The organism is Bradyrhizobium arachidis (genome assembly GCF_015291705.1).
Classification (GTDB): Bacteria; Pseudomonadota; Alphaproteobacteria; order Rhizobiales; family Xanthobacteraceae; genus Bradyrhizobium; species Bradyrhizobium arachidis.
Genome location: NZ_CP030050.1, coordinates 8,218,508 through 8,273,611, shown reverse-complemented (window position 1 = coordinate 8,273,611; position 55,104 = coordinate 8,218,508). Strand labels below are relative to the sequence as shown.

General features: G+C 60.4%; 59 protein-coding genes and 2 pseudogenes (2 of these 61 only partly in view). 30 read left to right on the top strand and 31 right to left on the bottom strand.

Annotated elements, in window-relative coordinates; genetic code table 11:
* The 5 genes from WN72_RS39015 to WN72_RS38995 all read left to right on the top strand — a co-directional run.
* On the top strand, positions 1-463 hold the end of the coding sequence (locus tag WN72_RS39015) for an ABC transporter substrate-binding protein (protein WP_092218409.1). The gene continues 695 nt to the left of window position 1, outside the view; only the last 463 of its 1,158 coding nucleotides appear in the window; the start codon falls outside the window, past its left edge; the stop codon is at positions 461-463.
* Between the two features lie 25 nt (positions 464-488).
* Positions 489-2,312 carry an ABC transporter permease gene (locus WN72_RS39010; protein WP_092218408.1) on the top strand — a complete coding sequence of 608 codons (1,824 nt, stop codon included), beginning with the start codon at positions 489-491 and terminating at the stop codon, positions 2,310-2,312.
* Positions 2,312-3,145, top strand: coding sequence for an ABC transporter ATP-binding protein (locus WN72_RS39005; RefSeq protein ID WP_167381057.1), 834 nt, complete (start codon positions 2,312-2,314; stop codon positions 3,143-3,145). Before WN72_RS39010 ends, WN72_RS39005 begins: the two co-directional genes overlap by 1 nt.
* On the top strand, positions 3,142-3,882 hold the full coding sequence (locus WN72_RS39000) for an ABC transporter ATP-binding protein (protein WP_092218406.1): 741 nt from the start codon (positions 3,142-3,144) through the stop codon (positions 3,880-3,882). Before WN72_RS39005 ends, WN72_RS39000 begins: the two co-directional genes overlap by 4 nt.
* 215 nt (positions 3,883-4,097) lie before the next feature.
* Positions 4,098-5,168 carry a HoxN/HupN/NixA family nickel/cobalt transporter gene (locus WN72_RS38995; RefSeq protein WP_167381056.1) on the top strand — a complete coding sequence of 357 codons (1,071 nt, stop codon included), beginning with the start codon at positions 4,098-4,100 and terminating at the stop codon, positions 5,166-5,168.
* Positions 5,169-5,178: 10 nt separating this feature from the next.
* Here WN72_RS38995 and WN72_RS38990 read toward each other — a convergent pair whose 3' ends face one another.
* From WN72_RS38990 to WN72_RS38975, 4 genes are all read right to left on the bottom strand, one after another.
* Entirely contained in the window at positions 5,179-6,693 is a 1,515-nt protein-coding gene (locus WN72_RS38990; RefSeq protein WP_092218404.1) for a helicase HerA domain-containing protein, read from the bottom strand.
* A 104-nt stretch (positions 6,694-6,797) separates the two neighbouring features.
* Entirely contained in the window at positions 6,798-7,616 is an 819-nt protein-coding gene (locus WN72_RS38985) for a YkgJ family cysteine cluster protein (RefSeq protein ID WP_092218403.1), read from the bottom strand.
* Between the two features lie 497 nt (positions 7,617-8,113).
* The gene (locus tag WN72_RS38980; RefSeq protein ID WP_092218402.1) at positions 8,114-9,178 is read right to left on the bottom strand and encodes a ketopantoate reductase family protein; all 1,065 of its coding nucleotides are present in this window, start codon (positions 9,176-9,178) and stop codon (positions 8,114-8,116) included.
* A gap of 526 nt (positions 9,179-9,704) precedes the next feature.
* Positions 9,705-9,944, bottom strand: a complete 240-nt coding sequence (locus tag WN72_RS38975; RefSeq protein ID WP_027564118.1) for a hypothetical protein — start codon at positions 9,942-9,944, stop codon at positions 9,705-9,707.
* 1 nt (position 9,945) lies between these two features.
* Between WN72_RS38975 and WN72_RS38970 the strand changes: the two genes are divergently transcribed.
* Positions 9,946-11,028, top strand: a complete 1,083-nt coding sequence (locus WN72_RS38970) for an alpha/beta hydrolase family protein (protein ID WP_092218401.1) — start codon at positions 9,946-9,948, stop codon at positions 11,026-11,028.
* A 195-nt stretch (positions 11,029-11,223) separates the two neighbouring features.
* On the opposite strand, the gene WN72_RS38965 is transcribed toward WN72_RS38970, so the two are convergent.
* A complete protein-coding gene (locus WN72_RS38965; RefSeq protein ID WP_027564120.1) occupies positions 11,224-11,703 on the bottom strand; it encodes a MarR family winged helix-turn-helix transcriptional regulator in 480 nt (159 codons plus the stop codon).
* Between the two features lie 534 nt (positions 11,704-12,237).
* Between WN72_RS38965 and WN72_RS38960 the strand changes: the two genes are divergently transcribed.
* The gene (locus tag WN72_RS38960; RefSeq protein WP_027564121.1) at positions 12,238-13,812 is read left to right on the top strand and encodes a porin; all 1,575 of its coding nucleotides are present in this window, start codon (positions 12,238-12,240) and stop codon (positions 13,810-13,812) included.
* An 857-nt stretch (positions 13,813-14,669) separates the two neighbouring features.
* Here WN72_RS38960 and WN72_RS38955 read toward each other — a convergent pair.
* The 5 genes from WN72_RS38955 to WN72_RS38935 all read right to left on the bottom strand — a co-directional run bounded on the left by WN72_RS38955 (position 14,670) and on the right by WN72_RS38935 (position 19,218).
* On the bottom strand, positions 14,670-15,683 hold the full coding sequence (locus WN72_RS38955) for a helix-turn-helix transcriptional regulator (protein ID WP_194482955.1): 1,014 nt from the start codon (positions 15,681-15,683) through the stop codon (positions 14,670-14,672).
* 252 nt (positions 15,684-15,935) lie between these two features.
* Positions 15,936-16,100, bottom strand: a complete 165-nt coding sequence (locus WN72_RS38950; RefSeq protein ID WP_167381141.1) for a hypothetical protein — start codon at positions 16,098-16,100, stop codon at positions 15,936-15,938.
* Between the two features lie 551 nt (positions 16,101-16,651).
* On the bottom strand, positions 16,652-16,870 hold the full coding sequence (locus WN72_RS38945; protein WP_092219811.1) for a hypothetical protein: 219 nt from the start codon (positions 16,868-16,870) through the stop codon (positions 16,652-16,654).
* 253 nt (positions 16,871-17,123) lie between these two features.
* Positions 17,124-17,339: a hypothetical protein gene (locus WN72_RS38940; protein WP_092219813.1), complete on the bottom strand. Its 216-nt coding sequence runs from the start codon at positions 17,337-17,339 to the stop codon at positions 17,124-17,126.
* Between the two features lie 1,006 nt (positions 17,340-18,345).
* The gene (locus tag WN72_RS38935) at positions 18,346-19,218 is read right to left on the bottom strand and encodes a recombinase family protein (RefSeq protein ID WP_092219815.1); all 873 of its coding nucleotides are present in this window, start codon (positions 19,216-19,218) and stop codon (positions 18,346-18,348) included.
* A gap of 485 nt (positions 19,219-19,703) precedes the next feature.
* Here WN72_RS38935 and WN72_RS38930 point away from each other — a divergent pair, with 485 nt between their 5' ends.
* Positions 19,704-21,278 carry a porin gene (locus tag WN72_RS38930; RefSeq protein ID WP_194482954.1) on the top strand — a complete coding sequence of 525 codons (1,575 nt, stop codon included), beginning with the start codon at positions 19,704-19,706 and terminating at the stop codon, positions 21,276-21,278.
* Between the two features lie 151 nt (positions 21,279-21,429).
* Here the strand turns inward: WN72_RS38930 and WN72_RS38925 are convergent, their stop codons facing one another.
* Positions 21,430-21,909, bottom strand: a complete 480-nt coding sequence (locus WN72_RS38925; protein WP_092219819.1) for a MarR family winged helix-turn-helix transcriptional regulator — start codon at positions 21,907-21,909, stop codon at positions 21,430-21,432.
* Positions 21,910-22,528: 619 nt separating this feature from the next.
* On the opposite strand from WN72_RS38925, the gene WN72_RS38920 reads away from it, so the two are divergent.
* On the top strand, positions 22,529-22,879 hold the full coding sequence (locus WN72_RS38920; RefSeq protein WP_167381142.1) for a hypothetical protein: 351 nt from the start codon (positions 22,529-22,531) through the stop codon (positions 22,877-22,879).
* A 270-nt stretch (positions 22,880-23,149) separates the two neighbouring features.
* Here WN72_RS38920 and WN72_RS38915 read toward each other — a convergent pair whose 3' ends face one another.
* A complete protein-coding gene (locus WN72_RS38915; RefSeq protein WP_092219821.1) occupies positions 23,150-23,425 on the bottom strand; it encodes a helix-turn-helix transcriptional regulator in 276 nt (91 codons plus the stop codon).
* A 30-nt stretch (positions 23,426-23,455) separates the two neighbouring features.
* Positions 23,456-23,944, bottom strand: a complete 489-nt coding sequence (locus WN72_RS38910) for a hypothetical protein (RefSeq protein ID WP_092219828.1) — start codon at positions 23,942-23,944, stop codon at positions 23,456-23,458.
* 77 nt (positions 23,945-24,021) lie between these two features.
* On the opposite strand from WN72_RS38910, the gene WN72_RS38905 reads away from it, so the two are divergent.
* From WN72_RS38905 to WN72_RS38880, 6 genes are all read left to right on the top strand, one after another.
* On the top strand, positions 24,022-24,234 hold the full coding sequence (locus WN72_RS38905) for a helix-turn-helix domain-containing protein (protein WP_018644870.1): 213 nt from the start codon (positions 24,022-24,024) through the stop codon (positions 24,232-24,234).
* Between the two features lie 47 nt (positions 24,235-24,281).
* Positions 24,282-25,199, top strand: a complete 918-nt coding sequence (locus tag WN72_RS38900; protein ID WP_244553974.1) for a DUF7146 domain-containing protein — start codon at positions 24,282-24,284, stop codon at positions 25,197-25,199.
* Positions 25,181-27,106 carry a hypothetical protein gene (locus tag WN72_RS38895; RefSeq protein WP_244553975.1) on the top strand — a complete coding sequence of 642 codons (1,926 nt, stop codon included), beginning with the start codon at positions 25,181-25,183 and terminating at the stop codon, positions 27,104-27,106. Before WN72_RS38900 ends, WN72_RS38895 begins: the two co-directional genes overlap by 19 nt.
* Positions 27,103-27,594, top strand: coding sequence for a hypothetical protein (locus WN72_RS38890; RefSeq protein ID WP_244553976.1), 492 nt, complete (start codon positions 27,103-27,105; stop codon positions 27,592-27,594). The genes WN72_RS38895 and WN72_RS38890 overlap by 4 nt, the downstream gene beginning before the upstream one ends.
* Before the next feature lie 22 nt (positions 27,595-27,616).
* Positions 27,617-28,123, top strand: a complete 507-nt coding sequence (locus tag WN72_RS38885) for a hypothetical protein (protein ID WP_092219833.1) — start codon at positions 27,617-27,619, stop codon at positions 28,121-28,123.
* A 174-nt stretch (positions 28,124-28,297) separates the two neighbouring features.
* On the top strand, positions 28,298-28,618 hold the full coding sequence (locus WN72_RS38880) for a hypothetical protein (RefSeq protein ID WP_092219835.1): 321 nt from the start codon (positions 28,298-28,300) through the stop codon (positions 28,616-28,618).
* Here WN72_RS38880 and WN72_RS38875 read toward each other — a convergent pair.
* Entirely contained in the window at positions 28,596-29,297 is a 702-nt protein-coding gene (locus WN72_RS38875; RefSeq protein ID WP_092219837.1) for a recombinase family protein, read from the bottom strand. The two genes, WN72_RS38880 and WN72_RS38875, sit on opposite strands and share 23 nt — an antisense overlap.
* A 998-nt stretch (positions 29,298-30,295) precedes the next feature.
* Between WN72_RS38875 and WN72_RS47935 the strand changes: the two genes are divergently transcribed.
* Both WN72_RS47935 and WN72_RS38865 read left to right on the top strand, forming a co-directional pair.
* Entirely contained in the window at positions 30,296-30,520 is a 225-nt protein-coding gene (locus tag WN72_RS47935) for a lipocalin-like domain-containing protein (RefSeq protein WP_092219839.1), read from the top strand.
* 140 nt (positions 30,521-30,660) lie between these two features.
* Positions 30,661-31,629: an ABC transporter substrate-binding protein gene (locus WN72_RS38865; protein WP_092219840.1), complete on the top strand. Its 969-nt coding sequence runs from the start codon at positions 30,661-30,663 to the stop codon at positions 31,627-31,629.
* 518 nt (positions 31,630-32,147) lie between these two features.
* On the opposite strand, the gene WN72_RS38860 is transcribed toward WN72_RS38865, so the two are convergent.
* The 4 genes from WN72_RS38860 to WN72_RS46535 all read right to left on the bottom strand — a co-directional run bounded on the left by WN72_RS38860 (position 32,148) and on the right by WN72_RS46535 (position 35,169).
* The gene (locus tag WN72_RS38860; protein ID WP_092219842.1) at positions 32,148-32,612 is read right to left on the bottom strand and encodes a MaoC/PaaZ C-terminal domain-containing protein; all 465 of its coding nucleotides are present in this window, start codon (positions 32,610-32,612) and stop codon (positions 32,148-32,150) included.
* Positions 32,609-32,881 carry a hypothetical protein gene (locus tag WN72_RS38855; RefSeq protein ID WP_092219844.1) on the bottom strand — a complete coding sequence of 91 codons (273 nt, stop codon included), beginning with the start codon at positions 32,879-32,881 and terminating at the stop codon, positions 32,609-32,611. Before WN72_RS38855 ends, WN72_RS38860 begins: the two co-directional genes overlap by 4 nt.
* A gap of 1,489 nt (positions 32,882-34,370) precedes the next feature.
* Positions 34,371-34,790 carry a hypothetical protein gene (locus WN72_RS46540; RefSeq protein WP_208617522.1) on the bottom strand — a complete coding sequence of 140 codons (420 nt, stop codon included), beginning with the start codon at positions 34,788-34,790 and terminating at the stop codon, positions 34,371-34,373.
* Entirely contained in the window at positions 34,780-35,169 is a 390-nt protein-coding gene (locus WN72_RS46535) for a hypothetical protein (protein ID WP_208617523.1), read from the bottom strand. Before WN72_RS46535 ends, WN72_RS46540 begins: the two co-directional genes overlap by 11 nt.
* A 647-nt stretch (positions 35,170-35,816) precedes the next feature.
* On the opposite strand from WN72_RS46535, the gene WN72_RS38845 reads away from it, so the two are divergent.
* Positions 35,817-36,035: a hypothetical protein gene (locus tag WN72_RS38845; protein ID WP_092219850.1), complete on the top strand. Its 219-nt coding sequence runs from the start codon at positions 35,817-35,819 to the stop codon at positions 36,033-36,035.
* Positions 36,036-36,326: 291 nt separating this feature from the next.
* Positions 36,327-36,524 carry a hypothetical protein gene (locus WN72_RS38840; RefSeq protein WP_143130820.1) on the top strand — a complete coding sequence of 66 codons (198 nt, stop codon included), beginning with the start codon at positions 36,327-36,329 and terminating at the stop codon, positions 36,522-36,524.
* 292 nt (positions 36,525-36,816) lie between these two features.
* Here the strand turns inward: WN72_RS38840 and WN72_RS38835 are convergent, their stop codons facing one another.
* Positions 36,817-39,204 (bottom strand): AI-2E family transporter, encoded by a 2,388-nt coding sequence (locus WN72_RS38835; protein WP_092219895.1) that lies wholly within the window; start codon positions 39,202-39,204, stop codon positions 36,817-36,819.
* 1,086 nt (positions 39,205-40,290) lie between these two features.
* Here WN72_RS38835 and WN72_RS38830 point away from each other — a divergent pair.
* Positions 40,291-40,428 carry a hypothetical protein gene (locus WN72_RS38830; RefSeq protein ID WP_167381143.1) on the top strand — a complete coding sequence of 46 codons (138 nt, stop codon included), beginning with the start codon at positions 40,291-40,293 and terminating at the stop codon, positions 40,426-40,428.
* 200 nt (positions 40,429-40,628) lie between these two features.
* Here the strand turns inward: WN72_RS38830 and WN72_RS38825 are convergent, their stop codons facing one another.
* Entirely contained in the window at positions 40,629-40,823 is a 195-nt protein-coding gene (locus WN72_RS38825; RefSeq protein WP_143130821.1) for a hypothetical protein, read from the bottom strand.
* A gap of 660 nt (positions 40,824-41,483) precedes the next feature.
* Positions 41,484-42,125, bottom strand: coding sequence for an ATP-dependent DNA ligase (locus WN72_RS38820; protein ID WP_347337496.1), 642 nt, complete (start codon positions 42,123-42,125; stop codon positions 41,484-41,486).
* 88 nt (positions 42,126-42,213) lie between these two features.
* Here WN72_RS38820 and WN72_RS38815 point away from each other — a divergent pair, with 88 nt between their 5' ends.
* The 3 genes from WN72_RS38815 to WN72_RS38805 all read left to right on the top strand — a co-directional run bounded on the left by WN72_RS38815 (position 42,214) and on the right by WN72_RS38805 (position 43,181).
* Positions 42,214-42,429 (top strand): hypothetical protein, encoded by a 216-nt coding sequence (locus tag WN72_RS38815; RefSeq protein ID WP_092219856.1) that lies wholly within the window; start codon positions 42,214-42,216, stop codon positions 42,427-42,429.
* A 77-nt stretch (positions 42,430-42,506) separates the two neighbouring features.
* Entirely contained in the window at positions 42,507-42,839 is a 333-nt protein-coding gene (locus tag WN72_RS38810; RefSeq protein WP_194482953.1) for a hypothetical protein, read from the top strand.
* Positions 42,840-42,926: 87 nt separating this feature from the next.
* Positions 42,927-43,181, top strand: coding sequence for a hypothetical protein (locus WN72_RS38805; RefSeq protein ID WP_143130822.1), 255 nt, complete (start codon positions 42,927-42,929; stop codon positions 43,179-43,181).
* 72 nt (positions 43,182-43,253) lie between these two features.
* Here WN72_RS38805 and WN72_RS38800 read toward each other — a convergent pair whose 3' ends face one another.
* Positions 43,254-43,430: a hypothetical protein gene (locus tag WN72_RS38800; RefSeq protein WP_167381144.1), complete on the bottom strand. Its 177-nt coding sequence runs from the start codon at positions 43,428-43,430 to the stop codon at positions 43,254-43,256.
* 367 nt (positions 43,431-43,797) lie between these two features.
* On the opposite strand from WN72_RS38800, the gene WN72_RS38795 reads away from it, so the two are divergent.
* Positions 43,798-44,574 (top strand): outer membrane protein, encoded by a 777-nt coding sequence (locus tag WN72_RS38795; RefSeq protein WP_092219860.1) that lies wholly within the window; start codon positions 43,798-43,800, stop codon positions 44,572-44,574.
* Between the two features lie 79 nt (positions 44,575-44,653).
* On the opposite strand, the gene WN72_RS38790 is transcribed toward WN72_RS38795, so the two are convergent.
* Complete coding sequence (locus WN72_RS38790) at positions 44,654-44,869, bottom strand: hypothetical protein (RefSeq protein ID WP_092219862.1); 216 nt, start codon at positions 44,867-44,869, stop codon at positions 44,654-44,656.
* 307 nt (positions 44,870-45,176) lie between these two features.
* Between WN72_RS38790 and WN72_RS38785 the strand changes: the two genes are divergently transcribed.
* A complete protein-coding gene (locus WN72_RS38785; RefSeq protein ID WP_194482952.1) occupies positions 45,177-45,359 on the top strand; it encodes a hypothetical protein in 183 nt (60 codons plus the stop codon).
* A gap of 66 nt (positions 45,360-45,425) precedes the next feature.
* On the opposite strand, the gene WN72_RS38780 is transcribed toward WN72_RS38785, so the two are convergent.
* Positions 45,426-45,824 carry a hypothetical protein gene (locus tag WN72_RS38780; protein WP_092219866.1) on the bottom strand — a complete coding sequence of 133 codons (399 nt, stop codon included), beginning with the start codon at positions 45,822-45,824 and terminating at the stop codon, positions 45,426-45,428.
* Between the two features lie 645 nt (positions 45,825-46,469).
* Positions 46,470-46,697, bottom strand: a complete 228-nt coding sequence (locus WN72_RS38775; RefSeq protein ID WP_092219870.1) for a DUF6894 family protein — start codon at positions 46,695-46,697, stop codon at positions 46,470-46,472.
* A gap of 905 nt (positions 46,698-47,602) precedes the next feature.
* On the opposite strand from WN72_RS38775, the pseudogene WN72_RS47275 reads away from it, so the two are divergent.
* The 5 genes and pseudogenes from WN72_RS47275 to WN72_RS38755 form a co-directional block, all read left to right on the top strand.
* A pseudogene (locus WN72_RS47275) lies at positions 47,603-47,723 on the top strand (non-homologous end joining protein Ku); the annotation flags it as partial.
* A gap of 423 nt (positions 47,724-48,146) precedes the next feature.
* Positions 48,147-48,602, top strand: coding sequence for an Hsp20 family protein (locus WN72_RS38770; RefSeq protein ID WP_092219874.1), 456 nt, complete (start codon positions 48,147-48,149; stop codon positions 48,600-48,602).
* Positions 48,603-48,686: 84 nt separating this feature from the next.
* Positions 48,687-49,007 carry a hypothetical protein gene (locus tag WN72_RS38765; RefSeq protein ID WP_092219897.1) on the top strand — a complete coding sequence of 107 codons (321 nt, stop codon included), beginning with the start codon at positions 48,687-48,689 and terminating at the stop codon, positions 49,005-49,007.
* Between the two features lie 20 nt (positions 49,008-49,027).
* On the top strand, positions 49,028-49,630 hold the full coding sequence (locus WN72_RS38760; RefSeq protein WP_167381140.1) for a hypothetical protein: 603 nt from the start codon (positions 49,028-49,030) through the stop codon (positions 49,628-49,630).
* Positions 49,631-49,711: 81 nt separating this feature from the next.
* On the top strand, positions 49,712-49,900 hold the full coding sequence (locus WN72_RS38755; protein ID WP_092219875.1) for a hypothetical protein: 189 nt from the start codon (positions 49,712-49,714) through the stop codon (positions 49,898-49,900).
* Between the two features lie 61 nt (positions 49,901-49,961).
* On the opposite strand, the gene WN72_RS47270 is transcribed toward WN72_RS38755, so the two are convergent.
* From WN72_RS47270 to WN72_RS38730, 6 genes and pseudogenes are all read right to left on the bottom strand, one after another.
* On the bottom strand, positions 49,962-50,126 hold the full coding sequence (locus tag WN72_RS47270) for a DUF2934 domain-containing protein (protein ID WP_143130823.1): 165 nt from the start codon (positions 50,124-50,126) through the stop codon (positions 49,962-49,964).
* A gap of 1,553 nt (positions 50,127-51,679) precedes the next feature.
* A complete protein-coding gene (locus WN72_RS38745) occupies positions 51,680-52,537 on the bottom strand; it encodes a bestrophin-like domain (RefSeq protein ID WP_092219878.1) in 858 nt (285 codons plus the stop codon).
* A 669-nt stretch (positions 52,538-53,206) separates the two neighbouring features.
* On the bottom strand, positions 53,207-53,365 hold the full coding sequence (locus WN72_RS38740) for a hypothetical protein (protein WP_167381145.1): 159 nt from the start codon (positions 53,363-53,365) through the stop codon (positions 53,207-53,209).
* 226 nt (positions 53,366-53,591) lie between these two features.
* Positions 53,592-53,782: pseudogene (locus tag WN72_RS47260) on the bottom strand (SOS response-associated peptidase); the annotation flags it as partial.
* 30 nt (positions 53,783-53,812) lie between these two features.
* Complete coding sequence (locus tag WN72_RS38735; RefSeq protein WP_244553978.1) at positions 53,813-54,454, bottom strand: nuclear transport factor 2 family protein; 642 nt, start codon at positions 54,452-54,454, stop codon at positions 53,813-53,815.
* A 112-nt stretch (positions 54,455-54,566) separates the two neighbouring features.
* Positions 54,567-55,104: the 3' end of a tyrosine-type recombinase/integrase gene (locus WN72_RS38730; RefSeq protein WP_244553979.1), read on the bottom strand. Its footprint extends 917 nt past the window's final position; 538 of the gene's 1,455 nt are visible here — the last part of the coding sequence; its start codon lies beyond the right edge, outside the window; it ends in the stop codon at positions 54,567-54,569.

The window sequence follows — 55,104 nt, the reverse complement described above, 5'->3', positions numbered from 1 at the left end:
CTCCTATTACTCCGACGGCGCGTTGATCGCGCGCCAGGCGCGCCAGGTCGGATTGAAGCAGGTGATCTGCGCCGCAAGCTCGGTCTACTCGCCGAAATTTTTGGAGCTCGGCGGCGAGGCGGTCGAGGACGTCCATGTCGGCACGCGTTACTTCCCAGAAGACCCGCGGCCCGAGGTGCAGAAGTTCATTGCCGGCTTCAAGAAGAAATACAACGGGCTGGAGCCCGACGCCTTCAACGCCTACTCCTATGATGCGATGAACATGGCGGCCGCGGTGGTGAGGATCGGTGGCGCCGACCGCAAGGCGATCCGTGACGCCTTCACCAAGGTCAAGGACGTTCCCAGCGTCATCTTCGGCACCGCGACGTTCGACGTCGCGACCCGCCGCGTCAAGGGCGCCATGAATGCCGAGCTGGTCGTGCGCAAGGGTCAGTTCGCGCTCTGGGACGGCAAGCCGACCTGATCTCCCTCCTCAGTAGGAACCCAGCGTGTCTTCCTGGCTCGACTACACGATCAACGGGCTGATCGTCGGCAATGTCTACGCCCTCGTTGCGGTCGGGCTCGCGCTGATCTTCGGCGTCAGCCGGCTGATCAACTTCGCGCAAGGCTCGATCTATCTGGTCGGGGCCTATATCGGCTGGGTCGCGGTGGTGCAGTTGCATACGCCGCTGCCGCTCACCATCATCGTGGTCGCGGCGGCAGCTGCGATCGTCGGCTTGGTCATCGAACGTTTCGGCCTGCGGCCGCTCCAGAACTCGGTGCGCATCGCGCCGCTGCTGGCGACCATCGGCATCAGCTTCGTGCTCGATCAGCTGGTGATGCTGACCTTCTCGCCCAACCCGCGCGCGCTGCCGAGCCAGTTGCCTGATGTCCGCTTCCAGGTCGGCGGCGGCACCATCGGGCCGCTCGACCTGCTGATCGCCGGCGTCGGCATCACCAGCGCGCTCTTGCTGTTCGTGTTCCTGCGCTACTCTAAGCTCGGCTGGGCGGTGCGCGCGGCCTCGCAGGACCGCGACGCCGCGATGCAGATGGGCGTCGACGTCAACCGCGTCAATCAGGCGGTGTTCGGCATTGCCGCAGCGCTCGGCGGCGTCTCCGGCATGCTGGTCGGCATGTACTACAACCAGATCGACACCGCGATGAGCCTGCAGGCGACGCTCAAGGGCGTCGTCGCCGAAGTGGTCGGCGGCGCCGGCAACGTACCCGGTGCTGTCATCGGCAGCCTGCTGCTGGGCCTCGTCGAGAGCTACGGCGTTGCCGTGTTCGGCACCAGCTACCGTAATCTGTTCGCGTTCCTGCTGCTGGTGGTCGTGCTCGTGTTGCGGCCGAACGGATTATTCGCCAGCGCACGGCAGGCGCCGCCCGAGCCGCTCACCGGCACCTTCATCGCGCCGAGCCGCCCGGTGCGCATTCCGCGCTGGGCGTTGCTGGTCGCGGTCGCGATCTTCGCGGTCCTGCCGTTCTTCCCGGTGTCCTTCTACGTGCTCCAGACCCTGATCAACGCCTGGCTGCTCGGCATGCTCGCGCTCAGCCTGACCCTGGTGGCGGGCACGATGGGGCAGGTCTCGCTCGGGCACGCGGCGCTGCTCGCGATCGGCGCCTATACCTCGGCGCTGCTGTCGCTGACCCTCAACGTTCCGGTCGGTCTCGCCATCATCGCCGGCGGGCTGATGAGTGCCGCGCTCGGCACGACGCTGATCTCCCCGTCGTTCCGGCTGCGCGGGCATTATGTGTCGATCGCGACGCTCGCGATCGGCGAGATCGTGTCGCTGGTGATCCTGAACTGGGAAAGCGTGACTCGCGGACCGATCGGCATCTCCGGCATCCCGCCGCTGTCGCTGTTCGGCTACGATCTGGTCAGCCCGACTTCGATCTACTGGTTCAGCTTTGTCGTGATGGTCGCACTCGCTTTGCTGCAGGGCCGCTTGCTCGGTTCGCACCTTGGCCGCAGCTTTCGCGCCATCCGAGACGACGACATCGCCGCGCGCGCGTATGGCCTCAGCCTCAACCGCTACAAATCGCTGGCCTTCATCTTCGGCGGTTTTGCTGCCGGCGTCAGCGGCGCCATCGCCGCGCATCTCTATTCCTACATCAACCACGAAACCTTCAACACGCAGCAATCGATTCTGGCGCTGACCGTCGTTATCCTTGGCGGCCTCGGCAATGTCGTCGGCGCCATCGTCGGGGCGATGGCGCTGGTCGGCCTGCCCGAAGTGTTCCGGATCGCGGCGGAGTACCGCATCCTGATCTACGGCATCGTGCTGCTCTTGCTCGTGCGGTTCAGGCCGCAGGGCCTGCTGGGGACGATGTGATGGCGGAGCCCATGCTGTCCCTGCGCGGGCTGACGCGCCGTTTCGGCGGCCTCACTGCCGTCGATGCCATCGATCTCGATCTCGCCAGGGGCGAGCTCATCAGCATCATCGGCCCGAATGGCGCCGGCAAGACGACGCTGTTCAACCTTGTGACTGGTCTCGACCGGCCCGACGCCGGCGTGGTCCACTTCGAAGGTCAGGACATCACGGGCTTGTCGCCGGAACGGCTCGCAGCCGATGGCATCGCGCGCACCTTCCAGCTCGGCCGCGTGTTCGGCAATCTCAGCGTCATGGACAATGTCCTGATCGGCGCGCACACGCGGCTGCGCGCCGTGAAGCCGGCGGTGCCGGTGATCGGCCCGCTGCTTGAATTGGGCCTGGCGCTGCTACGTCCCGCCAGCGTCAAGGCCGAGGAGAAGCGGCTGCGCGAGGAGGTGAAGGCCATCCTCGCGCGCTTCGGCGAGCGGCTGCTGCCGCGGATCGACCAGCCCGCCTATAGCCTGTCCTACGCAAATCGCCGTCGCGTCGAGATCGCACGCGCGCTGGCGCTGAAGCCGCGCCTCTTGCTGCTGGACGAACCAACCGCCGGCATGAACCCGACCGAGACGGCGGAGATGCAGGCGCTCGTGGCCGAGCTGAAGGCGGAAGGGCTGACCATCCTCCTGATCGAGCACAAGCTTGAGATGGTGATGCGGCTCTCCGACCGCGTCATCGTCATGGACGAGGGCAAGAAGATCGCGGAAGGGCCGGGCGAGGAGGTCCGCAACGATCCCAAGGTGATCGAGGCCTATCTTGGTCACGGCCTGACGCCAGAGCAGGAGAGCGCGGCATGACGGCGAGCACACCCGAACCGCTGCTGGTGGTGTCGAACGTCAACACGTTCTATGGCCAGGCCCAGGTGCATTTCGACCTCTCGATCACGGTCGCGCGCGGCCACATCGTCTGCCTGCTCGGCGGCAATGCCAGCGGCAAGTCGACGACGATGAAGATCATCTTGGGACTCGTGAAGCCGCGTTCCGGTGATGTAACTTTCGATGGTGCTTCGCTGCTGGGTTTGACCACGCCGCAGATCGTCCGCCGCGGCATCGCCTCGGTGCCGGAGGCGCGGCGGCTGTTCGCCGACATGAGCGTCCGTGAGAACATTCTGATGGGCGCCTTCGTGCGCAACGATCGCGAGGTGGTGGCGCAGGATCTCGACAGGATGCTGACACTCTTCCCGAAGCTCGGTCAGCGGCTGTCGCAGCGTGCCGGCTCGCTCTCCGGCGGCGAGCAGCAGATGGTCGCGATGGCGCGCGCGCTGATGAGCCGTCCCAGGATGATCGTGATGGACGAGCCGACCATGGGCCTGTCGCCGCTCTATGTCGATCGCGTGCTGGAGCTGATCCGCACCATCAACCAAGAAGGCGTGTCCGTCTTCATGGTCGAGCAGAATGCCAGCCTCGCGCTCGAGATCGCGCATGAGGCCTATGTGCTCCAGACCGGCAGGATCGTGCTGTCAGGCCCGGCGCGTGCGCTAAAGGACGACCCCCGCGTGCGGGATGCCTATCTCGGCGGCTCCGAGGCGGCGTAGTGCGATCTATCCACTCGTCATGGCCGGGCTTGACCCGGCCATCCACGTCTTAGGCTGCAGCACGAAGAACGTGGGTGCCCGCGACGAGCCCGGGCATGACGACCTCCCTTGCAAATTCGCATATGCGATCATCAGGCCACGGCCGGGGCTGGTCAGTGTGACTATTCTATGTAAATATCATACCGTGCGATGGGGCGTACGGACGGATTGAATTCGTGACGAGATGGTCCTTGCGGGCAATCGAGCCCGGCGTCGCGTTGCTGTTCGGCGGGCTGATTGCCGCCAACATCGCCGCATGGGCCTGGGCCTTCGCGGCGTTCGGCGACCGTCCGACGGTGATGGCGACAGCGCTGCTCGCCTGGGTGTTCGGGCTGCGCCACGCCGTCGATGCCGACCACATCGCCGCGATCGACAACGTCGTGCGCAAGCTGATGCAGGCGGGCGACACGCCGCGATCCGCCGGCCTCTATTTCGCGCTCGGTCATTCCACCATCGTCGTGGTCGCGGCCATGCTGCTCGCGCTCGGCGTCGTCGGCCTTGGCGCCGACAGCCTGCTCAAGCAGATCGGCAGCTTCATCGGCACATCGGTATCGGCGCTGTTCCTGCTCGTGATCGCGGCCATCAACCTCGCCATCTTCGTCAGCCTGTGGCGGGCGATCCGCATCGCCCGCGAGCAGGGCGTTCACGACGCCGAAGGGCTCGATGCGCTGCTCGCCAATCGCGGAATGCTGGCACGTCTGCTCGGCCCGATGTTCCGCCTGGTGACGCGGCCGTGGCACATGTATCCGCTCGGCGTCCTGTTCGGCCTCGGCTTTGACACCGCGACCGAGATCGGCCTGCTCGGCATCTCCGCCACCGAGACCGCGCACGGCGCCTCGCTCGCCGATATCCTGGTCTTCCCCACGTTGTTCGCAGCAGGCATGGCACTGGTCGACACCGCCGATTCCACGCTGATGGTGAGTGCCTATCGCTGGGCCTTCGTCGATCCCTTGCGAAAACTCTGGTACAACCTCACCATCACCGGCGCTTCCGTCGCGGTGGCGCTGCTGATCGGCGGCATCGAGGCGCTCGGGCTGATCGCCGATCGGCTCGGCCTGTCCGGCGGCGTGTGGGTGCTGGTCGACGGTCTCAACGGATCGCTCGCCAATCTCGGTTTTGCCGTGATCGCGTTGTTTGCGATCGCCTGGCTCGTCTCGGTCGCGCTCCACCGCCGTATCTTTGCTGACGATCGCGGTGCCGCGCCTGACATGCTGATCGATGCGACCGAGGTGGCGCGACGGGCCTGAGTCCCCCGGATCAGAGCGAAGCCGCGCTTTGCACTCGCTCCGCCGGCAGCTCGTCCGCATTGGGATCGCCCGGCGCGGTCGCCCAGGCCAGTTCCACTAGCGTCACGAACCTGCGGCCACCGCCGTCGAGCTGGACGACGATCAGGCCCTGCTCCTCCATATAGCCGAGGAGGCGCTGCGCCCGGCGCAGCGAATGCGAGCCGTAGGCCCGGGCGATCGCGGCATCGCCGGGGCAGGGCCAGCCCTCCTTCGCGGCGCGCGCGATCATCATGAACACGCCCTGCATGTCGTCGGGCAGGATCGAGGCGCGCAGCGACACCTCTTGCCAGGCATCGTCCTCGGCGAGATCGGTGCCGAGCCCGGCGCGCGCATGCGTCAGCATGCGGCGGAATTCGTTGAGGTCGGGCACCGCCGAGCCGAGGCCTTCGATGCGGCAACGGACGACGAACTCCTGGTAGAGCACGCCGATGGCGCGGAAGCCGGCATCTGGCTCGGCCAGCACGGCGCGAAGCGTACGATCGACGCGCTCGCGCCGCTCCGCAAGCTCCTCGGCGCTGACGGGCACCTCGACCACTTCGGTGCGGATCTCCGGCGTCGCGGCTGCTTTCGCCGCGCGGAGCTGCTCGAGCAAATCCGGCGCGGGCCGGCGCTGCGGCCGGCTGGCATCGGGTGGCGGTGCCGCCAGAATCACGGCGCGCGCATCCTCCAGCGTCGCTTCGGGCAGCGGCATCAGCCGCGGCGTGGAATTGCGCGGGCTGGTATCGGTCGCGCCGATGTTCAGGCGCAGGGGACGGCGCGACAGCGCAGGTCCCAGCGCCATGAACTGTCCGCGCTCGAGATCGCGAAAGGATTCGGCCTGCCGCCGCTCCATGCCGAGCAGATCGGCGGCCCGCGCCATGTCGATGTCGAGGAAGGTGCGGCCCATCAAGAAGTTCGAGGCTTCCGCCGCGACGTTCTTGGCAAGCTTGGCGAGGCGCTGGGTCGCGATGATGCCGGCAAGCCCGCGCTTGCGGCCGCGGCACATCAGATTGGTCATGGCGCCGAGCGACAGCTTTCGCGCCTCGTCCGACACTTCGCCGGCGACGGCAGGCGCGAACAGCTGCGCCTCGTCCACGACGACGAGCATCGGGTACCAATGGTTGCGGTCGACGTCGAACATCCCGCCAAGGAATGCTGCGGCGCGCCGCATCTGATTCTCGGCATCGAGGCCTTCGAGATTGAGCACGGTCGAGACGCGATGCAGTCGCGCGCGTTCGCCGGCAACCTGCAAGCCGCGCTCGGTGTGATCCTCGGCGTCGATCACCAGATGGCCGAATCGCTCGGCCAGCGTGACGAAATCGCCCTCGGGATCGATGATGGCCTGCTGCACCCAGGGCGCGCTCTGCTCCAGCAGGCGCCGCAGCAGATGCGATTTGCCGGAGCCGGAATTGCCCTGCACCAGGAGGCGGGTCGCCAAGAGTTCTTCGAGGTCCATGGCGGCCGCGGCGCCTGCCGTGGTCTGCCCCATCTCGATCGCAACCGTCATGTCCCCGACTCAAGTCCCGTCATTCGCGGACAGGGGCTTATCAATCCGGCCGGGGCGCGTCGAGCGGAACAGGGCGAATCATGCCGTGTTGCCCACGGCGGAGTTCAGGCGTGATTCGAGAGCCGCAGAAGTGCGGGCCGATAGGGCGCCTGCGGATCGTCGTCCTCGTTGTCGGGAATCGCGCAGGAGCCGAATTCCTGCCTGATCCGCTCGATCTCGGCGATGCGCTCGTGCAGCCGCTGCAGATGTTCGGGCGATTTTGCCCTCCAATAGCGGAACGTGTCCTGCGTCAGCGGCAGGAACGCGGTGCCGAACAGCGTCGGTTCCGGAACGATGGTGCGTCCGAGCAGCATGAACCGGTCGGGGCCGGACACGATGAGGGTCGCATAGCCGCGGTTGCCTATCCGCCTGATGCCGTTCAGCGACCATTCGGCGAGCTTGCTGAAGTAAGGCTCTTCCCGCCAGCGATCGGGACAATGGTCGTCTGCGGTGACGTTGACCGCGTCCTGGCTGAAATGGACGATGAGCCCGGCCTTTGCGGGGAACCACTCGTCGTCGAGATGGCCCTGCAGCCAAGCACAGACGAACGAGCGGCACATCTGCGGACGGCGGTCGTAGATGGTGCATCCCGTGCCGGTCTGCCAATGCTTGCAGAGCTGGTTCACCGGCTTGTCGACGGCGGCCACCTCGAGGATGTCGCAGCAGGCGTTGCAGGAACCGCATTGCCGGGCGGGACGCGCCGTCTTCGGCAGGCCGGTCGCGCGAAAACCCTGGCCGTCGCGGACCAACAGCTTCTGCTTCTCCAGCGCGGTCAATGCACGTTCGATCTTGAGACGGGATAGCCCGGTGGCGTCGATCACGCCCTTCATCGTCGTCGCGCCCGCCTCGACCGCGCGAACGACGCTCAGCATTGCCTGATCCATTTTTTATTTATCTTGTTGGTTTGCGTCCGCTCCTGGACGCCGGCATTGCATAATGGCTGAGGCGAAAAGCTATCGTCCTCCGTTTTGCGGGACAACAAGCGGAGACTGATCTGCGCGCATGCGGCGCCTGCGCAAATGCAGGATCGCGCGCGCCGCGCGCCGATCGCTTCAAGCCTTGGCGACGGGGAATTTCGATCGCGCCTGACGGATTCGCGGGCAAAACGGCGTCATTTCACCGCCGTCCAGCCAAACAGACGATGAGCAGCCGGCGTGTTCTCACGCGGCTGTGATATGCGCGAGGCATGCGCTCGCGCGCGGAAACACGACACGTTTGCGTGATTGCGCGCTGATGAGGAAGCACCGCGCGGCGCGTTGCTCATGCATCACACCGGGAACTCGGCGAATGAATGCAGCCCCGGAGGGAGCGCAGCGTGATCCGGGCTACGGAGTACGCCGCGTCAAGGTCGACGCGATCCGACAGGAACGGAAGCGGCGCGCTACTGCGCGCCGGACCCGCCCTGCACGATCTTCTCGTTCAGCTTCTGGTCCACGGTGTCGACCGTGCGATCGATCTCAGCATTGGGCACGCCGAGCTGATGCGAGATCAGCTTCACCAGGAGGTCGACGCGCTCGATGAAGGGTGCGCCGCTCGCGACCGCGCGCGCAGCCGACGAGGGCTTGAGCAGGCTCTCGGCGGCCTTGGCGTATTTCGCGAACGGCACCTGGTCCTGCGGATCGGCGCCGAGCTTGCGGGCGATCGCATCGACATGGTCGTAGATCGTCTGCGAGCGCTGGAGGTCGCCGTGAACGGCGTCGCGGATCGATTGCGGCTCGTGCGGCGTGATGCAGCGGTAGTTGCCGGTCAGCAGCATCGACCATTTCGCCAGCGGCACGAACAGGGAGTCGAACACTTTCAGCTTCACCGGCACGTCGTGGCCGTCGAGCGTCACCGCGTCGATGTCGGCCTCTAGCTCGCGCAGCACCTTGTTGTGCTTCTCGTCGGCGAAGGCCGATGCCTTGAAATTCGTGGGCAGGCCGACATGGAGGACGTTCGCCGCGTCCTCCGGCGGGCGGAACGCCTGCGGATCGGGCGAGCACAGTGTCACCAGGCCCGGCTCGAAGCGCTCCCACACCTGCGCGTTGGTGTAGGCCTCCTCGAGATCCATGTCCGCGAGCGCCGGAATGCGCTTGAGATAAGGCAACGGCGGCATGTTCATGATCGACAGGCACGGCAGCTTCGCCGCGGCGATCTTGACCATGAGAACGCGCACCGTGTGGTTGGTGTATTGCGGCTCCTGCATCGCGAGGCCGACCATGTCGTAGCGCGAGAGGTCGACATTGGCCGGCGTCACCGCGTCGAGCTTGCCGGGCAGGTCGCGCGAGAAGATAGCCCGGTGCGCGGCTTCGTCGCGCAGCTTGATGCGTACTTCGGTACCTTCGCGGTTGATCAGCTCAGCGGTCTTGGCGCGGCAGACCAATGTCACATTGTGCCCGGCCATCAGCAGCTTCGTGCCCAGCAACGAGCCGTAGGAAGCTCCGAGAATCAATATGTTACGCGCCATATTCCGTCCCCTCGACAATGTGCGTGATTTTTGAGCCCCGGCCGTCATCCGCGGGCGAGTTGCCGGCATGTAAGGCGAAGTGCGTGAGGATGGCAACTGGGATAATGCATACAAGGCCTTGCGCTATATTCCGTCGGCCGGATGGCGTGCGACCCCGTCCAGGTTGCCGGGGGCTCGCCGGTCGCGCGGCGGGGCAATTCCCGCCCAGTTGTCGCCATTACATTCTGTCATACCGAAATTCTGTTTATCGAATGTTTTGCACGTTTCGGGTGGGCTATGCACGCAAGGATGCATATCGGCACACAAGGATACATATCGTCTCACGATATATTTGAATGGGCCGTCAACGGTTCCCGTCGCTCTCCGTCGATAGTCGCGTTGACGAAGCGGCAATCAGCCGCATCTTTCGCCATTATCGTGATTGGCGGTGCGATAGATTCGCGCCGTAAAAATTACGCGATCAGGGCTGATACGACATGCCGCATCGTCATCGCGGGTCTGTTTTGATCATTGATGACAACAAATGTTAAAACGCGGGGATCGCGAACATGGCAGAGTGGAGAACCTCGATCGCACGGAGCGGGGAACTGACCACTGGGTTGAGCCAGCCTGAATCTTTGAGCGAGGCCGGCTCGTTGCGATCGGCAGCCAGATCGACCGACACGATCAGGCGCGTTGCGACGGAATCGAGCAGGCGCGCGGCGCGCCATGCTGGAAGCGAAGCCGGCAAGTCTAGCAACCGCTGACGCTGCTGTTCGGAGATCATGATGGACGGTGGTCATTGGCCTCATGGTTCTTGTGACGGCGCCGGTGGAAGCCTGGTACGCTTGCGTAGACGCGCGTCCGAATTCTTCGATAGCTTGCCCGTTGCAGAACTGGCGAGCGAGGCACACAGGCGGCTATGGATTTCGGACTGGTTGCGGGTCGCAGAAGACTATCGGACCTTGGCCGAATTCGCGCGCGCGGACCGTTCTGGCCGGATCGCGCATGAAGCGTGGATGTGCGCGCAGACGGCGATCCAAGTCGCGCGAAGCCTGTCTTGTCAGGAAGACATCGCGGACGCCGACCTCGCAGACAAGCTCGCGACCGGCCTGAAAAGCTTCGAGGATGACGCTGGCCTTGCGATCGATCGCGTCGAGATCGATTGCTTTGGTCAGGAGGTGCTTGCCGGCTTCTTTGTCCAGGGCGGGCGTCGGGGGCCTCGCGCACCCGTGGTCATCTGCATCAGTGACGAGCACATCACCGGCAGCTCGATGATGGGTCGGCTGCCGCCAGCCTTGCTTCGCCGCAACATGTCGCTGCTGCTGATCGACGCCTGCAATTCGACCCATCGTCGTTCTTTCAAGCCGGAGCATGTGCTGCAATGCTGCCTGGACTATCTGGAGGCTCGTCCGGATATCGACCAGCAGCGGATCGCGATCTATGGCGAAGGCGCCGCCGCCCCGCATGCATCCCGTCTTGCACTCACGGATGGCAGGATCGCTGCCGCCGTTTGCGACGGTGGCCTTCTGACGCAGTTCATGCGCCGGGCGCCGTTTCGCTGGATGACCGGACTGGAGCAGAGCGACCAGGACGGGAACTCGACAGGCTCGATGCTGCCGTCGCGTCGACTATCTTGTCCGCTTCTGGTGGTCGTCGGCAGTCGCTCGATGGTGCGCGAGCACGAGGCTCTCGAACTTCGAACGTTCTATCGGCAGGCCGGAGCCGATTGCTCGATCGTGGTGCCGAATTGCATCCCTCACCCGCTGGGCGAGGTCGAGAATTTCATCGCCGTGGACGACTTCATTTTCGAATGGCTCGACAGCAAGCTTGGAGCTGGCCGTCAGCTGGATCTCGTCACCTATCTCTAGCGCTTCGGTTCTGATTGAATCAGGACCGAAGCTTTTGGATTCTTGTTTTTGACGCGTTTTCGTCACGCGAACCGGCGTCCACTTCGCTCGAAATCGCTTTAGCCGGATCAGAGAGGATCGCGTGCAGGTCGCTCCGGCGCGGCGTGACGACGATCGGGGACGGGCCAGGCGATCATGCGTCCGACGTCGGCGGATTTACGAAGCGTCGATGGCCAGCAATCGTGCAGCAAGCCGCGCGTTCTTGGCGAGCTTGGCCAGCGCAGCATTCAGATCGGCCAAGGTCTCCTCATCGAGCTCATTGAACATGGTCGAATTCAAGGCGAGCCTTCTCTTGGAGAGCTTGCCGATTTCCGTCGTCGCCTTCTCTGTCAGCGACATCAGGACGAAGCGGGCATCGTCGGCTGCCGGTCGCCGCGACAGGAATCCGCCCTTCTCGAGGCTCTTGGTCTGGTTGGTCACGAAGGCCGGATGGATCCGCAGCTTGTTCGCGATGTCGATTCCGGCGACGCCGCGCCCCTCATCGAGTTCGGTGATGGCCATCAAGATGAGCCACTGCGGCTCGGTAATGCCTAGCAGGGTGGCCCAGCTGGTGTGGATGTCCTCGAGCTGAGAGTGGATTTCGACCACATTCCAAATGAAGTCCGTAATCGCTCTGTCGAGCCTCTTCTCAATCATGTGGTCCCGGGATTGCTCAGGCAGAAGGAAATCAGACAGGTCAGCAAAGTAGATCTTGTACCGGGATATTGGGCACGTGTCCCGTGCATAGCGTGCGGGAGGCGTCGATGCCTATCGTGCCGCGAAAACCATTTGGCCATTCAACGCTTGCATAAAACAATTAATTGAGTTACATATAATCCCACTCAAGTTTGCTGCTCTTGACCAACGTCGACAGCTAGCAATGTGAGACCTCCAAGAAAGCCCTCGGGATGCCCCCTGAGGGCTTTTTCTTTTGTTTTCAGCATCTAGATGGCCAGTAAACCGCCCTGTTGCTTGGCGGCAACATCCTCTTCAGAACTTGCGCTTCATCAAATCAATGAATTGAGGCGATTGTTTTTATAAACTATACGTGAAGCACGACGGAGGGGGGGCACCTCACTGTCGTTTCAGTCCGGACCTTCAGTGCGGACCTGAATTGAACGGAAATTGATGTGGGTAACGCGGCCTCCAGCGAGGACCCGGCCCCCTGAACCGACACCTGGAGGTTTACTAATGAAGTTAACGAAGACGCTCTTTCTCGGCTCGGCAGCCGGCCTGATGGCCGTCTCCGGCGCGTTCGCAGCCGATCTTCCCGTGAAGGCCAAGGCGGTCGAATACGTGAAGATCTGCTCGCTGTACGGCGCCGGCTTCTACTACATCCCGGGCACTGACACCTGCATCAAGCTGGGTGGCTATCTGCGCGCTGAAGTTGGTCTGAACACCAACAGCATCTATGACTCGCAGCGTACCGCGCCTGCCGCGGGGCGCAATCGCCTGAGCAACTACTACACCATGCGCGCTCGTGAAGATCTCAACATCGACACGCGCACCGCAACCGAATACGGCGTCGTCCGCACGTTCTTCGATGCGACGTTCTCCTGGACCACGGGTAGCTATCAAGGCACGGGTTCTGGGTTCGGCGGCACTGCCTATAGCAGCACGCTGGCCCTCAACAACGCTGGTGCGTCCCCGGCGCTGGTCGGTTCGTCGATCAACCCGACTGACGGCGGCACCTCGGGCGGTGCGCTCGGCGTGTACTATGCCTTCATCCAGTTCGCCGGCTTCACCATGGGTAAGGCCGTGTCGCAGTTCGACGCGCCCTGGACCAACTATCCCGGCAACAACTTCGACGGTCTCGTCGGCGGCTCGGGCACGGTCACTGGTGTCAACCAGTTCACCTACACCGCTGACTTCGGTCAGGGCGTGACGGCGGCGTTCTCGGCTGAAGACGCAACTGCGTACTACCAGGCCGGCAACCTCAACGTCAGCAGCGCTGCTGGTGCTGCTGCTATCGCCGGTTTGACCACTGGTGCGCTGGGTGCCAATGCCATCGGCGGCTCGCGTTCGCCGAACCTCGTCGGTATGGTGCGTGTCGATCAGGCTTGGGGTCTCTTCCAGGCGTCGGTGGCTGCGCATGACAACCACGTTGCCTACTACGGCGCGACCGAGACGACTGGTCACCCCGACGACAAGTGGGGTTGGGCGGTTCAGCTCGCTCTGTCGATCAAGAACATCCCGACCGGTGCGGGTGACGTGATCAACATCTCGGGCGTCTACACCGACGGCGCGACCCGCTACAACTTCCAGAACCTGGCGGGCGGCTCGTACATCATGTACGGCGGCTCGAGCCTTGCCTACCAGAGCGTCGCCGCGGTTACCGCTCCGGACACCACGTACGTCACAGGCGGTTCGCAGGAAAGCGTCAAGACCTGGGGCTTCCGTGGCGCTTACACCCACAACTGGGACCCGTACTGGAACACCGCGATCTACGGTGCCTACGCTCAGGCCCAGTTCGGTGGTGGGACCAAGACCTTCCTCTGCGGAGCTGGTGGCGTGTTCTCGTCGGTTGCGGGCGTGACCTCGTGCAATCCTGACTTCAACATCGGTCAGATTGGCCTGATCACCCGCTGGACCCCGGTCAAGAACCTCACGTTCTCGGGCGACTTCACCTGGACCCACGTCGACCAGAAGTATGCTGGCGTGGTTGCTGCCGGCGCCAACTTCCCGGTCGCCAAGCCGGCCGCGACAACCGAGCTGAAGGATCAGGACTCGTTCACCCTGCTGCTCCGCGCTCAGCGCAACTGGTAAGATTAGTCGAAAGCAATTCGACGAAGCACCCGGCGGGCAACCGCCGGGTGTTTTTTTGTGGCGATTCGTAGCCCCGACGGAGATTTGTAGCCCGGAGGAAGCCAACGGGTCGGCGCGGAGCGCCGCCCGATGACAGGCTCAGCGTAATCCGGGTTCTTGCCACGAGCGACAGCCGCCCCGGATTGCGCTCCGCTCCGTCCGGGCCTGCGTAGCGCGGCCTGTGTCGCCGCCCGTCAACCCCTCCTCCCAAAAATATTCCGCTTTACCGAAATTCGGAAATAGCGTATGTGTCGCCCATCCCGGCTCATCCTTGAGGGGCGATCGTGAGGTCGTCACGGTTCGCGAGCAGGGGGGCGGTGGACGCGGCAGCGTCGGACGCGAGAGGTTAGGGCGGGGCGGATTGCTCTCCGTGAGCCCGAAACCGCGCGTGGACGAACGGCGCTGTCAGGTTCGTCTCGCCTGTAAGTTTCCGGCTCTGTCGACAGGGCTGGGAAAACTGCGGCGAATAGCGGGCCGTGCGTACGGCAAAACCGTGTGGTCCTTGCTGCAAGCGATTTTTCGGCTTGTTGAAATCGACGGAAGTGCTTGAAGATAAAGGTATATTTCTGTTGTTGCCGGGCGGGCGAGAAGCCTGTCCGAACCGGCTGGGCCCTAATAGGCCCTAGTTTTACATGGCGCTCGTGCGGCCGGTCGGGGTGCCCTTGGAGCACGTAGCTGGCGCTCTACGGCCCTTTGCGGGCTCTCCTATGCGCTGGCGTGGTCCGGTGTCCGGTAGCCCGCGCGCGCCTGGGCTCCTGTACGGCCTTACTGCGGCCTCGCTCATGATGCCTTGCGCCCTCCCGGTGCGTATCCGCACTTCAGCGGCCGTCGCCAGCGCATTGTGAGGAGGCGCTGGATGACTTCTGCCGCACGATTGATGTGGCGCGTACGCCTGACGGCGTCTCGCCGAAGCGTCGGCGGAACGAGCGATTGAAATGAGAAAGGTCACCAAAGCCGACTGCAAACGCGATATCAATGATGGCCAAATGCAGATGGTGCGGGTCAGCCAACATCGCGAAGGCACGCTCAAGCCGACACCCTGCAAGGTGCTCGGTGAACGACTTTCCGGTCCCTTCGAGCAATTTTTGCACGTATCGCCGCGACATACCGAGCGTTCCAGCAACATTGTCCAGATCGAAATTGGGATCGCCGAAGCGTTGCGCGACCTCCGCCAGGATCGCCTGAAGCTTGGCCGCCTTCACACCACGCTCCGTAACCATGTCTGCAACTTCGGCGGTCGGCCCGAGCGTCGCGGCCACGAGATCGAGGAGATGTACGCCGACGGTGGACGCCAGTTTTGATGACGGAGGTTGTTTGAAGGATGCGAGCGACCGCAGGTAGCGACCGAGCAATCTAAGCGCCGGTCCGCGATGCACCGGCCGACCTGCAAGATCTTCCGGCTGCGCAACCAGAGACCTAAGGGCAGCAGCCGGCACGGTCACGAATTTGACGCTGCCACCACGCGGCCCAAACACTCGCAGCGGCCTTCCCCGGTCAATCAAACAAGCGGAGCCGGCATCATAGACATGTTCCCGGCCAGCATTTGCAAATTGGACCGGCCCAGCCTCGACGATGTTCAGTCCGAATTGGTCGCGGCTATCCTTGAGGTGGTGTTTGTGACGGATAAACTCCACCGGCGTGGTGACAATGCTACAAACGCTAACCGCGCCGAGAGACAAGTAGGTGACGTCAATACGCGGGCGGCCGCCGCTGTGATCTATCACGTCCAAGGCGAGGTTCAGCCGCGCAAACTCCTCACGGAACGTGGAGAACCGAACGTGCTCCGGCAGCATCTCGGTCGACCATCGCAAAAGCGCAGACGAGTTTGACATGCCGGTCTCCCGTTTCGGCGCCCAACCCCGCAAGAGCGACTGGACTATATCGGACTGCGCTTCGGTGCAGGTGTGAGGTGGATTACAAGGGAGGACTTCAAGAAAATGTCGAGGAATTTCCCGTCAGACTTTCGATGCTGGCACGGTTCGCATCGAGGTTGAGATGATGCGCGAAATGCCATAACGGCACGAAAAGATTTCCGCGTAACGGCTACGAGAAGATTGCAGATCATTCGGTAGATGATCGAGGCCTCACTGCGGCCAATCCTTGCAGAGAGCGATGCCGATCATGATCAGCGAGCCGATTGCGACCGCCACCGGGCAGATAAAGGGCAACTCTTCCAGCACGCTGATAAAGACCGCCCGGGAGCGGAGAGTTCTCTTCATATGCGCAAAGCGCCAGCCTGCCACACCCATCGGACATCTCCGTTTGGCCCCCAGCAGCAGCGACCTCACTCTGTCAGCGCGAAGCGATCTTCGGCTATTGCCCGTTCGGATGTATCCCTAGATCAAGGTGAAGGAACTCTTGTAGGTCGCGCATCCACTTTGTGCTCAAGGCGACGTTGATGCTGACAGGTTGCACGTCGGCCTTACTCGTCCCCTTCCGTCTTAGGCGGTGGGTGGAGTTTGTCGCCGAGAAACGTGCTCGGAATGGGCAACCGGAGTAGCGCCAGCGAGTGTGCACAGATTTCCCGGGTTCGCTCAATCTCTTCGGCGATGAGCGCGGACTGAAAATTTTTCGAGAATACTCCGACATAGCAGCACTCCCCTGTTAGCAGGCGGGAGCACGCTGGGTCTCTCAGCCACCGACACCTATGGGCAGAGCCTTGGCCGGTGACGACGGCACAATACTCTAAAGGACGGGTAGTTCCTAGCTTGAAGCGAGGCAACTCGCGCTGTTGCATTGCGATCGCTTTATGCGTCGAGACATCGTGGTGGTCTAAGTGCCGTCAATGATCGGCCGTGGTTCAAGCGTGGTCCAGTTCTCTGAGGATCAGATCGCGGTGCGTGACGAATTGCGCTTGAGTGCGGAGGAACGTCTCCAATAGTTCGCGGGCCAGAGTTACGTCATACCCGTGATTTTCAAGGTCTTCGATGCGCTGCTCTCGGTCGGATACGTTCTGCTCGCCACGCAACACGTGACGCTCAGCTTGTTCTAGATGTTGAAGTTGGCGGGATCGTTCCATCGGCTCCTCGCGAGAGGCGGGAGCACAAGCTGTCTCTCAGCCACCGACGCCTCCGAGCCGAGCCTTTGTCGGTGATGTTCGAAATGATACCCCAGTTCGCGGCTTATTTCCGTCGTGAGAGCACATTTAATCCAAGCTGCGGCGAACGGGCTTTGCCTTGGAGACGCGCGCTAATTGACAAGACTGAGCGCACGCGACCTCGTGGGGCCAATAAGTGCCATCACGATGAAAGGAACCACCCAACTGAGGCAGCTTACTCTTGCGTCCTGTCCTGCCCTTGCTCTGAACAGGAGCCGAGGACTTTGAACGACTGCTCCAAGACGATTTGGGACTGTTTAAGCGTAGCGCGGGTCTGCTCAAACGCTCGCTGCGCTCGTTCATAGGCCAGCTTCGCCGCTCTGATCTGTTGCCGTGCCACGAAGCGATAATTCGGTTCATTGGGGGAATGGGCTTGTTGGCGATCTTGCATGAAAGTCTCCCTCGCGCTTGCGGGTCCTAATCCGCATGGTTCAGCACCGACGATTACGTAGCAAAGTGGAGATCGGGACCGGCTCAATTTGCCCATCGAGCATCGAGCGGAGCAGGGAATTGGGGTCGGTGCCCAAAATCGGTGCAACCTTAGCGGCGCGGGCGCGGCTGATCCGATCAGTGCTCGTTCATGCTGAACTGTCACTGAGGTGCTGACCCTTACTCGGTGCATGTCCTCTATGCGCGCGCGTGGCGGAAAACGATGGACTGAAGGTGATGATACCCGGCTTCTCGAGTTGGCTTCTCAGGGAAAGTCCCCGACTGAACTCGCATCTATGATGCAGCGCAGCTACTTCAGCATTCAAAATCGGCTGCGTACGTTGAACGCTGGCCGTGCCAAATGTTTGCCACGTCGATCAGAACGAACGCGATTCCCTTCGGCCGATCTCTCCTGCGGTGCACTTTCCCATGCATCGCACGATGTCGTACGTACCTTTTGGTCCGAGATTAAGGGACACCACGATATCATCAGGCGACGGGAACCGTCGACCCTTAAACCCGAAGTGGAGTGTTTCCTCGGCGCGGTAGTGCGCGAAGGGCTGATGTGTTTGCAGATAGGCAGCCTGCCTACATGGAGAAGAGTTTCATTATCTCAAATACGCGCAAGTGATGCCGGCATAGACTCGGGCGCAGCAAGAAATCTCATAATTGCGCTTAATGATCATGGTTTTTTGGAATTATTTGTCGGATATTTCGGAGATAGTGGGACCTACCGGCTGGAGGCGCCCGCCGCTCGATTGGGCCGCTCCATGCTCTTGAGGGCAACTCGAAAAACGCTGCATGTCTGTACGCTGCACCAAATAAATCTGAACAATCTGCACACGCATTTTCCAAGCCCCCGCTAGGAAGATCGCCGAGCTGGCAGCATCGATAGTCGAGTAGCCCTAAGGCCGCTTTTTGAACCGCTCCAAATGTATGCGGAACGCTTGAACCGCATGCGCCGAGGCTCAAAGTACGGAAAGGTATTTGTCCACGGGGCCATCCCAAAGCCGGATTTCAAGAAATCGTCCCCTAACATCTTTGCTAATCTGCGCCGAAGGCAGGCGTGGAGATTCGATGACTGCAGCGCTGTAAAGGGCCAAATGCGTGACGGTTTGCTTTAGCAGTATGGCGATTTCGACCCGCGTGGCGAAATATGGCTTTTGAGCAGTCAGGCATTTCGCGACTCTCTCCGCCAGCTCGAGCAACGTGCTCCTTTGCTCGCCTCGAAATCGCTGAGACAGGGCAGGATGTATCAAGAATGCGAAGACCGTCGCCTCAAAGTCCCGATATGTCCACGCTGTTCGAGTGCATCCATTGCCATCAACGACTTGTGTACATGCGAGAACTTGGACATTCGAGACGCGGTGGAGAACGATTTCATTGCCGCAATAACCGCAGGTAGTGAGTCCTGCGAAGATGTTTGCAAGATCGTTACCCTTACGGCCGCGGTTTGCAAGATTTTGTTGGCGAGCAACCTGCGCGCGCTCGAACGTTTCTTGATCTATGACGGCTGGATAGTAACCACTCACAGGGGGGCCATTGGGGATGCCCTTCTTGTGACCGCTTGCGAAGCTTTTGGGCTGGTACTCTCCGTAGGTAGCGCGATTCCGTAACATATAGTCGATGGTTGTGTGATCCCACTTTGTCGTTTGCGTGAAGGTCGGCACCTTTCTTTCATCCAGGTAATTTGCGATCGCGTAGCTCCCCATTCCGCCGATAGCCAATTCGAAGATCCGCCTCACGACATGGGCGCGCTCCGGTATAAACAAGAAGCTCTGACGGTCTTCGCTCAGTCCTAGCCAGCTTGGTGCCGCTGAAATCTTCTTTTTCTCAGGCATTCGATATCCGTCGGCTTCATGGCGTCTAACCGATCTTCTAGTCGGCTCGATTCGGCTTTTCCACCGTTGAGCGTGCCTAGAGCGAAGTGGCTGCGGGTCCGCGCGCTTCTCCAGTTCCAGACCTCGCCTGTCCCGTCACAAGGCTAACGATCGAAAAATAATCCAATAAAATCATATAGTTATACTTCGTGTTAGCCCCCTCACGGTTGCGTGATTTTTGTGCAACAGTTGTCCAGATTCGATTTGATGGAGACCCTTCACCCCGTTTCGGTGGTTGCGTGTGCAAGGGTCCTCGATCATGGTGATCACGCGACGGAGGGGGGCATCCCAAGGTCGTCCCGTTTAGGTCTTTCGCTTAAGTCCCTCGCGTTCATGCGGGTGTGTCCGAAGACGCGAAGAGGTTTAAGCGTGGGTTTCAGAGGGGGTTGGGGAATTGACCGCTTGGTCAAAAAACCTTCCCTGTAGAACAAACTTGGAGGTTTAACATGAAGTTGGTTAAGAGCCTTTTGCTCGGTTCAGCGGCGGGTTTGATCGCCGTTGGCGGAGCGCAGGCAGCCGATCTCCCCGTGAAGGCCAAGGCGGTCGAGTACGTGAAGATCTGCTCCCTGTACGGTGCGGGTTTCTATTATATCCCCGGCACTGACACCTGCATCAAGCTGGGTGGTTATCTGCGCGCTGAAGTTGGTCTGAACACCAACAGCATCTATGACTCGCAGCGTACCTCGCCTGCCAGTGGGCGCAATCGCCTGAGCAACTACTACACCATGCGCGCTCGTGAAGACCTGAACATCGACACGCGCACCGCAACCGAATACGGCGTCGTCCGCACCTTCTTCGATGCGACGTTCTCCTGGACCACCGGCGGTTATCAGGGCACGGGTTCTGGGTTCGGCGGCACTGCCTATACCGGTACGCTGGCCCTCAACAACGCTGGTGCGTCCCCGGCGCTGGTCGGTTCGTCGATCAACCCGACTGACGGCGGCACCTCGGGCGGTTCGCTCGGCGTGTACTATGCCTTCATCCAGTTCGCCGGCTTCACCATGGGTAAGGCCGTGTCGCAGTTCGACGCGCCCTGGACCAACTATCCCGGCAACAACTTCGACGGTCTCGTCGGCGGTTCGGGCACGGTCACTGGTGTCAACCAGTTCACCTACACCGCTGACTTCGGTCAGGGCGTGACGGCGGCGTTCTCGGCTGAAGACGCAACTGCGTACTACCAGGCCGGCAACCTCAACGTCAGCAGCGCGGCTGGTGCTGCTGCTATCGCCGGTTTGACCACTGGTGCGCTGGGTGCCAACGCCATCGGCGGCTCGCGTTCGCCGAACCTCGTCGGTATGGTGCGTGTCGATCAGGCTTGGGGTCTCTTCCAGGCGTCGGTGGCTGCGCATGACAACCACGTTGCCTACTACGGCCCGACCGAGATCACCGGTCACCCCGACGACAAGTGGGGTTGGGCGGTTCAGCTCGCTCTGTCGATCAAGAACATCCCGACCGGTGCGGGTGACGTGATCAACATTTCGGGCGTCTACACCGACGGTGCCACCCGCTACAACTTCCAGAACCTGGCGGGCGGCTCGTATCTCATGTACGGCAACTCGGGCGTTGCCTACCAGAGCGTCGCCGCGGTTACCGCTCCGGACACCACGTTCGTCACAGGCGGCTCGCAGGAAAGCGTCAAGACCTGGGGCTTCCGTGGCGCTTACACCCACAACTGGGATCCCTACTGGAACACCGCGATCTACGGTGCCTACGCTCAGGCTCAGTTCGGTGGTGGGACCAAGACGTTCCTCTGCGGAGCCGGTGGCGTGTTCTCGTCGGTTGCGGGCGTGACCTCGTGCAACCCTGACTTCAACATCGGTCAGATTGGCTTGATCACCCGCTGGACCCCGGTCAAGAACCTCACGTTCTCGGGCGACTTCACCTGGACCCACGTCGACCAGAAGTATGCTGGCGTCGTTGCCGCCGGCGCCAACTTCCCGGTCGCCAAGCCGGCCGCGACTTACGAGCTGAAGGATCAGGACTCGTTCACCCTGCTGCTCCGCGCTCAGCGCAACTGGTAAGTTTGGTCTAACGACCTAACCTCCAAGGCCCCCGGCAGGAAACGCCGGGGGTTTTGTTTTGAGCGCAGTGCGTTGCGGCTAGGGGACGCGCCCGACGACTACGCGCGTCCCGAGTTATCGAGAAGGCCTGCTCTCAAGGAGGTGGGGCCGATCAGGACACGTCGATTGCCAGCAGGCGCGCAGCCAGCCGCGCGTTCTTGGCAATAGTCGCAAGCGCCGCGTTCAGATCCGCCAACGTTTTCTCGTCGAGCCCGTTCGACATGGTCGAGTTCAGTGCGAGCTTTCGCTTCGACAGTTTCTCGAGCTCCTTTATCGCCTTCGAGGTTAGCGACATCAGAACGAAGCGTGCGTCGTCGGCTCCCGGCCGCCGTGATAGGAAACCACTTTTTTCGAGAGCTTTGGTCTGAGTGGTCACAAAAGCCGGATGGACCCGTAACTTATTCGCGACGCCTATCCCGGCAACGCCTCGCCCCTCGTCAAGTTCGGTGATAGCCATCAAAATCAGCCACTGGGCTTTGGAAATACCCAGTAGCCCAGCCCAGCTGGAGTGAATGTTCTCCAATTGAGAGTGAACCTCGACCACGTTCCAGATGAAGTTCGTAATCGCTCTGTCGAGTTTCTTCTCAATCATGCTCGCTCCCGACGTGTTCTAGAGGCGACCGAGAGGCCCTTTACGGAGTTTGCGGGGCATCTCACACGGCTAATCGCCGAGATACGCCCCGATGTGCTATGAGGCCGTCGCCGAACGCCCTCGCTCTTTCACTCCTAGCTGCCCGCAGCGCCGGCCAGCCTCTGAACCGCGCGCCGCATAGGTCGTGTTTGCACCTAGTAAACACATTTGATGAATTTAGACAATTATTTTGCGAAAGCAAAAGCGACGCAGTGGCGCGGCCGCTCGGTGAGCAAATCCTAGACGTGGTCTTACGACAAATACGGCGTATCGCTGGCGGGTGGCGGCTTCAGCCCGCCGCGAGAAGGAGCGCGAGCGCATTGCTCAACGCACGAGAGAAGCAGCGGCCAAGGCTCGCGGTCACACGTTGTGAAACCCTGCATAGCTGCGGACCCTGCGCATGCTCGGCTTCAAGGGGTCCGGCGCAGCCGTCGCCTACGTTGGGCGACGCGCTCAATGCTGGATACTGCTATCTCGAAGTCCGATGTCTTGCCGCGACACCAATCAGACCGTCTCCCTGGCTCTATGGAACCTTCGGACGTGCAACTTATTGAGCGGTTATTCACGTAGAGGACCCTCTGTGAACCACTTCGTCGTTATCTTGATCTTACTCGTTGGCGGCGTTTCGCTCGCGTTCGGCCAGAATACGGGTGGATCGGGCAGTGGCGGCTCCGCGGCAAGTGGAAGCGCGGCCACCGGCTCCACAGGTTATGCGGGCAGCACCCTATCGACCGGGCATAACGTAAGCGGTACTGCGGGCTCCTCCCGTCCCAACGTAGGCAATGCGCTCAGCCACGCAGCGAGCGGTGACGTGGATGCTTCCTCCGTTAGTCCGGCTCCAGCCTCCCACGACAACGCGGTGGATACGCCCGCCGCCGAGCGCGCCATAAAGAACTTAGGCAACACGGATATCGGCATTCTCAAGAAGTAAGACCATTCTGCAAGCGGGCTCGATCTTGGCGTTTGCGGCCCTCTACAGCATCACAAGGGCCAAGAGGCCATCATTCGTCTGTTCCGCCTGGTCAACTGCCACGTCGGAAACCTCGCGCCGATGAGGGAGTGTTTCCAGACTATATCGCGCCGGGATTCACAATGCGGTGGGGCATGCCGCCACCACGCGCACCGGCGGGCCGCCGGTTAGTAATGTCCGCAACAAGTCGCCGCACTTGGATCAGGCCGGACACCGGTTCCTCGTCATACTCTAGTCGCTGCGCCGGCGCCGCCCCTTACCCCGAGCCCGCTGCGGGTCGAATTCATTCACTGCGTTCTGCCACGTGACGATCTGGTCCTCGTACCAGACGCGGCGGTTGGGGCTGATGTACGTGGACTTCGGAAACCTGCCAGCCTTCTCCATGCGGTAGAGCGTGGTGCGGCTGACGGGGATGATCTCCAACACCTGCTGCTCGTTGAGCATGCGACGGGGGGCGCACTTGGGCTCTCCGTTCATCTCGGTGGGCGCTGGCTTTGCTGCGGTCATTACGAACCTCCTCAAAGCCCGGTCTGCTACTCAGTCGTCGTTCTTTTTCTCGTTTCGCATCAATTGTCGAAAACGACGGATATCGAACTCGTCAGATCGCAAGCCGAGCGGTCTGACCCTGCGACGGTAATTCCGGGCTATAGCGCGTCCGATAGCCTCAGGAGGATCTTCGGGGCCGGCCTGCTGCTCTCGCGTTCCCAACGTGATCAATGGCTTCGCAGCCAGGTCGGACGGGCTGATGGGATAGCTCATCACCTGGTCGGCAATGGCCGCCATGAATGCAGAGCGCGCGCGTTCATCGCCCCACCACGTCGTGCCGAAATCGCGCATGGTCTCGTGCGCCAGAAACAAGATCGCGTAGATCAGATCGAGCGTGTGACCGTCACCGTCGATGTCGAAGGACATTTCGAGGCGCTGGCGAATATCTTCCGCGACCGACCGGAAGTTGCGTAAACTAGAGTCATCAAGTTTCGCGCGAAGTTCATCACCCAGGGTGATCTTGAACTGGTGCTGTTTCAACCTATAGGACCCTTGTTATTAATATTCAGGACCTTACAGTAATGGGCACTTAAGGGTCAATTGGAACCTAAACTGCAATGAACAGTCCAGAAAACACCATCCACCGCGTCCTCGATCAGCGCTGGGACGGTCGCTCGACGTTCACCGTCGAAGAGGCGGGATGCGAAATCCTGGGCCTCTCGAAGTGCAGTGCCTACGCCGCCGCGAACTCCGGCGAGTTGCCGGCGATCCGGGTGGGGCGCCGTTGGATCGTGCCGCGGCACGCGCTGGAACGCATGCTGAGCGGTTGACGAAGCGGGCGGATTGAAAGTGATCGGGCGCTAACGGGAGAGCGCATGTGAATTCTATTGAGCAGATCGCTTCGGCCTGCGGCCATGCTAAGCGGACGGCTCGCGGTTTCATGTGTCGCTGTCCGGCCCACGAGGAGAGGACTGGCAGTCTCTCGCTCGGATACGGCCGCGACGGGATCGTCCTCGTCCATTGCTTCGGCGGCTGCAGCCAGGCGTCAGTCATTGATGCGCTCAAGGGCCTCGGCGTGTGGCCGGGGCCGCACGTCGTCGGGCCGCGCAACGTGTCGAAAACGCCGGTGTCGAAAGATGCCGGCGTTTGCAGCTCTGCTTCGTGGGCAGCACGGATTTGGAATGCCTCAACTTGCGCAAAAGGCTCGCTGGTTGAGATCTATCTGCGGCGGCGTGGCCTCACGGTCTCAATTCCCTCGGCCATTCGGTTTCACCATGGTCTGAGGCACCCGGAAGGGTCGAGCTGGCCGGCAATGATTGCATTGGTGTCCGACGCACTCGGCGGCACTCCGACCGCTATCCACCGCACGTTTCTCTCGCGCGATGGCACCTCCAAGGCTCCTTTGGAGACCACCAAGATGATGTTGGGACCCTGCCGCGGCGGGATCGTGCGCCTTGGTGGTTGGGGAAACGTCCTTCTGATTGGCGAGGGGATCGAGACCTGCCTCTCGGCAATGCAGGCAACAGGACACCGGACGTGGGCGGCGCTCTCAACTTCAGGCCTGCGGACGATCGCTCTGCCTGATGACGAGCAGGACATTGTCATCCTTGCCGACGCCGACCGGGCAGGGGAGGCGGCGGCCAAAAACGCGGCGCACCGCTGGGTGCTCGAAGGGCGCCGCGTCCGGATCGCTCGCCCGCCGCCGGGACTGGATTTCAACGACATGCTGATCGCTTGCGAACCGTCGAGCGGTCTGCGCGGTGACGGGGACATGCCATGTTGGTACACGCAGTGAATTGCGAGCACGGGCTCCCGCGGCTTCTCTGCCAGCGGTGCGAGCAGAACGGTCGCGCGGTAGGAGTCTTTTCGCTCCGCACCGATCTGATCAATGTTGCACGTGGAACGTCTCAAGTTGCGCAGCGTCGCATTGCGGCGACGATTGCCGCCGCTGAGGAGGTGTACGCCCCCTTGGAAGGTGGGCTCGAACGGGCCGGCGCGCCTCAGGACACTGCCGTTAGGACGCGACCGACGCAGGCCAATATTCTGGCCGAGCTCGCGCAGAGCGCCGAATTGTTTCATGCGCCCGACGGTACCGGCTACGCCGATCTGGACATCAATGGTCACCGCGAGACTTGGCCGATCCGCTCCAAGGGGTTTCGCCGTTGGCTCACGCGTCGGTTTTTCGAAGAAAAGGGAGGAGCGCCGAACTCCGAAGCAATGCAGTCGGCACTGAACCTTGTGGAAGCAAGGGCACACTTCGGTTCACCCGAGAGGTGCGTCTGCATTCGGGTAGGGGCGCTTGAGGGTCGTCTCTACCTGGATCTTGGTGATGAAGAGTGGCGCGCAATCGAGATCGATTCCACTGGTTGGCGGATCGTCAATGACCCGCCGGTGCGTTTTCGTCGCGCTACCGGGATGCAACGCTTGCCGGATCCTGTGCGGGGTGGTTCGGTCGAAGCGCTGCAGCGCTTCTTGAATGTGCATTCCAACAAGGACTTCGTTCTGGCCGTGTCCTGGGCGCTGGCCTGCCTGCGCAATCGTGGTCCTTATCCGGTGATTGCGCTGGCAGGGGAGCAGGGCTCGGCCAAGTCCACTTTTTCGGCGATCCTGCGGTCGCTGCTTGATCCCAACTCCGCTCCCTTGCGCGCGCTGCCGCGTGAGGATCGCGACCTCTTCATTGCTGCCAGCAACAGCCACGTGTTGGCCTTCGACAATGTCTCAGGTCTGCCGGCCTGGATCTCGGACACGCTCTGCCGGCTGGCGACCGGCGGTGGCTTTGCCGTCCGCCAGCTTTACACGGATCACGATGAGGTACTGTTCGACGCCACCCGCCCGGTGATCCTTAACGGGATTGAGGAAATTGTCACTCGGCCCGACCTCGCTGACCGCGCCTTGTTCTTGACGCTGCAACCGATCCCCGAGGAGCTCCGCCGGCCGGAACGGGAGCTGTGGGCTGCATTCGAGGCTGAGCGCCCGAAGATTCTCGGCGCTCTCCTCGATGCCCTTGTGGTCGGCCTGAAACGCATGCCTGAGACACGTCTGCCGAAGTTGCCGCGCATGGCGGACTTCGCCCTGTGGGCTACAGCATGTGAGACGGCGATCTGGTCCGCCGGCACGTTCATGTCAGCCTATGTTGGCAACCTCGAAGATGTCGTTGAAGGCGTGCTTGAGGCCAGCCCGGTCGCGGTCGCCGTGCGTGCCATGATGGAGGATAAGGCGGTCTGGGCGGGAACCGCCTCCGCTCTTCTCCGCGCTCTTCCCGTCGATGAACGCATCGCCAAATCCAAAGGCTGGCCACAGACGCCCAACATCCTTTCGGGCAAACTTCGCCGGGACGCGACGTTCCTGCGCCGGGTCGGCATCGATGTCGCTTTCGACAAGGAGACGAACCGGGTGCGTACCCGGACCATCACCATCACCAAGATGGAGTCCTCTCCGACGAAAACGAGCGCGGCAGGATCGTCCGCATCGTCCGAACCGTCCGAAGCTTCAGAAAAGGCTGGTATCACCAACGAGATCCTCGATGGGGCGCGGACGGAAGACCCGCATGCGGACGATGTCAGTGAGCGCGATCATCAGATCGTCCGCGACAACTCCCGCGAAGACAAGGCTGAGGACGCAACGGACGATGCGGACGCAACTCTTCCCCGGCACTCTGAGCCCAGCCCGTCGCAGGCACCAGGCTGGAGGATGCGGTTATGACGGTTTGCGAAGCTCTCAGTGCGGCTCGTGCCGCAGGCATTTGCCTGGTGCTCGACGGCCACGATCTCTTGCTGACGGCAGCCGAGGCACCTCCGGATGAGGTGCTCAGCGCGCTGTCCCGCCACAAGCATGAAATCGTCACGCTGCTGCGGTCCACCCACGAGCGCTGGTCGGAGGAGGATTGGCTGGCTTCCTTCGACGAGCGGGCGGGCATTGCCGAGTTTGATGGCGGAATGGAGCGTCGGGATGCCGAGGCGCGCGCTCTTGAATGTTGCGTCGTCGAATGGCTGAACCGCAATCCGGTCTGCTCTCCTCCCGGACGGTGTTTGCACTGCGGCGGCAGCGAAGCCACGCTCGACGAACTGGTGCCATTCGGTACGGAGCTGAGTGGTCACGTCTGGTTGCATTCACGGTGCTGGGCAGCATGGCATGGCAACCGGAAAGCTATGGCCGCCGCTGTTCTCTCGGCCATTCTGAGGGGCGGATGATGCGATAAGGGGAGCGAAATCGATGCAAACGGACATTATGAAAGACGACATCCGGGATTTGTTCGCGGGCTTCGTCGTGGCAATCGAGCTGGATCAGCTTCGGGTGGACGCATTGCCGCCAGAGGCCTTCCTAGACGATTACTCGGACAACACGTGGCGCATCTGGCGCCGCTGCCATCTCGAGTACCTCAGTTTGCTGCTCTCGACGGTCGATGAGATCCAGCCAGTCACTTTGGAAAAGTTGACGTGGATTGCCACCAATAATGATCCCAAGTTCGTAGGCGAGCGGCTGCTCGACGTACTCGGCGCGGCTTCTGCCGACTCGGTTCCCCGCGAGGACGTTGCTACGGCTGAACTCTTTCTCAAGATGTTGATCCAGGACGTTTCCGGCCGGACCGAGGGTAGATCAATCGCACAGGACGCCAGCACTTTGATGAAGCGTTGGCTGCGCGACACCGATCCCCTTCATATCGCTCGAGATCCGGAATGCGGTTATGGACCGTACCTGGGTGGGTACGCGGCTTCGTAAGCTGCCGCGGCGCAGGGGCTTATGCGTAACCACCGTAACCACGCTCGCGTCACGGAGACGGAACCTCCATATCGAGCAGTTTCTGGTGATGTTGGCTGTAGCAAGTCTGTAGATTGAGGGCGGCTTTCAGAATAAGATCAGGTTCTTAAGTTCGGCGAAAATGCCGAGGAGCCAATGGGACGACCGCTCGGAAGCCCGAACAGGGAAAAGCCGTTTCAGGACGCGCTCAGGATCGCGCTGCGTAACCGTCCCCTGGCGCTGCGCAGGGTCGCGGACCAACTGCTCGACAAGGCGGAGCAGGGTAACCTCGCCTACATTCGCGAGCTTGTTGACCGCCTGGACGGCAAGCCGGTGCAGGTTGTCGATCGGCGCGACGTGCCAATCGAGGAGCTGAGCGACGCCGAGTTGTATCGCATCGCCGCGGGCGGCGGCCTCAGCCCGGACACGATGCTGTTGATGCCGCCGGCAAAGGTCAGGTCGGACGATCCGAGCTGAGCCCGAGGTTATCATCGGAGACTTGCAGGCGACTCAGCAGCCTTATTACCTGCGTAGCCTGCCACTTGCCGCCTCTTGGCGTTGTCACGCCCCGATCATTCAACATCATCGAGATCCGTTTGGCGGGCAGGTGGCGTAGCGGTCCGATGATGGGACGAAAATGCTCCGCGTGCAGGTCCGCTTCGGCCTTGCGAGCTTCCCCGATTGCAGGGTTGCCCAGCTTCCGACCGCGAGCCTTGGCCGCTGCAAGCGCTTCTCTGGTGCGCTGGGCAATACGCTCGCGCTCCTTCTCGGCGACGGCAGCGTGAATGTGGAGCATGAAAGGATCAACGTCAGGCCCGAGCTCGGTCACGATGAAGGGGATGCGCTGCACCATCAGGCCGCTGATGAAATGAACGTCGCGGCTCAGCCGGTCCAGTTTTGCAATGATGATCGGGGCAGCGCCGGTTTTTCCACCCTTGCCAAGCTTGCGGGCGAATTTCATGGCCGCTGCGAGCTCGGGACGACGCTCCAAGGCGTCTGCGCCCTTGCCGGTCTCCACCTCCCGGTACTCGGCTTCGATGCTGTAGCCGCGCTGGGCACAGAACGCCTTGATAGCAGCCTGCTGCGCCTCCAGGCCGAGACCGCTGCGGCCTTGCTTGGGTCTGGAAACGCGGATGTAGGAAACGGCGGGTCGCATAGAAGATTTATCCTCTCGGGAGTTACAGATGATCGTCCGTCTGACTGTAAACACCCCGAATCTACCGAATGAAAACGCAATTCGGAATCCTCTTTCTTCGTAAACTGGCGATGAGCCGCACTTCGGCCGCCGTCAACGCGTTTGCCAACTCGTGGATGGGCTCAACCTGCTACGACCAGCGTTGGTCATACGTGCTCGCGCCGTGCTTCGGCCAGCGGCCCTGTTCGAGCTCTCCTCCGTCCACGATGCCAGCCCGCCTTCGGCGGGCTGAAAGTTCTTCTCACGGAGGGGAGGGGGGAGGGAAAAACTTCCGGAAAAGCATGCTTGTGCTGGTGAGCCTCTCTCTGGGTGACGTGTGTGGCCGCTGTTGCTTTCTGCGCGGTCGGTGAGGATCGGGGGCGACGGTGTTTTGTACTCACGCCCGAGCTGCATCTTCATGTGCATAACAAGTCTGACCAGAGGACTGGCAGTACAGACGGCGCACAATGGAGCGGTTCAGGATGATCAACGTTTGATGCGCGATGGGAGGGGAAGCCGCTTAAAGCGTTGCTTTTGCCAATGAACCCTACGTCCCTTCTGAGGGATGAGCCGACCAGGCCAGTGAGTTATTGAAGGCAGCTTCTGACCCGATGCGGACGTAGTGAGTTACCCGTTGCTGATAATCGTATTGCCCGGCGGGTTTACACCATTGCCAAATGCAGGGGCGTCCCCATGAACAGGCGTTACGCACTTGGGCTTTCTGCGACCTCGATGATTTCAGTTGTCGCCTTTCCGAATAAGAGCTTTTCTCAAGCAAAATCACTCAAAGATCAGTTGATCGGCACCTGGATATACGAGTCCAGCAAGGCCGCGCGCGAGGATGGTAGCGCTGTGGAGCGCCCGAAGTTACAAGGGGCCGTCACCTATACTCCCGAAGGCCGCTTCCATTTCATCACGGTGCGCTCTGATGCGCCCAATATGCGTCAGGCGACTCTGCGCGTCCCTCCCCCGAGGAGGCAATCGCTATCGCGTCAGGTGTCGTTGCTTATACCGGAACGTACACCGTTGACGAGAGTACAAAGACCATCCACGTCAGTATCGAGGCAAGTTCATTCCCCAACTTGGTTGGAGCACCAAATCAGCGCCGAATCGTGACGTCCATCACGGACGATGAATTGAAGTTTACAAATCCAAGGACGCCGGCCGGCATCACGCTGGAGCTTGTGTTCAAGCGGGCGAGATGAACTTCAGCAGTCCGGTTTTGACCCTTGGCGGACCAATCGCCGCAGGGTTTGCCACGGCAGCTTTCGAACCGAAGCAGACGATCTCCGTTCCCATCTCGACGGCATTCGGGTAAATTGCGTCATAGGCTGGAGGGGCGTTCATGCGGCGACGCGACTTTCTGGTGACAATCGGAGCAGTTACGGCTTCTCCACTTGCCGTCAGGGCACAGCAGAAGGCTAGGTTACCCATCGTTGGGTTTATGGGTGCAGCCACGCCAGCCGCTTGGACACCATGGACGGCAGCATTCGCCCAACGCATGGAAGAGCTTGGTTGGACAAACGGCAAGACAATCAAGATTGAGTACCGCTGGGCTGAAGGCAGTGAAGAGCGCTATCGCCAGATAGGCGAAGAGTTTGTTCGGCTTGGCGCCAACGTTCTTGTTGCTGTGGGCGGGGATGCGGCCAGGAAAGCGACGTCCAAAATTCCCATCGTGGTTGCCTTGATGTCAGACCCGGTTGGCACAGGCCTCGTGTCCAGTCTTGCGCGACCGGGCGGTAATCTTACTGGAATGTCCATACAATCCACCGACCTTGCGGGAAAGCGAATCGAATTACTGAAGGAAGTGATCCCCACCCTCAAGCGCTTTGCGGTCTTAGCCTACGTCGATTATGCGGGGACTTTGCGTGATGTCGAAGCAATTCAGACGATCAGTAAAAGGATTGGTGTCGAGGCTGCTACACTTCCAATTCATCGCGGAAGTGACATTGAACCTGCGTTCGCTACGCTCGATCTTCAAACCCAAGCGATGTATGTGCCTCCAAATATACTAGTAAATACCAACCGCGTTTTCATCAACCAGCTTGCCCAGCAGCGCCGCTTACCAACGCTGCATGGTTTCCGAGAATATGTTGATAGCGGTGGGTTGATGTCCTACGGGCCCAACACGACAAACTTATTCCGGCGCGCTGCCGAATATGTTGATAAGATTCTGCGAGGAGCGCGGCCTGGCGAACTCCCCGTCGAGCAGCCTATCGAATTTGATCTTGTTGTGAACCTTAAAGTCGCGAAGACGATTGGCTTCGAGTTTACATCGTCATTTCTTGCTCGAGCAGACGAAGTAATCGAATAGTTCACTTCCCCTTTTTGGCCCGTTGCTGACCTTCGCTTGGAGAGCCGAAAAGTCTTCTTCCGGGAGATGAGCCGACAGGTGAAGCAGCCCGCCAAGGGCAGCTTATGACTCATAGCTGCGTTGGCGTTCGTTCCCTCGATGCCTGCAAGGAACCCGCAGCAGATCCTTTACACGATCCAGGCCATTGGTCGAGAACGGTTTGGCGGTCGTCAGACGAACCAACTGAGCAAGATTGCTGATCGTGCATTTGCGCCCCAAAGGCGGCATCCATGCGCTATGGGGAAGCCGACCGCCTGCCTCGAAAGCTCAGACATCCGCCTGCCGGGCCGGCGTCAAGCGTAGTTTGCCATTTCTGATTTGCTGCGGCGTGCTGCTAACGGTGAAGGCTGGCGCCAAGCGGGAGCCCAGAGGTCCGCTCGCGATCCCAAACCAGACCTAGCGCAGCGGGTTAGGACCGGACGGCTTTCGACCACAAGAGACATCGGAGCGAAACCAGCCGACGGCACCTGTAGAACGGCTTACGCCGATGCTTTCGCGTCCGGTCGCCTTGCAACGAGGATGGTCCCGATGCATTGCAAGGCGATTTCGTTTCTTTGATTACATAATCGGATTTGATTGCGCACGATACCGCGATCAGGTTTCGATTTTGATTCCAGCTTCTCCAGGATAGTCGCTTCGAGACTAAGTTCATCTCCTGGGCGTACCGGGTTCGGCAACCTCAGCTCATCCCAGCCCATTCCGGCGAGGACATGGAGAGGCCGAGGCTGGAGCTTGGGCGTGAGCGAGATGAAGACTGCAAAGGTGTGGGCGCTCGATGCGGTCAATCCACCAAAAATCGAACGTGCTGCCGCCTCCTCATCGATGTGGCGCGGTATCGGATCGTATTGCTTGGCGAACTGAATAATCTCTTCCTTCGAGACCAAATAAGGACCTGCCTTTCTGGTGGTACCAATTTCGGCATCTTCGAAATATATACGGGTCATTGGTCAATCCTTTGCGAGCGGACGACTATAGCGATGGCAAACGCCACTATAGTCTCGGTGCCGCTCAAGGTCAGCACGTCCGGTTCTGGCCCCAAGGCGAAGAGAGGCAAGATCTGCAGCACGTCAGCAGGCGACACAAGACCGAACACGCCAGAGATAAGGCCAAATCGGCGCAGTGATCCAAGCTGTGGGTCGGCGAGGATCGGGCGATGGCAGCTTTTGATCGAAGCGGCTTGTTTGATCTGAATCAACACTAGCCAAATTGGCATCTTCTCTCTTGCTGCTGATGAGGCACTCGGAGCCCAAGAGATTCAACGTCACGCCTGGGGTTCGTCGCGCGATGATTGCGACGAATGACCAGAAAGTGTTTCGCACTTATGGGCCGAACGATAGCGCATGGAAGTGCGAGCGCAATGGCGTCTCGCCGCGCGTGCTCTGGAAGTTGCTCTTGAACGAACTGATAGAGGAGGAGCCACAGACGGCTGCCCCGACGGCTGTACCTTCGACTATCCGCATGCGTCTGAGTAAGGTTGGCCTGGAAATTCTAAAAGCGGATTTAGACGGGAAATGAGGCGATTACTGCCATGAGCTAATAACGCTCTTGCCACGTGCGAGTCATTCTTTTGGAGCCGACCTACGCCCGCAGCAGACTCTCATCGGGGAAGTTATACACCCGCTGGTTGAGGCCGTAGCCTACTCTACGGCTGCGTGGTATTGCGGGAGCGGATCAGTCGGCTCAAGGCGGGGCGAAAGAGATCAGGACCCTTGCGCTATCAATGTAGAAGCCGTGGCGGAGCCGGGGCCAATGAGTCGTCAGCGAAACCCCGAAATCGCCTTCGCCAAGGTCCGTCACGGTAGAGTTGCAAGTCTGGTGTGCCCGAAGTGTAGTGCCACGTCGCGACAAACACTTGAGATCTATTCTCACCGTCAGCGTGCTGCGAAATTTGGTAGCGAGCGAGGCCCGGTTCCACCGCGTGCGTAGAGACGAAAAATTCGTCGGTAGCGAAGCACCGGGTGACTTTATCGTTCCCTTCGACGTCTCGGCCGTACTGCCGGAGCAAGTTGTCGGTGAGGCAAATAAGCGCCGCGACGGCTTCCTGGTCGAGCGTCGTCTTACTAGCAGAGCGTCGTCTAACCAGCCTTCTCGATCGCTCGATCACTGTGGACTTGGCGTAGCCCAGCAGGGCCGCGATCTGACGCGCGACGTACGTTGTCGCCCGCATTTTAGGCTCCCCGAGTGATGACTAGACTCACTACAACGTTTAACTGTTTTTGTTGTTCCGCCACCTTAAGATAGTATACTATTTTTAGTTGCGGGTCTTTAAGGGACACCGCGCTAAAGCTATTCAGTCCGACGTGGCTTTGCACTGCTCTTTCTGCCGTTCCTGGAATACCGCAACAAAGGCTTGTCAGCTATGGACCCTATCTCGCGGCCTTCTATCGTGAGACTCGCGTGCTCGTCGGCCGCCCAAGGGCGACAAACCAAGGACGTGGTATCTCTATGTATCGAGCATGCGAGCTTGCTAGTTCAGAGCTTTGCCCGCCAAGAATTTGTGGAAGTCCGCCGTCAGCCTCGAGCTCATCAGGTTTGATCGTAGGTTCGACGAACCAAATTATGCTCTTTCAAATATTTCCTTAACGCCCGATGTCGGATGTCGAATGTCGGCGGTGCATCGGGCGCGGGAGCATGCGTGCCTCGGCCGCCGCTTGTGACCCGGAGCAGACCTGGTGGCCGAAACCAATGGCCTCTAACAACGGCTACGGCCGCCAACCTCTGGTGCCCAATAGGATGCCATGGTTGCGCCCGCGCACATTGAGGTCATAGGTTTTGACCGTCGACCAATCCACCTTGGATTTCAGCTCGGCCATCGAATCCACGTTTACCTTCTCATAAACCTGTATAGCAAAGAGCATGCGGCGGTCGGGATAGGCGTGAGCCATTCGCGCAATGATGTCGGTGATCGGCGGCTCGGTTCGACGCAGATCCAGCCCCTCGACTTCGTCGAGAGCAGTCCCCCATGGCGGCGCGACGAAGACAATCAACGCGTCGTGTGTCGGCAGGTCGAGCCTATCCAGCACCACGGTGTAGTCGCCCGGTATGAGCTCGATAGGGCGATCGAGATCGGCAATGTTTTGCCTAGTGAGTTGGTAGACGTTTGGATCGAACTCAAAACGCAAGCCCGCGCGAATGAGAGACGTGACGCAGTATCCAGTAAAGTGTGTTGCACGAACCCGCGAAGGGATCGATGACCGAGAACGTGGTTCCCGGCCGGAGGGAGCCAGCCATTGCCGCGATGTCGCGACCGATAAGATTGGCCAACGGATCGCGCGTGCATTCAACGGCCGTTCGGCCTAGCAATCGTACACCGCGCGCGTACCATTGCGACGGCGTCATGCCGTAAAGGCGAACGTAATCCGAATCTGAGAACGACCCGTATCGCTGCACCTCACTCAAGGTGAGAATCTCGTTGCGCTTGCTGCCGTGCAACAGCAACGCCCGGTCGTAGAACGGCTCTTTGCCGGATTCACGAGTATCGCTTTCCTTGCGGCCAGCCATCGCTCCTTCCCGTCCATGGTACGATATGATGCCACAAACGAGCGGCACGGCGGGGCCGAAATTGGGTCCGGCCCATCATGAAATCGCGCGGATAAAGCGTGGATGGCCGGAAGGGAAGGCCCCGCACCAATCCTTGTCTACTCGCCCATCGCAGCCAGTGGATGTAGAGACGGGGCGTCGGCAGTCAAGTGTAGAGCGGAAGCGGAAGCGGCGGTCCAAGCGGCCCAATTTGAGCCGGAGGTGACTTTCGCAATCAAGACGCGGTCTGCTGGCTAACCAAAGTGCTCTACCGACTAGTGTGCGACTGACGGCGTTGGCAACGACAGCCTTTGCATGACATCTCGGTCCGCGTTGCATCCAGCCATGCTCACAGCTAATGGTGGCTATTTCGCGCTGTAGTTGGGTTTTTATTTATGCAGGAGCGATCTTGAGTTGTTTGATGAAGTCTTGCCGAAACAGAAGGCTGCTACGCTAGGTCTTAAATAGGGTGGCCTGTTTTTTCTGGACTGACAGCCAAGTCAGCCGATCGCATAATTCCCACGCTCGAACGCCGCGTTGTGAACGAACTATCGGAGAGCGATTAACGAGCTGATGCTATACAAAAACACATGGAAGAAATTCTAGGTCGTGTTCACAGGGGGCAACCAATGCCCGCCATATTCGATCTGCTTTATCACGAATACTGCCGCGCCCGTCTCGCTGAAATGCGGAAACAGCTTCTGATGGCGGGGCAAAGTCCTGAAGGCTTGGAAACCGATTACGATCGTGCTGATCAGGATAGAGTTGGCAGGACAGACAGGCAGCACGAGATTGGCTGCGGCGCGCTGAATGAAGCGGACTGGCCCAGGTACGTCATTCCGTTGTGAGGTTGACGAAGAACTTTTCAAACCGCCTAGTGAACTATGTGTTTGCAGTCGTCATGTCTGTGGTAACAATCACGATTGCAGCGACATCGGCGAAGGTGAACTGGCCTTTCGAGCCGAGGTTACGCTATCCTGAATCGCAACGCTGGGCCGCCTTTTAAAATTAGCACGAAGGGGAAGCCGACGCTCCGGCGCCTACGTTGAAGATCTTATCTGCTCGTGAAGTAGATTACATTTCCTCGTTCTTGGCGCGGGCTAGTGTGAAGAACAGTACTTTCTTGACGGAGACTCACAATGCTCGCAGCGGTCAAATGGAACTTCCGACTTAGCCCCCGCGAATGGGTAATGATGGCTGTGGTGCGTGTCATCGGCATCCAGGCGAACCGGCGGAATGGCGACAGCAAGCATATGCAGCCACTCTGGAAGCATTTCGACGATACCCATCATTGGGATGCCTCCGCGGAGGAATGGGTCCCCAACCTCGAGCGCTGATCGTGCAGCGCATATCCTCTCACAGGCCGCTGGTCCCTCGTGATCTGCGGTGGCGTTGACTGCAGAAAGTGCATCTTCCTGCAGAGGCCTCTGGGGGCGCGAGAGGCAATCTGATTATAGTGCAGGTTCGTTCGGGCCAACCTTGTGGGACACGAAGTCGATCTCTGTGCATTAACTTTGAGCGTAGAGAGAGCGGCGCCTTCTGAGCTTACTTCTCGCGCTTCCGCTTCTGGCCCTTAGTTGAACAACGCTGAGGCTATTGTGATGTCGGCTATCGGCCGCAGTCTTTCCCTCAGGCGGTGGGATGCACTTCTTGCATGCGAACGGAAGAGAAAACGGTAGTCGTTTCGTTGCTTTGGATAGCGACCATCAATTGGTTAGCCATGTCCAGTAGGCGGTGTCGATCTCGGTCGACGAACTCCCGCGGCTGGGTATCAATTACACACAGGCAGCCTACAACGTGGCCGGATGTAGTCTTTAATGGGGCTCCGGCGTAGAACCGAATGCCTCTCTCCAGCACACGATGATCATCGGCGAAGCGCGGATCCTCGGTGACATCCTCCGAAACGAGCATATCCTCTGCAGCGATTACATGCGCGTCGAGAGGGCTCTCGTGATTGCCCTGCAGACCTGCTTGAACTTCCTGGGGGCGGCTGTCGGAGATGCTTGGCTGAATATCATCGACAAATGACACCAGCGCGATCGGGACGCCGAAGGCCTGAGCAACCTTTCTGGACTCCTCATCCAGGGCCTGACGTTTCGCGGTGTCCAGGCCAAGGCCACGCAACGCGGCAAGCTGCGCCTGCTCGGCGCCAGCCGTGATCTGGGGCGCTTCGCCTCGAGCGGCAGCGCGACCTATCCATGCTTCGACCTGCTCGGTACAGGCTTTGAGAGAGGCGAACACCGCGTGGGCCGCCATTTGACTCTTAAGCTCTTCCGTCTGGTCCGTTCCGGCGATCAAGTTCCAGCAGCAGACGATAAGCTTCACGTGGGGAGCGCGACGACGCAGGCGACGAAAGACATAGCGGGCATAGACCTGCGGCTGCTGGTGAAAATAGGACAGGCACACCACGTCTACGCCCTGGAGATCAAGTTGCTCCAATGCTCCCCGACTGACCACGATCGGCGGCAGGACTTTGGCGCCGATATTGCGCTCCTGAAGGACCTGCGCGAGCATCTCCGCCGCTGCATGATCAAGCTCCGTGCGACCTGCGAGACAAAGGACGCATGGTCGCTGCGCCATGTGATTTGGCTCTTCCGCTGAAGACGCCTTTTCGCGGATATGGTCGTCAACCTCCCGAACAACGGAGATTGCCGTATCCGCGACGAGGCGCCGGTAGTTGGTATCGATGCTGCTGCGCTGACGGTCGTTCTCCGCCAAACGCAGAGCTGGAATGCCTACGTTATCGTACAACTCGCACGAGGTGCACTCGTCGACATAGTTCTCGGCGAACTCAACTGCCTCCTCCAGGTTGCCAGCCAATAATCGCTGATAGAGTTGCTCCTCCGGCGCGAGCACAGGGTCGCTGCCAAGAAGAACGCCCAAAAACTCCAACTGCGGGACATAGCGCCCAATGACGACGAGGCAGACGGTCAAAGGTGTCGCCAGGAATAGCCCGACGGGACCCCACAGCATCGTCCAGAAAATCGCAGCAATGATGATGGCAAGGGATGACAACCCCGTGCTGGAACCGTAAAGCCAGGGCTCGATGACATTGTTGCTGATGAGTTCAGCAGTAAGGAACAGGCCGACGACCCAGAACAGCATCGTCCAGCCTGGATCGACGGCGATGGCCAGTGCAACCGGAAATATCGCAGCTAGAAAAGGTCCGAGATAGGGAATAAATCGAAGTACCGCTGCGAGCAGGCCCCAAAGAATCGCGTTCGGTACGCCGACAAAGTAGAGTGCAACGCCGATCGGGACGCCGTAAGTCAGATTAACCACGAGCTGCATAAGCAGATAGCGGCTGACCCGCGAGGCAGCATCGTTGATGGCCTGAGTGCTCTTCTGAAGGTCGCCGGCTCCCGCCAACTTGATGAAGCGATCGCGCAGGTCTTCCCGCTCGAGCAGCACGAAAATCACGAAGATCACGACGAGTCCGGACGTAGCGAGCGGTGCCAGCAACGGGCCTATGACAGAGCGGATGAGCTCAAGTGGTCTTGGCTGCGGCGGCTCCATCCGCACGGTGACGGGCTCCTGATTCTGGCCACCCGCGCCAAGCCGGGACGGCGCGGCGCCCGATTTTTTCTCGTCGCCCGAGAGCTCTCTGCCGAGATCCTGCATCGTCGTGGTGACGGCATCGACGACCCCGCCGCCTGGCGCGGAGGTCTGCAACGAATGGATCTTCTCGGTGATGGTGGTCTGATAATTGGGAAGGTTGGAGGCGAGCTGGACCAGTTGGCGTCCGACGATCAAGGCGATCCCCGTGACGACGATAAACGCCATGGAAACAGCGATTAGTACCGCTGCAATGCGGGGTACTTTCCAACGTCTCAGCCAGTTGACCAAGGGCGTGAGAACGAAGCTAAGCAAGATAGCAAGAGCAAAGGGAACGAAGATTTCCCGACCGAGATAAAGGCCTCCGATGGCCAGGACGATGCTGCCGGCTGTGAGCATGGGCGACGACGCGGCCGGCATGGCCGGTGTTCGTTGCGGCGACGCCGAAGCCAACTCAGCCATACGGACGGGCCCTTCATTAGAGGCATCCATTGGTCAACCGTAAACCGACCGGTTTGATCCAATCCGAAACTTTTCGAAGCGCCCAATACTGGCCTCCGCCACAGGCAACTACTTGAGTAAGGCGCGGTCCGCGCGACCACTGATCGGGGCTTTTCGGGCAACGAAGGAGTAGTCCCCCGGCCGAGCGTCCAATCGCTTCGCGAAGCTGATAGCACGACGACGACCGTTCGAAGGCCTATAGTCCCTTCTGGTCCATCGGCGAAGCCGCGATTCGACCAACCCCATCCCTGCGGCGAGATTGCCACGAGCAATCGTTCGATCCCGTCAAGTTAGCTAATGCCTGCCGTTCGCTCCTGTTCGCTTTGGAATCCCTGGGGGCGAACCGCGGACCAATTGTGGCGATGGGGAATATCTGTACGATGGCTCGAGGAGAAGGGTAGCTTATCGAACGCGCCGTGCTGCTGGTTGTGGCACAGCCCACGCGCTGTCCGAGCGTCGCTTCGTAGACCGAGCTGCCGGCAAGCGGCGCAAGTTCGAGAGCTAAGCAGCACCGTGGCCTTGAACCAAACACCGCAGCTATACCGCGCTCAGTAGCGGCCTTCCCAATGCAAACCCGCAAGGGATTTTCTTACCTGCGGGTCTGGAAGGCGTGAATGGCTCTGTTGGCGAGCATGAGAGGACGATATTCCCCAAGTCTCATTTGGGTCCTGATGCTTTCGAGTAGGAAGTTTGCTGTCGCGTCCGGTCGGGTGATCTCTCCGGACTTCACGAGAAAGCCCCAAGCTATATTGAAGGATTGCTCGACGACGTTCGACATAAACATGACCGGAAAACGCCGTCGTCCCTGCGGCGTTCCCATGTCGGGCCGGTGAGTACGGAGGCTGGTCAATTCTCAAGAGTGTCACGGGCCTGATGAGCTTTTCTAGCGACATCCGCTCGAGGTCCAGGCCGGCGGTCGCCGCGCTATTCATCGCAAGGAGCGCCTGTAGCTGTGGCGGCATGGCCGGATTTGGCTGCGCGACCGGTTATCCCTGGCACCCTTGCCCGTTCCTTCGACCGCACGAGCTTCATTGTTGCCAGCAGCCGTTGGCGCTGGCGCTCCTCAACGTGCTGTTCCTGGCGGGCTTCATGCTGTTGCTACGCGAGATCTCTGCGTCGGCGCAGCGGCGCGATCAGGTGATGATGCGGCTTGCGGAGAAATGCGCGATCCGCAATGACAGATGAACGTCTTATTGGTGCTCTTCGTGGTCCTCGCTGAACCACTGGAGTGGTTGATCCAAGCGCCGAGCTCGCCGAACTTTGTGGCGTGCGCTCCGGAGTTGCTCGAGTTGGCGCACGAGCTTTCTCGCCTCTTCTTCGGCGTCCTGTGCGCGCTGGATTAAAAGGTCATCATCCATGACCCCAGATAACATTCCAATGCGGGGTTAGTTCGCATCGGCCGCGGCCAAATCCTCCTCTTTAGGGAACGGCTCTTGGGTTTTGCGCCCCGCGAAGGAATCTGGACTGGGGTGCGAACGCAGGAGCGCCATCGTTCGCGCGGTGAGTTCACGAGTATCCGCAATCAACTCGGCGACTTGTTCGGTCGAGGGGAGGATGCAATACGGACGTGTGCCTGACATAGTGCACTCCTTTCCGCGGGGGGGGGGGCGGGAGCGCAAACAGGCGTTCTCATCACCGATAGATACCACGAGCCGGGCGGTGATGCAGTCCAACGTATCACAACTAAGATGGTTCAGAATTGAACTTAAGAACACTCTGACCCGCGTCATCGCAGGATGGGTCCATTGTTTCGGGCGGCCGTGTGCGGGGCACCTCAAAAGCCAAAAGCTCGTACGAGCGCTCAAGCAGTTGACGCGACTTAACAATGCTCTCACGCAAACTAGCTGCGTGTCGGCGCTGGGGGAGAACGGTATCCTCTCGTACGCGGTAAAGCGAATAAGCGAAATCCAACGAGGTGCTGTACATCCGGCACCACCCGAAGAGTTAGCTGGGGGGCTGATGGCCGGGTGAGTGCAGCCATTCGCTCATGTGTGAGCCGGTGTCATATTGGCGGGCTTTGCGCAGGAGGGTCTCTCGTTCTGCGCCGGGCGGGAGTTTTCTGGCTTGCGCCCTTAACTTCTGGGCTTCCTGGGCTAGGCGATCTTCAAGGGGTGCGGTTTGCTTGACGCGGCGGCGCTGAGTCATGGCACAACCTCTGGCTACGGGTCCTAACCGTTGGGTTCGAGTTCCAAAATGCAATATGCCGAAGCCAGCCCGGCGGTTCCCTTGTGACATTCAATTTAGGAACCCGAGCGGATGCAGTGCTGGACATCAACATCTGACGCGCCCTCGCTCTTCGTGCTGTCGAAACTGTCGAGGACGCGGTCGAACGCCGGGTGCTTGCGGTTCTTCACCTTGATCCAATGGTCGCAGCGGCCAGCGCGATAGGCGCGGTCGCCGTGCTTGGACACCAAGCCTTCCAGGCCATGCACGCAGGCGTGCCGGAATAGGTCGGGTCCGATCTCGCCTTGCTCGAACGGTGCGGCGAAGATGCCCTCGGGGCGGCCCCGCAGCAGTCGGGCAAGATGCGGCTTGCGCAGCTTCAGCGGCAGGCGGCGGTAATCGTCGCCGTCGGCGGCGAGAATGTCGAAGGCGTAGAGCTGGACCTCGTCGTCGTGCTGGCGCGAATGCAGCGCGTCCCAGTCGGGGATGCCGGTCATGGTCAGCACCACGGCTTCGCCGTCGATCACGAAGCGCTTCTGCCGGTTTTTCAGCGCCGCCTCGACGATCAAGGGATAGCGCTTTGTCCAGTCGTGGCCGTTCCTGGTGAGCAGGCGCACGCGGTCGTTCTCCCGCACCACCATCAGGCGGTAGCCGTCGTATTTGACTTCGTGAATCCAGTCGGGCCATCGGGTACGGCCTTGGCGGCCGTGGGCAGGCAAAACTCAAACGCTGTACGCATCGTCAAAAAGTGGGTCTCGGTGGCTCAGAGGCGGTTATTGCCTTGTTGGCTTGCGAAGAAATGGACGCATGATGTCGGTGGTCGTGAAGCTGGTCTCGAACCCGTTGGGCAGCAATGGCATCTCGTCGGGGCCGACCATGTTGCAGACCGGGCAGGGCGCACCCGCGCCGCCGCAGCCGCAGGGTTTCGGCCGCTCCCACGGGCGCTCGGGGTGGTTGAAGCAGCTTGCCGATCAGCTCCCCGGTAGGTTGACGGCCCAGCCGCTTAACTGGCGATCAGCTTGAGGGGTAGTTTCCCCCTCTGCGGCTTCGCAAGAAAAGGGCCCCAGCTCGCAAGGGGGGGCGATGGAGCTGGGGCCGACTTGGGGTCACCCTTCGGAAAGGGTATCAGGAAAACTTGGCACTCGCCAAAACGTTCCTGTCCTATTTCGCGGGTGTCCGACCGACGCGGCGCAGGCCGCCAGAGCTTTTTCCAGACCAGCGCCTGCGACTTGTTTTGGGCACTTTTGGGCCGCGTCCGCATTTTTCAGCTCATGGAAGATGACGCCACGAGATACCTCCGCCAAGCGACGGCTTGCCTCGACGAGGCACAGAAGGCCAATGGCGCTGCCGACAAGGAGGCATGGCTAAAGCTGGCTGAAGAGTGGATGGCGATGGCGCAGAAAGCACAAAGGCAGACCTCTTACGAGCATTGAGCGGTGCTGTCCGTGTTCCGTGGCGTTAAGTTCACTTTTGTACCGTCCCTAGCTGGTTGTCTGAGGTAACCCTAAAAGGGGAACGGCATGAAGGATATGCTCGAACATCTCGCTCGCTTGCGCGAACAGATCGTAAAGTGCGAGCAATTGAGAGATGCGGCCAAGTCGCAGATTAAGCGCGCGGCCTTTGATCGGGTGGTCTCGCACTACAAGGTTCTCGCCTCGGTGCTGGAAAGCGAATCGCGCGGCCGAGCTGGCTCTCGACGAAGTCCCTCAATCGTCCGACTAACGTGGCCTTCACCTGCTGCGCTCCGACTGGCGCGCCACATCTTCGCACTGTGAAACGCGAAGCAGCTCCCACCGCATGGGGCGTGCAACTTAGCCAGCCGGCCGTCACGCCGCCCTGTTACCAAACTAACTTACTTGTTCATCTCTGGTGAGTGCATTCAGTCGGTCCAATTGACCTGCCAAACCAGCAAAGCTTCTCGCGATATTTTTCATAACCGAGGCGCGGTCTTCGGACATGTCGGATTTCTGAGACAATGTTTTGTATCGATGTGCCAGTTCTAAACATTGCGTGGCGGTAATCATTGGGCCTCCGAGGGACTACGACCGGAGCGTAAAGTAAAAGATAAAAGCCTGTTGGCGTGAGTATTTTCGTAACGCCCAAAGGTTGTATCAATAAGGCGTGGGTCGCAAGCGTCCGTGGGGGTCCTTGGAACCACCCCATCACGGCCTCGGGATATTCAACCTTCTATCTGCTAAGATGAACCGTGTATATGCACGCTAACGAGCTTTCAGTTCCAAACTATTGGCGTTGTTCAACAATTCGGCCGCGTTGTCTGACACAGGTGTTGCAACCTCGCTACAGCCACGGGCGGGTCAGGCGGTTATCATTCCTATGCAGGTGGGTTAACGCACCGATTCACTGAAGTTCTTTCCTGGGGAGACAATGCGTATGAAGAAACTGTTTGCAGTCGCCGCTGGCGCGGGAGCGCTGGCTCTGGGCTTGTCGGCTCCAGCCAGTGCAGCGGACTTGGCTGCACGGCCGTACACCAAGGCGCCGCCGCCCATGGTCGCGACAATCTATGACTGGAGCGGCTTCTATATCGGCGTTAACGGAGGTTATGGCTCCTCGCATACCTGCGCGGACGTGGTTGCGGTTGGCGTCGTTCCGGTCGTGCCGGCGGCTGCCGAAGGCTGCCACAATGCCACCGGTGGCACCGCTGGTGGTCAAATCGGCTACCGTTGGCAGTCGGCCAACTGGGTGTTCGGCGTTGAGGGCCAGGGTAACTGGGCCGATTTCACGGGCAGCAATATTGGTCTTTTCACCGGGGCGGATAACCGCTCACGAATCGACTCCTTTGGTTTGATCACTGGCCAGGTGGGCTATGCCTGGAATAACGTGCTGCTGTACGTGAAGGGCGGTGCCGCTGTGGTCGGAGATCGCTTCGACAGCTACGTTCCGCCTGGATTCGTCGGCGCGGGCACGCTCTTGGCGTCCGCGCGCGACACGCGTTGGGGCGCGACGGTTGGCGCCGGCATCGAGTTCGGTTTTGCACCGAATTGGTCGGTGGGCTTCGAGTATGATCATATCTTCCTCGGACATCACGACACGGTCTTCACCACTCCGGCAGCGGGTGTTTTCGGAACGGCGCGCATTGGACAGGATGTCGACATGGGCCTCGTTCGGGTGAACTACCGTTGGGGCGGTCCGGTCGTCGCGAAGTACTAAACAGCGTCAGCTGAAAACAAACGGGCCGGCTCATCGAGCCGGCCTAAGTTTTTCCACACACTTGGAATTTGCGGCCCGCTCAGTTTTCCAAAGGTTGATTGGGCTGTTCTAACGCTACGGAGCAGTCCAGAGCGGTCCTGATCTGCTCGGCGCGGCGGGCGAGATCGTCGTAAGTTTTTGCCACGCGGCGAAGAGCTTCTTTCGCTTGCCGATGCTGTGCATTGTCAGCCTTGGTACGAAGCTCCCCGGCTCGCTTGCGAAAATACTTCGGCGAATGCACAAGCTCGATACCCATGACGCACTCCGCGACGCCTGGTTTTTCGCGTGTAACTGGCGATGGGCAATTTGGTTCAAGGAGCAGCTTATCAACTTTGGCCGAGAGTCTCTCGGACGGCGAAAGTTGACTGGGGAGCGGGTCGGGAGCTGGTCAAATATCAACCCCGGACTACCTCTCAAGGCATATTGCAAGTTTTCCCGATGACTTATGCCTTACAAGGCCGCTCGAAATCGGGCTGTAAGGTTGGTGTCAGCTGAGTGACGGGCACAAGCTTTCGAACGACGAGTATTGCGTCTACCTGCGCGGGCCTTTGAAGGGTCGGTTCGTGAGGCAGGTCAAGCTCGTCTCGCCAAATGACGAGACTGCAAGAGAAGGCGCACGGCAGCTGGCGGGAGATTGCGCCGTCGAACTTTGGAAGGGCGAGCGGAAGATCGCCGACTATCCGACCAACCGGGGCCTGATCGACAAGATTCGGTGGACGCTCCGCAACCTCACATTGCCTTGGTAGTCGGGCGACCATCGCGCCCTTCTAATCGCGCGGGGGTTGAAAAGTGAATCTCTCAACGCTCCCCGGCTACCAGACGGAGGGTGGATTGGCGGCCGTAATCTTGGCGGTCCGCAAGGCCACCAAATGGCTGCGCTTGAATGGCCGCCCTTGGCGCGCGGAGCACTGCCGGCGGCGCATGTAGCGCTCCAGCTCGTGGATCGGGGTGGTCTTCGCGCGCCGGATGATGTCGAGCGCGACGGTCTGGTGGGTATCGAAGCCGAGGCACGTCACCTCCAGATAGCGGTAGCCAGCGTTGAGCGCGTCACCAAGCGTCGGGGAGGGCTGAGCAGGACTTCGAAAACCGAGCATGCGGGCATTCCAGGCCTGGCAGGCGAGGATGTCCGCGTCCTTGCGGGCGTCGCGGGCGCGTTCGGCCAGAACGCGGAACGTGGTCCCGAACAGATATTCGCGCGACTTCGTGGTCATGGCAGATTGATTCCGCTGGAAAGGGCCAGAAGCAAGCCGCTAGGCCTAGAGGCGCCGCTGCGCGCACGGCCAGTGCTGGGTCAAGCGTGGTGTGGGCTGTTCGGCGCACGGGCGAAGCCGGGCGACCGAGCGGAACCGCTGGACGAGGTCCATTAATTTACTTGAACGAACCAAGCGGGGAGTGGCGTCGTGAGTATCGAGCGGATGCACACGCCCAGGTACTGGCGGAAGCGCGCTGAGGAGTTTCGCACCAAGGCGGACAACGCCGAGCATCGCCAAGTCCGAGAGGCTTTGAGCAGAGCCGCCGAGAGTTACGACGAACTGGCGAGGCGCGCCGAGGCCATCAAAACGGTTCAGGATGTCGCAGACCGAGGCGTGCTCTCGCAATGAGAAACGACGGCTCGCTGTATCCCAAAAGGGGTAGGACCGTTTTGTCGCGGCTTCGCGAACAATCGCCTTTGCAGTGCATTGCAACGAGGTGAGCGAAGATCAGAAAAAGCGGTAATTGAACGTAAGCTCGCCCGGTGCCGCGAGTTGATCGATCCGTTTCCTGAGGGCGTCAGTGCGCGAAATCTTCGGGAGCTGGAAGTAGGGCTGCTGGTTCAGCTTCGCGAAGTCACAGCGAGGTGCCGAGCGGGCCGCGCTCTACGGCACCTCGGCATGGATGCGCAGGATAAAGAGCCGATTTCCAAATTCGTCGGTCACCTCCACCCGCCATTCGCGACCGGGGACGAGATCGCCATGGAGGCCCTGCAGAATTTGACCGGCCAGTACCGTGGCCTCTTTCCAGGTGGCGTCTTGGTCTGGAAATTCCTCACCGACGTGATCGGTGGTTGTGCGACCATAAAACACGTTGAAGAAGTAGCGAGGCATGTTCGATGCAAAAAACAATGGTGACGCAGCAGTAACGTCGCGACGTTTTTGACGGTTCCGTTCAAGCCGGTCCCAGCAACTCGTTGATGCCGCGTTCGCTCGCGAAGGCCTGGAGTGCCGCGCTGCGAAGCTCGTCCAACATGCCTCGGCCGGCTTCGGCTGCTCGCAAGAGTTGTTCGGCGATCAGGCGTCGGCTCTCGCGATCTCCGCCGTTTAGAAGCTCCCGGCTCAAGTACAAATTCCATGTTCGACTTTACACGGTCGGACAGGGTCATCCAACGTTCTGCGGCTCCATTGTCGGGAAGGTCTCGCAATGTGGATTCGGCGGCAGGCGCGTCAATACAGCCGCGCCAGCCGTCCGCAGACGGCCCGCCAAGGCGAGTGGCTCGGCGGCCGGCCGATCTTCCAGCCCACGATGACCACGCGCACGGAGGCGTCGCAAAAAACGGCCCCAACTCTTCGCGGACTGAGTTGAGGCCAAAAGCACAGGGCCAGCAGAGGGCTGTTGCCGGCCAAGGCCAGCATGCATCTGCGCCGGGTCGCTGGCGATAAACCAGGTTAAGTACGCCAGTGCTCTGATCTGCCGATCGGTCAATTAGGACTCCGCGCTCGGCAGCACCTCCCGACACTCTGACGCCCGGTGATTTCAGTCGCGATGGCAAGGCTTTGCAGGATGGCGACGGAAAATGCCGTTCATCGTTTCGAATGCGCTATTCGACTACTGGTGGACACCTGACGCGGCCTGCGCCGCGTCGCTCAGGGCAACGGCGGTGACCTGCAGTCGAGCCGTAGGCCGCGCGTTCTGTGGCGGCAGCAATCGCGAGCGCACCCGCTATGGCGAGGATTTTCGTCCTCCTCAACCAGTTTGCCGCCGTACCGGCAAAGGTTCCCGCCTCGGTCGGAGGAAGAAGGCCGGCACATTCGATCCTGAGAAGTTCGAGGACCACTACGAGAGCGCACTGCTCGAACTAATCAACGAGAAGCGGGCCGGAAAGGTGATCCGCCCGAAGGAACGGCCACCCGCCTGCTATGTCCTCGCAAGACGAGGTCATTCGTTGGGCGGATCGCTTGCGCGAAGTGACGGTGAAGGCGCCGCTGCGGTCCCCGTTTGCGGCGTTCCTTGTCGGCCTCTGGGTCGCCCGCCGGCGCTAGATCCGCGAGTCTTGCTGGCCATACCGCGGAAGCTCAAGACGTTCCAGACCTCTCTTGCAAGGGAGCGGCTGCGCGCGGTACTCAGGAAAGCCCGAGAATAGGTCCGACGCTCGCGTTAACCATCGCGATTCCTTGCGAAAAAATTTTGTCTGGGGTCTTGAAACTTTTTCCTGCCTTCCAAATTTTTTCGGCGTCGTCGTACGACGATCGGGATGCCGTTCGGGTCCCGCCATTGAGACGGGCACCGGTCGTGTCCGGTGCCGCTCGTAACCATTTTGCTCCCAGGAGGATCTGGCTATGCGCACTGTTGATTTTTCGCCCCTCTTCCGGTCGGCCATCGGCTTCGACCGTCTTTTCGACCTCGCCGAAGCCGCCCAGCGCGCGGGCGAGGAGACCTATCCCCCCTATAACATCGAGCGTCTCGACGAGAACCGCTTCCAGATCTCGGTGGCGCTCGCTGGCTTCAGCCCGGACGAGGTCGTCCTGACGGTCGAGCAGAACGTCCTGACGCTCGAAGGCCACAAGAGCGAGAAGGAGGGCAAGACCTTCCTGCATCGCGGCATCTCGGCTCGCAATTTCAAGCGCCAGTTCACGCTCGCCGACCATGTCGAGGTCAAGGGCGCCAGCTTCGAGAACGGCCTGCTGGTCATCGACCTGCAGCGGGAGATCCCCGAGGCGATGAAGCCGCGACGCATCGCGATCAACGGCGCCGCGCCCAGCAACGTCACGCAGATCGAATCCAAGGCGGCCTGAGGCCATCCTGCAGATCAGCGACCTAGCCGCGCGGGAAAGGCCCGCGCGGCTACCCCTCAACTCGTCTTGGAAATGGAGGAAGCCATGCGGCCGACGACCGCCCTTCACGACAACGTTGTTGATCTCAACGCCATCATTCATCCCGGTACGGTCTTCGAGCATCCCCGGGATGTGGTCTCCCATCCTTCTCTCAGCCTGTCCGAGAAGCGCGCCATCCTTGCTTCGTGGGCATCGGACGCTTCTGCAATCGCATCATGCCCGTCGCTGCGGGCGCCCGAAGGACTGAAGGCTCCGGTCAAGATCGACGAGATTTTGGAGGCCCTTTGCGCGCTGGACGAAGGCCCCCGACATCCGCCCGGCGGCAAGCCAATGCGGCTGCGGCCGGTCGAACGGGCAGCAGCCTAGCGGACTTAGGAGTGACGAAGATGCTCGATGAGAACCTTGCCCGCATCCGGGCCCATCGCAACAACATTCACCGCTATCGCAGCCTGCTTGCGACGCGGCTGTCGGATCTCGAGCGCCAGTACGTCGAGCGGCGCCTAGCGGAGGAGAACTCGGCGCTGGAGGTATTGACTTCTCAGACCTTCCCCATCGCGCGCACCATGCCCCCGAAGCCGGACTTGCCCTGCGACAACGGGGGCTGCGCTATGAGACGTGCGGGACATGCTGATCCGAGGCAGCGAGATGGTCTTCTCCCACTACCGGCTGCTGCTTTCCAGCGCCAAGACCGGGAAGGACCGAGAACTCTATCTGAGCCGAGATCGAGCGCGAGCAGTGTCCGCTCGACCAGCATGAACTTCGAGACCGATGACGATCGCTACGCCGGCTACGACATCGTGCTGAAGCAACGTGCGCGCGGCCGGTGGAAGTGGGCCGTCTGCGGGGCTGGTGGAGAAGCCGTGATGTCCGGGTCGGAGTGCAGCCGCGCAGCTGCGAGGTACAAGGCGGAGCGGGCGTTGTTTCTCCTCCTCTGCGCAAACGCGTCCCGGGCCGCGTCCGCAACGGGACGTCATATAGACGGACTGTAGGAACTGTGGACGTCGCTGGTCGGTTATCCCAACCGGGGACGAGCAGTTCGCTGGGAAGCAGCTTGATGAGGAGGAGCTACAATGGAAGACGAACGAAAGTCATCGAAAGCGGGTGAACGGGCCGCTGAAGGCTTGCGCGAAGCAGCTTCTAACGAGGAAGCAAAAAACGAAAGCAAGATGGGGCACGATCTAGCAAAGGGCGCTGATCGTTTCGAAGAGCGCTCTAAGAGCTCCGATGGAAAAAGCGCAGGCGAGAAACAAAAAACTTAGATCCATCCGAAGACCCGTCGCAGCTTCCCTGAAGCAGGCCTCCGCAATGACGGCTTCAACGTCACCCTGTTGAAGCCGGGGCACATGGGCCGGCTGAAGATGACTTGCGCTTCTGAGCTGATGGTTCCTCGGATTGCCCCCTCATCTCCCGCTCCGCCTCAAGCCAGAAGTCCAGGTCGCGACCCACAGGGCGGCCGGCGTGCTCCCAGAGCTCCCGCGCCCGCATCTTGATCTCTCGATCTCACGTGGACGGAAATAACCGCTGCCGCAGTTCGTCAGCAAACCGTCTCAAGCGGCTGGCAGTACTCTCGTCCCGAATGTAATCGGCCGCCTTAGTGGCTAACTCGATCTGGCGCGCCAATTTCGCGCGTTCGTCCATCTGAGCCGCTCCCGTCCTCCTTGATGGAGACGACTCGAAGATCGCGCGATTGTTTCGTCGGCAGGCTTACTTCTACAACGGTCAAACAGAGCTCACTTTTGTACACAAGAGCTCTTGACCCCTCATGTGCCTTCGCCCAAGTTCGGTTGCCGAAAGACTGAAAGTGCTTGTCGCGTTTTGCCAGCGAGCCGGAACGCCCCAGCGCCGATTTCGTTCATAACCTATGGGTACTTACGTCGTGGTTCTGATCAGCGCTTTTTTGATTGCGGTGGTGGCGAGCTTCGCCTCGCTGAACTGGCCGACCTCCTGATGGTGGTCGAGACAACTTAACCGAAACAGATTTCCTCGATCATTCCCCACGGCTGATGCAACCGCAGGATCAGCGCAGAAGGTGTTCTCTGGACCGCGGCTACTGAAATGCGAACCACGCCAGCACTGCGATTACCGGGATAACGGCCAATCCAAACAGAACGAGCGGCGATGGTTCATTGCCTGTGCGATCGCTCATGGGACGGGACTCTCTCTCTCTTTGCGGATGCGCGCGCCGCTCGGAGAGCGAATTTCCCGATCGCAGCACCGTTCCAAAGAAAAAGCCCCGCGTTGGGGACGGGGCCTTTCCAAGCTGGCCGGCCGCGTGGCGCAACCGCCAGCACCACCATGAATGCTGCTACTTCTTCAATCCACACCGCGCCGAATGGTTCCCTAGAGCCAATACGTGGGCAGCAAAAAAAGCACGATCTGGGCGTCAAGGGTATTCTATCACCAGCTCGTAGAGTAGTTGCTAACCGCCCGATGAAGTTAGGAGGAAGCAGCGCAAAGCTGTGGCCGGTCAGAAGAAAATGCTGATGCCCTCTTCCAACTTCATCCAGCTTCATGCACTCACGCTGGGCATAGGCGATACATGGCTTGTAGTGGGCTCCCACTCAAAAATATCGTTCGCCGCGTTAACCCGCCACGTTGGTCGATCCAGCGACGCACCGGCCAAGGATACATCAAATACATCACGCGGGTCGCGCCGGCGTTTGTGACAGGCCGACCACGGGGCCCGATGTCCCAAGCGGCGTGAAAGGCTAATTCTGCACGTGACGTGACGCAAATCCTGTTGGTGGGCAAGGTCGCCAACACAATCGTGCAGGCGGACGCGCAGAAACCATCTATAATTACGTCCTGGCCTGAAGCGCGCAGCCGCTCATACCTGTAGATGTATCTCTCGATCAGTCCGCCGGGGTCATCTGTGATCCGCACGGCGGCTTCGCCTGCGCCCGATCCGACTACGATAAGTATCGCGATGACGATCCCCATCCAGCGCTTCATGCTTCTCTCCCAGACCGCGCGTGCTCCCTAATCGATGAGCCCCTCTGTGTTTGATCTACATCAACTGGCCGCGTATTGAGGCGTCGCTACGGCGCGTTTTGATTGCTAGGTTCAGCCGCCAATGTCTTGACGGCTTGTCGCATCGGTTCCGGGGAGATGCGAACGATTCCGCCGAAGCCCTGCTCCAACTCGAGAAAGATCCCGACAGCACCCGCGACGGCGAGCGCGCACAACGTCAAAGTCACCGCAGATGTCAGATTAGGCGGAGCGAAAAGGCCAAAGCTGGCGAACAACAATGCGAGCCAGAACACCAGAAGGGCTACGAAAGCTTTCGGCGTTCCCTGCCCACTTTGCTGGGCGATCAGCCATCGCGTGTCTCCAATCTTGCCCGCAAGGATCATTGCCTGGCCCAACCACCACTGATCTCGAGGATTTGCCGCCTTCAAAGAAAGCAGCATGTCCTCGAGGCGCTGCAGCAGCTCGTAGGTGGATGGATTGCTGACGCGCACATCGCTGGGGTCGTCCGGGAAAAGGTCGGCGGTCTTGCGCTCCGCATACTGCATCAGGGTTTTCCGTGCCGGCTCCGCATCAGCTCCGTAACGTCTCAGAATGTGGTCCAGTCGAAGGATTTCTGCCGATAGCGCGGTTACTTCCCCGCCAAGCTGCGTAAACTTGGTATTCGCGTTTGAGATCAGCAGCCCGAGCACCAGTGCCGCGACCGTGGCGACTACACCTGTCGAGACCGAGACGAGGCTCTTTGTCTCGTCTGTCAGGTGCTGCTTTGGCAGTCGGTCTCTTGCCTCGACGCCGGCAAACGCCCCGCCCAGGATCGCCGCGAAAGCGGCAAACCCAATTATCAACGTGCCGTTCATGATGGGTGCCAACTCCGAGCGCGTGAACAACGCGGCAGTGCTGCCATGGATCAGCGGGGCGGCATACAACAAGAACGCACGCTCCGTGCAGGCTTCATCAATACTGATACGGCGGGCAAACCCATTGGCCGTAGGCCTCATAGTAGCAGCGGTTGTAGTAGCCATTGTAGTAGGCGGCGCCAGCCGCGGCCGCCCCAACCGCCGCAGCTCCATAGGCTGCTCGACGATACGCTGCGCCTCGATAAGCAGTGCGATAGGCGCCCCTCCGCACCGCTGCTCGTGCCACTGGGCGGCCCGGGATGGGGCGGTAGCCATAGCCGCGGCCGGCATGCACGGCACCACCTCTCACGTGGGCCACCCGGGCACCTCCGCCGTGAAATCCGCCGCCGCGATAGCCGCCGCCACCACGTCGCGCAAACGCGTCGTCAGGAACCAAGCTTGCAACCACGAGAAGGGCTGCCGCAAAACCAATAAGACCGTAACGAACCATGCGCGTCCTCCGCATGCTGGAAGCGCGACCGGGATGACTGTCTCGCGCAAGGTCATCGTTGGCCGGCCACTGGCCTTTAACTTTCGCTGAGGCGACGCGCGCTCTTTTGAGTTAAATCAACAGATCAAAAAGCTGATTTTGTGTTCCCGAATGGAACCAGCGATGGCGGAGGATGTGCGAAATCCGCCGACATTCAGCCAATGCGCGTCGGGTGATGTGGAAGCTTCACCGCTTCGGAATTGATACAGCGGTCAAGTGCAGTTCTCTTGTAGTTCGGCCAATGCTATGCGCACGTGGACAGCAGCCTTCGGCTGACCGAGCTTGTGAATCTCTTCAAGCGCCCACGTTAAATATTGAACAGCAGCGGCATCGGTTAGCCGCAAGCGTTCGTCAGCAATCTTTCTTTTCATTCACCGGCTCCGCAGGTGAATCTACCCAAGGTAGCGCGCTAACGTCAGAGATGCCGTGTCGGTTCCCAAGTCTCTGAGACTTTGATAGGCGTCGTTGAGCTTAATTGGCGTTGGTGGCAGAACTGCTTTCTGCGCGCCCTGCAGAACCTGCCTGTAGATATTCAGCTCAGGGGTTCGAAAACGGCAGAGCTGGGGCTTGTCCACGTGTTCCGCGACTGCCCGTGGACTAAGTCGCGGACGCGGCGTTTTCCTTCACGCCGCGCGCAACGATCTGCAACGGCCGTCGGGAAGCGGCCGTTGCAGTTTCAAGGCGTCATCCGCGGGAGCGGTCATCCAGATCTCGACCTCTTCGGCTGTCGTCAGGATCACTGGCATCGCCTTCGGGTGGATGGCGATGACTTTAGCACTCGCCTCCGAGCGCGAGGTTACTTATGATATTGTGACGTCCTACTTCTTCTCGGCGCTGGCTTCCTTAGCTAGGGGTGGCTTCATGCCGACGGTCAACTGGCGGATTTTTAGAGCGCCGCCTTCACGGATGTTGATCGAACCCCAGAACACCGTAACCTTAGTGGCGTCACCGCTCTTAGGATCCTTGCCGAAGATGTCGGTCTCGCCGTTGGCAACGACCAGATCGTTGTTGATGACCGACATGTTGCCGACTCTGATCTCAATATGATCGGTGCCGTTCTTGAAGTTGTTTTCGTATACGGTCTTGAGATCGGAAAACACACCGCCCGGGTTGATCTGGACCCCGTCCTTTGTATAGAGCGCAGCGACACAGGCCGCGTCTTTCTTGGCGACGCAGTCGGAGTAGGCGACGGCTATTTTGTCGGCCTCCTGCTTGACCTCATCGGCCAGTGCCGGTGCAGAGATGAAAGCGGAAGAGCACAATGCCAAGAGCAATGAACGTCGCTTCATAACAACTTCCCCTCTGGTTGTGATGCACAATTGCATCGCGGCGTCCTCCCACCGTAGGACGCTGCGTTGCATTTGTTCCGAGAGGCGTTTGTTGTCAGGCTGTAATACTGCCGGTGAGCGGGTATACGCCATTTTGCACGGCTCGGCGCGCCAACCTTGATCATCGAGCACGGGCGGGCTTTCCTCGAAGAATGCAGCGAATGCGTCCGGGAAAGACAGGCATGTTGACGCATGCCTCGGATGAAGGTGTCTTGCTCGACGCGCGCGGTGTCCTACTTATTCATCAATCCGGCGGATCTTCCAATCGAGAGTCCTGGCGTTCTCTTCTTCGCGACTTCCTGCTTAACCCTCGAGGCTCCTGGCGGACGCGTCCTTGCGGCCCCTTTATGATTCGCCGCAGTTCCGCTGCCACGCCATCCAGCACCGCGCGCTTCTCCTTCATCCGCTTGCTGAGATTGTAGACCTTGCCCGTGACGGTCGGGACGATCTGCTCCGATTTCTTGCTCGGAGCATGATCGAGGCACTTCGCGATCCACGCATCGTCGAAACCCAGATCGCCGGCCAGGGTTGCCGCTGTCCTTCGCAGATCGTGCGGCGTGAACGGTTTGAGGCCGAGTAATTCGCAAAGGCCGGCGGTCTTGGTCTTATCCTTGTTCTTCTCATGCTTGGTGCCGCGCAACGCGTCGGCCATAGCTTTGCGGTGGATCGGCTGGCCCTCGTACATCGGGCTTTCAAATACGAACTGCTGATCATCCGAGGTCAACGCCTCCTTGATGATCTCGACCGCCAGATCAGACAACGGCTGCTGGATCACCCGCCGC

Bases quoted from the DNA above. Each gene is read 5' to 3' on its own strand.
- WN72_RS39005 (WP_167381057.1), top strand. From the start codon at position 2,312: ATGGCGGAGCCCATGCTGTCCCTGCGCGGGCTGACGCGCCGTTTCGGC.
- WN72_RS39000 (WP_092218406.1), top strand. From the start codon at position 3,142: ATGACGGCGAGCACACCCGAACCGCTGCTGGTGGTGTCGAACGTCAAC.
- WN72_RS38990 (WP_092218404.1), bottom strand. From the start codon at position 6,693: ATGACGGTTGCGATCGAGATGGGGCAGACCACGGCAGGCGCCGCGGCC.
- WN72_RS38985 (WP_092218403.1), bottom strand. From the start codon at position 7,616: ATGGATCAGGCAATGCTGAGCGTCGTTCGCGCGGTCGAGGCGGGCGCG.
- WN72_RS38980 (WP_092218402.1), bottom strand. From the start codon at position 9,178: ATGGCGCGTAACATATTGATTCTCGGAGCTTCCTACGGCTCGTTGCTG.
- WN72_RS38975 (WP_027564118.1), bottom strand. From the start codon at position 9,944: ATGATCTCCGAACAGCAGCGTCAGCGGTTGCTAGACTTGCCGGCTTCG.
- WN72_RS38970 (WP_092218401.1), top strand. From the start codon at position 9,946: ATGGACGGTGGTCATTGGCCTCATGGTTCTTGTGACGGCGCCGGTGGA.
- WN72_RS38965 (WP_027564120.1), bottom strand. From the start codon at position 11,703: ATGATTGAGAAGAGGCTCGACAGAGCGATTACGGACTTCATTTGGAAT.
- WN72_RS38960 (WP_027564121.1), top strand. From the start codon at position 12,238: ATGAAGTTAACGAAGACGCTCTTTCTCGGCTCGGCAGCCGGCCTGATG.
- WN72_RS38955 (WP_194482955.1), bottom strand. From the start codon at position 15,683: ATGTCAAACTCGTCTGCGCTTTTGCGATGGTCGACCGAGATGCTGCCG.
- WN72_RS38950 (WP_167381141.1), bottom strand. From the start codon at position 16,100: ATGGGTGTGGCAGGCTGGCGCTTTGCGCATATGAAGAGAACTCTCCGC.
- WN72_RS38945 (WP_092219811.1), bottom strand. From the start codon at position 16,870: ATGGAACGATCCCGCCAACTTCAACATCTAGAACAAGCTGAGCGTCAC.
- WN72_RS38940 (WP_092219813.1), bottom strand. From the start codon at position 17,339: ATGCAAGATCGCCAACAAGCCCATTCCCCCAATGAACCGAATTATCGC.
- WN72_RS38935 (WP_092219815.1), bottom strand. From the start codon at position 19,218: ATGCCTGAGAAAAAGAAGATTTCAGCGGCACCAAGCTGGCTAGGACTG.
- WN72_RS38930 (WP_194482954.1), top strand. From the start codon at position 19,704: ATGAAGTTGGTTAAGAGCCTTTTGCTCGGTTCAGCGGCGGGTTTGATC.
- WN72_RS38925 (WP_092219819.1), bottom strand. From the start codon at position 21,909: ATGATTGAGAAGAAACTCGACAGAGCGATTACGAACTTCATCTGGAAC.
- WN72_RS38915 (WP_092219821.1), bottom strand. From the start codon at position 23,425: ATGACCGCAGCAAAGCCAGCGCCCACCGAGATGAACGGAGAGCCCAAG.
- WN72_RS38905 (WP_018644870.1), top strand. From the start codon at position 24,022: ATGAACAGTCCAGAAAACACCATCCACCGCGTCCTCGATCAGCGCTGG.
- WN72_RS38895 (WP_244553975.1), top strand. From the start codon at position 25,181: ATGTTGGTACACGCAGTGAATTGCGAGCACGGGCTCCCGCGGCTTCTC.
- WN72_RS38890 (WP_244553976.1), top strand. From the start codon at position 27,103: ATGACGGTTTGCGAAGCTCTCAGTGCGGCTCGTGCCGCAGGCATTTGC.
- WN72_RS38885 (WP_092219833.1), top strand. From the start codon at position 27,617: ATGCAAACGGACATTATGAAAGACGACATCCGGGATTTGTTCGCGGGC.
- WN72_RS38880 (WP_092219835.1), top strand. From the start codon at position 28,298: ATGGGACGACCGCTCGGAAGCCCGAACAGGGAAAAGCCGTTTCAGGAC.
- WN72_RS38875 (WP_092219837.1), bottom strand. From the start codon at position 29,297: ATGCGACCCGCCGTTTCCTACATCCGCGTTTCCAGACCCAAGCAAGGC.
- WN72_RS38865 (WP_092219840.1), top strand. From the start codon at position 30,661: ATGCGGCGACGCGACTTTCTGGTGACAATCGGAGCAGTTACGGCTTCT.
- WN72_RS38860 (WP_092219842.1), bottom strand. From the start codon at position 32,612: ATGACCCGTATATATTTCGAAGATGCCGAAATTGGTACCACCAGAAAG.
- WN72_RS38855 (WP_092219844.1), bottom strand. From the start codon at position 32,881: ATGCCAATTTGGCTAGTGTTGATTCAGATCAAACAAGCCGCTTCGATC.
- WN72_RS46535 (WP_208617523.1), bottom strand. From the start codon at position 35,169: ATGGCTGGCCGCAAGGAAAGCGATACTCGTGAATCCGGCAAAGAGCCG.
- WN72_RS38845 (WP_092219850.1), top strand. From the start codon at position 35,817: ATGCCCGCCATATTCGATCTGCTTTATCACGAATACTGCCGCGCCCGT.
- WN72_RS38840 (WP_143130820.1), top strand. From the start codon at position 36,327: ATGCTCGCAGCGGTCAAATGGAACTTCCGACTTAGCCCCCGCGAATGG.
- WN72_RS38835 (WP_092219895.1), bottom strand. From the start codon at position 39,204: ATGGCTGAGTTGGCTTCGGCGTCGCCGCAACGAACACCGGCCATGCCG.
- WN72_RS38825 (WP_143130821.1), bottom strand. From the start codon at position 40,823: ATGTCAGGCACACGTCCGTATTGCATCCTCCCCTCGACCGAACAAGTC.
- WN72_RS38815 (WP_092219856.1), top strand. From the start codon at position 42,214: ATGATGTCGGTGGTCGTGAAGCTGGTCTCGAACCCGTTGGGCAGCAAT.
- WN72_RS38805 (WP_143130822.1), top strand. From the start codon at position 42,927: ATGAAGGATATGCTCGAACATCTCGCTCGCTTGCGCGAACAGATCGTA.
- WN72_RS38800 (WP_167381144.1), bottom strand. From the start codon at position 43,430: ATGATTACCGCCACGCAATGTTTAGAACTGGCACATCGATACAAAACA.
- WN72_RS38795 (WP_092219860.1), top strand. From the start codon at position 43,798: ATGAAGAAACTGTTTGCAGTCGCCGCTGGCGCGGGAGCGCTGGCTCTG.
- WN72_RS38790 (WP_092219862.1), bottom strand. From the start codon at position 44,869: ATGGGTATCGAGCTTGTGCATTCGCCGAAGTATTTTCGCAAGCGAGCC.
- WN72_RS38780 (WP_092219866.1), bottom strand. From the start codon at position 45,824: ATGACCACGAAGTCGCGCGAATATCTGTTCGGGACCACGTTCCGCGTT.
- WN72_RS38775 (WP_092219870.1), bottom strand. From the start codon at position 46,697: ATGCCTCGCTACTTCTTCAACGTGTTTTATGGTCGCACAACCACCGAT.
- WN72_RS38770 (WP_092219874.1), top strand. From the start codon at position 48,147: ATGCGCACTGTTGATTTTTCGCCCCTCTTCCGGTCGGCCATCGGCTTC.
- WN72_RS38765 (WP_092219897.1), top strand. From the start codon at position 48,687: ATGCGGCCGACGACCGCCCTTCACGACAACGTTGTTGATCTCAACGCC.
- WN72_RS38760 (WP_167381140.1), top strand. From the start codon at position 49,028: ATGCTCGATGAGAACCTTGCCCGCATCCGGGCCCATCGCAACAACATT.
- WN72_RS38755 (WP_092219875.1), top strand. From the start codon at position 49,712: ATGGAAGACGAACGAAAGTCATCGAAAGCGGGTGAACGGGCCGCTGAA.
- WN72_RS47270 (WP_143130823.1), bottom strand. From the start codon at position 50,126: ATGCGGGCGCGGGAGCTCTGGGAGCACGCCGGCCGCCCTGTGGGTCGC.
- WN72_RS38740 (WP_167381145.1), bottom strand. From the start codon at position 53,365: ATGAAAAGAAAGATTGCTGACGAACGCTTGCGGCTAACCGATGCCGCT.